The following is a 57,671-nucleotide window of genomic DNA, read 5'->3' on the forward strand; positions in this document are numbered from 1 at the left end:
CTTTAACTACCTCAACAAGTTTTGTAAAATCCCATTCTTTTGACAGCATTTCTTCTACATTTTTTATTAATTTAGTAGTGAAATTTATTAAATGTTGTTGTATAATATCATGTTGTATAATATTATTCAAAAGAGACACCCCCTTATTGATTTGTGTTTTTTCCACTTTTTATTTTACCACAGGGGTTGTCTCTTTTAAATTTTTTGTCCTTTTTCGTCCTACAATAATTTTACACTATGTTAAAATTTAAATTGGACATGCAATGCATGCCCTAAATAATTTTTATAATTCTTTCTGCTGCTGATTTTAAAATATCTGTTTGAAAGGTCAATGAAATCCTACAAAATCCCTCTCCCATATCTCCAAAGGCATTACCAGGAGTAATCATAACTTGTGCCTTTTTTAAAATTATTTCACAAAATTCCTCTGAAGAATAACCATCAGGAACTTTAAACCATACATAAAATGTCCCTTTACTATCATAGATATCAAAATTCCCTTGTTTTAATATGCTATTAACAATTTTTCGCCTTTCCCCATAAACACTATTCATATAACTTATAAAATAATCACCATAATCAAAGGCTTTTGACGCAGCTAATTGAATAGGCAAAAACTGACCAGAATCAATATTTGATTTTATAATTGATAGTCTTTTTATTATCTCCTTATTACCTACAATATATCCAATTCTCCAACCAGGCATATTATAACTCTTTGATAAACTTCCAATTTCAACAGCTATTTTTTTAGCCCCTTCAACTTGTAATATGCTTTTTTTATATCTTTCATCCGTTACTAAATTTACATAAGCTGCGTCATTCACTATTGCTATATCATTTTTAATTCCAAAATTAATTAATTCAGAAAAAAACTCTAAATTCCCACAAGCTCCTGTAGGATTATTAGGATAATTAACTATTAATATTTTAGCTTTTCTTACTACCTCATTATGGATCCCATATAAATTAGGCATATAGTCCCTTTCTCGTTGTAAATATATCTTATAAGGAATGCATCCTGCAATTAATGATGAATAAAAATAAACAGGATAACCCGGATCAGGGATTATACAGTAATCTCCTGGGTCTGTTAGTGCCATTATTAAATGTGCTATCCCTTCCTTTGCTCCAATTAGTATTCCAACTTCATTTTCATAGTCTAAATCAACATCAAAATGTCTTTTATAAAAGTTTGCAATTGATTTTTTTAGCTCATTAGTTCCACTATAGGGCGGATATTTATAAAAATCTTTTCTATTAAGGGCATGAATTAATTCATCCACTATAAACTGAGGTGTTTTTATATCCGGATCCCCTATGCTTAAATCGATTATTTTAATATCATTTTTTTCAAATTCCTTTTTATATTCTTCTAATCTTGCAAAAACATAATGTGGAATTGCTGATATCCTATTTGATAATTTCAAAAAAAATCCCTCCAGAAATTTACTAATATTATAATATTCCGGAGGTTTTCAGAGGTTACTCAAAAAAATTCCCTTCACATATAAATTCAGCAGGACCTTCCATATAAACATCATCATTATACTCTATAAATAAGCTTCCAGCTTCAAGTTCTACCTCAACTAAATTGTTTGTTAAGCCATTTAAGTATGCTGCAACCACTGAAGCACAGGATCCTGTCCCACAAGCAAGTGTAAGTCCAGCTCCCCTTTCCCAAGTTTTTACCTTAATTTTTTTATTGCTTATCACTTTTACAAAATTAACATTTGTCTTATAAGGATAAAAATCCAATTTTTCAATTTGAGGTCCAAAAATTAAAATATCTTCATCTTTAATATCTTCAGTATATATTATCGTATGGGGAACTCCCATCAATAAAGTTGAAGCGATGAATTTTTTTTCATTTAAATTTATTTCATAATTTAAATTATCTACCTTTAAATTGAAAATACTTTCGATATTATTAATTTGAGGTTTTCCCATATTAATTTTAACAAAATTAACTAAAGAATTATTAATTTTTAGTTCCGCAACCATAATTCCTGCTAAAGTTTCAATAATCATTTTTTCTTTTTTTAGTATCTCTTTTTCAAACACATATTTTGCAAAACATCTTATTCCATTTCCACACATTTCAGCTTGACTACCATCGCTGTTAAATATGAGCATTTTTATATCTGCAATCTTTGACTTTTCTACTACTAAAAGGCCATCAGCACCAATACCAAAATGCCTATCGCATATTTTTCTTGCCAAATTTGAATAGTCAATATTTCTTCCGTCTAAATTATTTATTACAATAAAATCATTACCTAATCCATGCATTTTTGCAAAATACATATTAAAACCTCCTTTTACATTTATAAGTTAAATGCTATAATCAATTATGACTTTAAGAAAGGGGGAACATTCATGCCATTTGACGGCGCTTTCACTCGAGCCATAGTAAAGGAAATATCTAATTTAAAAGGTGCAAGAGTTGATAAAATTCATCAACCCACTAAAGATGATTTAATAATAAATCTTAAAAAGGATAAAATCAATTATAAATTACTTCTATCTTCTAATCCATCCTATCCGAGAATTCAAATAACTAATATTAACAAAGAAAATCCCCAGACTGCACCCAATTTTGTAATGGTATTAAGGAAATATTTACAAAACTCTCGCTTGGAGGATATAAAACAGATAAATTTTGACAGAATTGTTGAAATTAAATTTGAAGGTAAGGATGAACTAGGCTATTCTTCATATTATTATATTATTATAGAGATTATGGGAAAACATAGCAATATAATACTTCTCGATGAAAAATATAAAATTATCGATGCTATTAAACACCTTGGTAGTGATATGAATAGATATAGACTTGTTCTCCCGGGAGTGGATTATGTTTTTCCACCAAATCAAGGGAGAATAAATCCACTTGAAATAGATGCACAAACTTTCGAAAATTTAATAGTAAAAAATCCTTCTAAAAAATTAATTAATTTTTTTTCTGAAACATTTTTAGGCCTTAGCAAACAATTAAGTGCTGAAATATGCAAAAGTTTTGAGGATAAAAATATAAAAGATTTATCCGATAATGATAAGCTTATTATTAAAAATAATTTCTTCTACTTTTTAGCAAAGATAAAAAGCAATGATTTTCTATATATTTTATATTCTCAAGACAATAGACTAATAGACTATTACATTTTTGACCTTGAAAATTATAAAAATTATCAAAAAGAAATACTAAATTCTCCCTCAGAATTACTGGATAAATTTTATAATCAAAAGGATATCCAAGATACCCTTAAGCATAAATATAGCGATCTCATAAAATTAATAAAAACTTTATTAGAAAAAAACATAAAAAAAATCGAAGCTTACAATAACAAAATATCCGAATGCCAAGGATATGAAAATTTTAAAATTTATGCAGATATATTGATGGCAAATCAATATAGCATTAAGTCTAATCAAAAAGAAATTAGTTTACCAAATTTTTATGATAAAGATTTAACCCTTATTAACATACCTCTAAATGAAAACCTTAATGCAGTTGAAAATGCTCAAGAATACTATAAAAAATATGCCAAATACAAAGCAACAACCGAAATATTAGAAAAGCAATTAAAAGAAGCCCTTCAAGAAAAAGAATACTTAGAAGGCATCTTATATAGTATAGAAAACGCTAACGATATTGATACATTAGAAGAAATTAAACATGAACTAATGTCTTCTGGTTATTTAAAGCAAAGGAAAAATACAAAAAAACAAATTAAATCAGCCCCACATCATTATATTTCAAGCGACGGCTTTGATATTTATGTAGGTAAAAACAATATCCAAAATGATTATTTAACTTTAAAATTTGCAAATAAAGATGACATTTGGTTACATACAAAAAATATCCCAGGATCCCACGTAATAATTAAATCAAGATCGGGCTTTGTGAGCGAACAGGCTTTATTAGAAGCTGCCTACCTTGCAGCATATTATAGCAAAGGTAAAAATTCAACCAATGTTCCCGTCGACTGGACTTCTATAAAAAATGTAAAAAAACCCTCCGGCGCAAAGCCTGGAATGGTAATATATTATACCAATAGAACTATCTATGTTACTCCAGATGAACTAAAAATAAAAAATTTAAAAAAGATTGAATAATTAAAATGGGGCTACATGCTGTAGCCCTTTATTTATTTTTTGCAATTTCAATATTTACCTTTTTACCCTTAATTGTATTATTCTTCATGATATCTAAGACTTCATTAGCATAATCTGTTGGGACTTCTACAAATGAAAATTTATCAAAAATATCTATTCTTCCAATCAAATCACCTGGTAACTTAACCTTATCAGCTATTGCCCCAACTATATCTCTTGGGCTTATTTTATGATTCTTTCCTACGTTAACAAACAACCTTACCATGCCTGGTTCTGCTCCAGTGCCTTCAAAGGCATCCTCAATTTCATCATACCTTTTATCTTCACTCATTACTATTTTAAGTAGAGCAGCAGCAACATCAAGGGATGTATATTCATCATCTATTATTCTTTCAATAATGTCGCTATATTTTTCCAGATTACCTTCGTTGATGGATTCTTTAATCCTATCAATAATTTTACTTGTTCTACTTTCCTCAACATCGTGTAAGGTAGGAATTTTTTGAAGCTTTATTTTTGTTTTAGTATATCTTTGAATATCCCTAAGTTTATATATATCCTTTCCAGAAACAAATGTAAAGGCCTTTCCTTCCCTTCCTGCTCTTCCTGTTCTACCTATTCTGTGGACATAATATTCTTCATCCTGAGGAACGTCGTAATTAAAAACTATCTCTACATCTTCAACATCAATTCCTCTTGCAGCTACATCAGTTGCCACAAGAACATCAATAGTTCCTGAACGGAATTTAGCCATAACCCTATCCCTTTGATTTTGTTTCATGTCTCCATGTAGAGCATCCGCAAGATATCCCCTTGCCTGTAGGCTTGATACAACTTCATCTACTTTTTTCTTTGTATTACAAAATACTAAAGCTAATTTAGGATTATATATATCTAAAAGCCTTGATAAAATCTCAATCTTATGTGCTTCTTTAACCTCAAAATAAATCTGTTCAATGGTAGGAACCGTTAATTCCTTATGAACAACTTTAATATGTTCTGGATTTTTAAGATATTTTTTTGTTAACTTTAGTATAGGATCTGGCATCGTAGCAGAAAATAACAAAGTCTGTTTATCCTTTGGTGTTTTATCTAGAATAAATTCTATGTCCTCAATAAATCCCATATTGAGCATTTCGTCCGCTTCATCTAATATAAAGAGTTTGATATCTTCAAGCTTCAATGTTCCCCTTTCGATATGGTCTATACATCTTCCTGGAGTTCCTATTATTATGTTTACCCCTTTTTTCAAGGACTGTATTTGCCTTTCAATCGATTGTCCACCATATATTGGTAAAATACCTATGGCTTTTTTATATTTTGATAACTTTTTTAATTCCTCTGAAACTTGAATAGCTAATTCTCTTGTTGGACACAGTATCAAAGCTTGAATAGTTTTCTTAGATGGATCAATCTTTTCAAGCGTTGGGATCCCAAAGGCAGCTGTTTTTCCTGTCCCAGTTTGTGCCTGACCAATAATATCCTTACCTTGAAGTATTATTGGAATGGTTTTTGCTTGAATAGGCGTTGCTTCTTCATATCCTAATTCTTCAATTGCCTTTAATATTTCCTTGGATAAATTTAGTTCTTCAAATTTAATTTTTTCCATATTATCACCTCATTAATTATTATGCTAAAAAATTATGCCGGATAAACCGGCATCTATCTTATAAAGTTAAATTATTTTTCTAAAATAATCACTTTATCTTCACCATCGGTTTCATATAGCTTGACTTCAACAACTTCATTTAATGATGTTGGAACATTCTTGCCAACATAATCAGGTCTTATAGGTAGTTCCCTATGTCCCCTATCTATTAAAACTGCAAGCTGAATTGCTTTAGGTCTTCCTAAATCTATTACAGCATCCAGTGCAGCTCTTACCGTTCTGCCAGTAAAAATAACATCATCTACTAGGACAACTCTTTTCCCATTAATGTCAAATTCTAATTTGTTTGTCTTTACCATAGGCTCTATATATTTTTCTGTCAAGTCATCCCTATAAAATGATATATCTATTTCTCCAACTAAAACCTTTTGCCCCTCAAAGGACTCAATGAATTTTGCAATTCTTTTAGCTAGAGGAACCCCCCTCGTCTTAATGCCTAAAAGAACCACATCTTCAACACCTTTATTTTTTTCAATTATCTCATGGGATATTCTCTTTAATGCCCTAATTATACTATTTTCATCTAAGAGCATAGCCTTTTCCTTCATCTTCATACCTCCTCATGACATCCTTCGCAATTTTTCAATCAAATTCTGGAAATAATCAGGCAACGGTGATGAAAACTCCATATACTCACCGGTTCTTGGATGAATGAAGCCCAATACCATCGCATGTAAAGCCTGTCCTTTTAAATTAAATTTTTGTTTTTTAAACCCATAAACCGGATCACCTACCAATGGATACCCAATATATGCCATATGAACCCTAATTTGATGGGTTCTTCCCGTCTCTAGTCGTGCCTCGACTAATGTGTTTTCCTTATATCTTTCTAAAACCTTAAAGTGAGTTACTGCCCTTTTGCCATTTTCAATAACTGCCATCTTTTTTCTATGTATAGGATGCCTTCCTATTGGTTTATCAATTGTTCCTTGATCTTGTTTTATAACCCCTTCGGTTAAAGCAATATATACTCTTTTTACCGTGTGCTCCTTTATCTGCTCAGCTAGATGTTGATGAGCATAATCGTTTTTAGCTACAACTAGCACCCCAGAGGTATCTTTATCAATTCTATGAACTATTCCAGGCCTTATCACACCATTAATGCTTGATAAAGTCTTACACTTTTTTAAAAGAGCATTCACTAAAGTTCCTGTGTAGTTACCTGCCGCAGGATGAACGACCATTCCTTGAGGCTTGTTAACAACAACAATGTCATCATCTTCGTATAATATATCAATGTCAATATCCTCTGCTTGTATTTGTAACATTACAGGTTTCGGAACTTCAACAGTAATCTCATCACCATTTTTTATTTTATAATTGCTCTTAATTTCCTTTGCATTCACCTTAATTTTATTATCTTCAATTAACTTTTGTATTCTTGACCTTGACATATCTTCAATTTTTTCACTTAAAAAAACATCAATTCGTTTTCCCACATCGTTACTTTCCACCAAAAATGTTCTTATTTCAGCCATAGCATCACTCCATCATTTTTTTAAAAATAAAATCGAAAAAGCTAAAATTATAGCACCAATGACTACTAAAATATCGGCGATATTAAACACAGGCCAATCAAATATATCTTTTATGTAAAAATGGATAAAGTCAACTACATAACCTCTAAATATGCGGTCTATCAAATTGCCAATAGCACCAGATATTATAAAAATAAGGCTCATTCTTTCCCACTTATTCAGATTTGTGGTCCTAACTAAATAATAGATCATTCCTATAATAGCAATCGTAGTTATTCCTACAAGAAAAAATTTTTTATTTTTTAAGATTCCAAAGGCTGCCCCTCTATTTTCAACATATATAAGTTCTAAAAAGCCATCAATTAACGTGACGGACTTTCCGTAAGATAATTGAATTTTTGCTATGTATTTTGTTATATGGTCTATAATTACAAGAAGTAAAATATACAAGATCTGCATAACATCCCCCATTTCTTATTTAGCTATTAACATAATAAAATAAGACTTGCAATAATGCAAGCCCTTTAGGGTAACTGATTTTTATATTGTTGATTGCTAATATTATCAGTTTCCTCTACTGTTCCGCTTATATACTCATCTTCATAATTTCGTTTCATTTTGGGAATTTTATTAAATTCGTCAACATCCTGCCATGCATCTTCACCGTCATACTCAACCGATTCAGATATATCATTAAAGGTCCTTCCAAAGGGATAATTAAGAACCTCTTCCTCTGCTGGTCTATCATACCTAAAGGTATTATGATTAATCATTTCCTTTTCACAGTTAGAACACCTTAGGGCATAGGGTAACAAATTTAGCCTTTCCTCCTCAATCTCTCTTCCACAGACTTCACATTTTCCATATGTTCCTTTTTCTATATTTTCAAGGGCTCTATCTATTTGATATAACATATCCTTTTCATTGCTTAAAAGGGCATATCCCCTTTCTTTATCAAACATTTCTGTCCCCATATCCGCAGGATGATTGTCGTTTACAGAAAGCTCACCAACCTCCTCCCGCTGTGGACTTGCAAGACCATTTTCATACATAGAATCTATGGTTTGTAAAATTCTTTGTCTTTCTTTTTTTAATTTTTCTTTATATTGTTTTAATTTGTTTGAATCCATAAAACCACTCCTTATGCTCCTGGCAATCTATATTTTACAAGGCGTATTATTTCAGAAATAATACCGCTTATTAAGGGTAAATTAAGCATAACAAGCCGCTGTAAAACATAAATTATAAAAGCGCTTAATATTGTAAATCCTATTCCTATGCCTACTCCCCTTGCTATCCCTGAAATAAAGTTTAATAAAATCAAACGAGTTGGATTTTGCATTAAATCTACATAATCACCTATTTTCGCTCTTTCAAGTTGTAGCGATAAATTCTTAATTAATTCTAAATCCTTTTTTTCCTTCATAAAAGGCCCTCCAAAATTATTTTGCCTTAAAAACTTATTAAATATGTATTTATAGTAATTTTATATTGATTAGATTTCATAAAAAATATAAAATTAAATTAAAATATGTCTGGACCTTTATGGCCGGAACATGGAGGTGTTTTTATGTTAACTAATCCAAATCAAGTCAAACCTTTTCCATTAAAAACTTTAACTCGTATTTCTATTTTAGGTGCAATTTCTATTTTTATGAGTTTTACTCCATTTGGTTACATCCAATTAGGAGCCATCAGGGTAACATTTATGCACATTCCAGTTATAATTGCATCTATTTTTGAAGGTTATTTTGGTGGAATAATTGTAGGGTTAATCTTTGGCCTCTCAAGTTTAATCAGTAATCTTTCTGGTCCTTTAGCCCCTGTTTTTATAAATCCAATGGTTTCTATATTTCCAAGAATTATGATAGGTATAGTCTCTGCTTTAGCTTACAAGAAAACAAAAAATGCATCTTTAACAGCAATTTTAGGAACTTTAACAAATACCGTTTTAGTTTTATCAATGATTTACTTATTTGCTGCCCAATCCTTTGCCAACATAAGAAAAATTGCAATAGATACTTTAGGAAAATTCCTATTATTAGTAGGTCTTAAAAATGGAACTCTAGAAATTATAGTAGCAGTAATAATCGTTACTGCCGTAGTAAAGGCTCTTAAATCTTCTTTTAAAGAGTGAAAAATGGGGTTGATATCATTCAACCCCATATAAAGTTTTATACTATCTTAATTTTTCCGTTTATTCCCTCCATAACTTCTACAAAATCTGGGAAAGAGGTTTTAACATTGTCACAGTCATAAACTCTAACATTATCCAAAACAAAACCAACTAATGAAAAAGCCATAGCTATTCTATGATCTTTAAAGGAATAAAAATTATAACTGTCTTTCAAAATATATGTATTGCCTAAAATCTTTAATCCATCATCTCTGATTTCGTATTCTATTCCCATTTCCTTTAAATTATAAGCTATGCTTTCTATTCTATTGCTTTCTTTGTATTTCAATTCCTGTGCATCTTTTATTATAGTTTTACCTTCAGCAAAAGCTGCTAGAATTGATATCAAAGGAATTTCATCTATAAGCCTTGGAATTATCTCCCCCTCAATAGTAATTCCCTTTAATTTACTTCTATAAACCTTTATACTGCCTACCAACTCATTGTTAACTTCTCTTAAATTCAATATTTCAAATTGACCTCCCATATTCTTAAATGCTTCTAGAAAACCTATCCGTGTTGGATTTAAAAGCACATCCTCAATTGTAACCTCCGAATTTTCAGTCAATGCAGCAGCTGCTATAATAAAGGCAGCTGATGAAAAATCAGATGGGACAAATAAATCCCTTGCTTGTAATTGTTGCCCTCCCTTTAATCTTATTTCATCCTTCTTAATTTCTAATTCTGCCCCTAAATATTTTAACATCCTTTCAGTATGGTCCCGTGATCTAACCTTTTCCTTTATTTTTGTTTCCCTATCTGCATTAAGTCCAGCCAAAATAATAGCAGATTTAACTTGAGCAGAAGGAACTTCTAAGCTGTATTCTATTCCCTTTAGTTTCCCTCCCTTTATTAATAAAGGTGCCCTATCGTTATTTAATATTGACTTAATATCAGCTCCCATCATGTTAAGGGGATCGATAATCCTTTTCATTGGTCTTCTGCAAAGGGATTCATCCCCATAAACAGCAAAATATCCATCTATGGATGACAATATGCCAGATATAAGCCTTATAGATGTCCCAGAATTTCCAAGATATATACTCTTAACTGGTGGTTTTAAACTTTGTAGTCCTCTGGCTTTAAAATGAACTTCATCATTAACTATTTTTATATCTGCACCAAGCATTCTCATTGCATTTAAAGAATTTATCGTATCCTCAGCAAACAAAAAATTTTTAACCACTGCATCGCCATGACACAGTGGTAAAATTAATGCAGCCCTATGGGATATCGACTTATCCCCTTTTAATCTAACTCTTCCCTTTAGATTATTACATTTACTTGTAATAAAATTCATTTAATCACCTCGTATTTACACAGTGATATGTGGCAATTACTTTGTTATATGTATCCTTAAATTCCTCAAAATTTAATGACTGGAAACCATCCGATAAAGCGTTATCCGGATCAGGATGAACTTCTATTAATAATCCGTCAGCTCCAGCTGCAATTGCTGCAAGACTTAATGGCTTTACCAATTCTCTTCTTCCAGTTCCATGGCTTGGATCTACTATTATTGCCAAATTAGTCCTTTGCTTAACCACAGGAACACAATTTAAATCAAGAGTATTTCTGGTGTAGTTTTCAAATGTTCTTATACCTCTTTCACACAGAATTATATCAGTATTTCCTTCCAAAGCTATGTATTCCGCTGCATTTAACCATTCATCAATTGTTGCCGAAATACCCCTTTTAAGAAGAATAGGTTTTTTTATCCTCCCTAATTCCTTTAACAAGGGATAATTATACATATTCCTTGAACCAACTTGTATTATATCAATCGAATCTATCATTTCTTCAAGATCTCTAATGTCAAGTATCTCTGAAACTATTTTAACACCATATTTTTTCTTCATATCTTCTAGTATTTCTAGTCCTTCTATTCCCAAACCTTGAAAACTATAGGGAGATGTTCTTGGTTTAAATGCGCCACCCCTAATGTATTCAATTCCTAACTCCTTTAAAAATTTAACTGTTTTATCCATAATATCATAATTTTCAACACTGCAGGGTCCAGCAATTATTAAAGGCTGATTTATATTAACCTTAGGACCTTGCTTTATTTTTTTGACCATAGTATCACCTACAGCTTTTTTAACATATTTGTTAAAATTGAAATAGAATTCTCTATTGCTATATTAATATACTTTTCATAATCTGCAACATGGTTTTCATCTGCAAAATCTGAAATAGACCTTATTACTACAAAGGGAATATTATTTATATAGCTGGCATGGGCAATAGCTGCCCCTTCCATTTCAACAGCTAACGCATCAAAGGTTTCCTTGAGCCATATAAGCTTTTTAGAATCTGCAATTACTTGATCTCCTGTTGCAATCCTTCCTATATGAACATTAAAATGCTCTATGTCCTTGGTTGCTTCAAATGCCAAGCTTATCAATTTTTCATCTGCTTTAAAAATATAATCATCCATTCTTGGTATTTGTCCTGGCTTATAATCAATGCATGTTCCATCAACATCATGTTGAACTAAATCCTTTGATATCACAACATCACCTGGATTTAATTTTTCGTTAACTCTGCCTGCTACTCCAGTATTTATCACTATATCCACATTAAAATCGTCTATAAGTATTTGTGTGCAAATGGCAGCATTGACTTTTCCTATGCCGCTTCTTACCACTACAACATCTTTATTAAGTAAAATTCCTTTGTAAAACTCCATATTAGCCTTTTTTTCTATTCTATCTACCTTCATCATTTTCTTTAGCTTTAATATTTCTTCTTCCATTGCTCCAATTATTCCGATCATCTATTTAACCTCCCAAACAATATTTTATAGCATTTTTTACAAAGTTTTCTTTTAAATCCCCTGTAATTATAGCATGGCCAATATTATATGGTAAAGCAAATTTTATATTTTCATTTATTTTTTTCTTATCTTTTTTTATGTATTCCATTAATTTTTCGATATCATCGACTTTTATTTTTACGGGTAATCCGATATTCTTTATCAACTCGATGATCCTTTGATAATCTGAAAAATTAATATATCCAAGCTGATAAGATAAATAAGATTCAACCACCATGCCAATGGATACTGCCTCTCCATGTAAAATTTCAAATTTAAAGTAGCTTTCAATTGCATGACCTATTGTATGTCCAAAATTAAGAACCTGTCTTCTATCATTATCATACACATCTTCTTCTACGATTTTAGCTTTAATTTTAGAGCATTTATGAACTATATGCATAAGTTTATCAGATTCCCTTTCAAGCAATCCCCTTTTATTTTGCATCAGGTAGTCCCAAAGGCCCTCATCGCAAACTATAGAATATTTGATAACTTCAGCAATTCCATTTAAAAATTGCCTTTTATCCAACGTTTTTAAAAAACTTACATCAGTAAAGACAAATTCCGGTTGATAAAAAGTTCCTATAATGTTTTTAATTCCGTTATAATCAAATCCTGTTTTTCCACCTATACTGCTATCACATTGTGCCATAAGAGTTGTAGGTATATGAACTACCCTAATCCCTCTCATAAAGGTTGAGGCTACAAAAGCTGCTAAATCGCCAACCACTCCTCCACCCATGGCTACTATTGCCGTCTTTTTATTAGCGTTACATTTAATTAGCGAATTGTATATCTCAAGAACTGTGTTTATGTTTTTGCTTCCTTCCCCTGGTTTAATTGATTTTAATCCAATTATATATGGAATTTGATTAAAATAATTTTTATATAGATTATAAACTGTATCATCGGTTACAATAAATAATGAATGACATTTATATTTCTCCAGCAATCCTTTAAACAAGTTAAAATCATGGGATATGTAAATATTATAAGGTTTTGAAACATTTACTTTAACTTCCTTCATAACTAACCCCTCTAATACACTTCTTTAAAAATATTATAACAATTAAACATTTTAATGAAAAGAAATATATAATATTAAAAAAGGAAGGTGTTTTAAAATGGTTTTAGGACGTTTTTTTACAGTTATTGTTGCAGTTTCCTTGTTTTCTGCTATCCTTACATTTGTTTTGTTTAAATATTCGAAGGTTAAATTTTTAAAATACATAATAGGAATTTTATTTCTTATAGGCGGTCTCATAAACATATATCTTGGCAAAAAAGCGACAGTAGGATTTGAAGACCTAGCAAGATTTATCCTAGCAACTATGTTTTTTATCGCAGCCCTTACAAATATATTATTTTCACTTTTCCTTGACATAAAATATAGTAAAAAGTAAAAAAACCCCTTAAGGTCGTCCTTAAGGGGTTTTTATTATAGACTCTTAACTACCTCTAAACATCTTGCACATAAAGTCGGATGTTCTTTTGACCTTCCAACTGTTTCACTATATACCCAGCATCTTTCGCATTTTTCTCCGTCAGCTTGAGAAACAAGGACAGCCAATTCTTTGATTTCCTCTCCTTTATAAGCATTTTCAGGTGCTTTATTAATTCCTTCAATCAACTCCACTTTAGAAACTATAAATACTGTTTCTAGATAGTTTCTAATTTCATTTAAGAAATTATAGGTTTCACCTTCAGCAAATATTTGAACTTTAGCATTTAATGAATGTCCAATTATTTTATTAACTCTTGCCATCTCTAATGCCTTTAAAACTTCTCCTCTTATTCTTTGAACATTATCCCATCTATTTTCTAATTCTTTATCAACATACTTTTCAACGACTTCCGGCCAATCTGCAAGATGAACGCTTTCAAAATTATTATTTTTTGATTTCGGCATATACTTCCATATTTCATCTGCTGTAAAGGATAAGACAGGAGCAATCATTTTTACTAAAGCATCTAATATCGTCCAAAGAACAGTTTGTGCAGCCCTTCTTTCCTTAGAATCAGGTCTTTCCGTATATAGCCTATCTTTAATTATGTCTAAGTAGAAATTGCTCATGTCAACGACGCAGAAATTATGGATATCGTGGTATAAAATATGGAACTCATAGTTTTCATAAGCATCTGTAACATCTTTTATTAAGTGTTGTAATTTCAAAAGAGCCCATTTATCAAGCTCATTCATTTCTTCATAATCAACCATATCGGTATCTGGATTAAAATCATACAGATTTCCAAGGAGGAATCTTGCAGTGTTTCTTATCTTTCTATATACTTCAGAAAGCTGCTTTAAAATATCCTTTGACATTCTAACATCGCTTTTATAATCTGCTGAAGAAACCCAAAGCCTTAAAACATCAGCGCCATATTCCTTTATAACATCAAGTGGATCAATTCCATTTCCTAAGGATTTTGACATCTTTCTGCCTTCACCATCAACAACCATACCATGAGTTATAACCATCTTATATGGTGCCTTTTCTCTTGTTGCAACCGATGTTAAAAGTGAAGATTGGAACCACCCTCTATATTGGTCGTTACCTTCTATATAAAGGTCAGCTGGCCAGCTTAGCTCATCCCTTGTCTCTAATACCCCTACATGGCTTGAACCTGAGTCAAACCAAACATCCATAATATCAGTTTCTTTTCTAAATTTATCCGAGCCACATCCGCACTTCGTTCCTTCTGGTAGAAGATCCTTTGCTTCTAATTCAAACCAAGCATTTGACCCTTTTTGTCTGAAAATCTCTGCTACATGGTAAATAATATTTTTATCAACCAATTCCTTACCGCACTCTTCACAATAGAAGATTGGAATTGGAACTCCCCATGTTCTTTGCCTTGAAATACACCAATCGCCACGTTCAGCAACCATGCTTTCAATTCTATCTTCTCCCCACTCTGGAATCCATTTTACTTCCTTTATGGCTTCTATTGCTGACTTTCTAAAGCCTTCTATTGAAGCAAACCACTGTTCTGTTGCTCTAAAAATAATTGGGTTTTTACATCTCCAGCAATGTGGATAGGAGTGGGTAATCTTTTCCTCTGCAAGAAGCATATTGCTTTCTCTTAAATCCTGTAGAATAGCCTTGTTCCCTTCCTTATATGTTAATCCAGCATATTTGCCTGCAAGCTCAGTAAATCTTCCTTTACCATCAACAGGATTTAATACTTCTAATCCATATTTTTGACCTATATAAAAGTCCTCTTCCCCATGTCCTGGTGCTGTATGAACACATCCTGTTCCTGATTCTAATGTAACGTGTTCGCCAACTATTATTAATGATTCTCTATCAAAGAAGGGATGATGGCATACCTGTCCTTCAAGTTCATATCCTTTAAAGGTTGCTAAAATTTCTTCTCCTTCAAGTTTTGCAGCTTTTTTAACATTTTCAAGAAGTTCCTTAGCAACTATATACACCTCTTCATTGAACTTAGCAAGCACATAATCAAAGTCAGGTCCTAGACATATAGCAAGGTTAGCAGGTAACGTCCAAGTTGTTGTCGTCCATATTACATAATAAATATTATTAAGGTTAACGCCAAGATCCTTAAATAAACCTTTATCATCCAATAATCTAAATTTAACATAAATTGAATTTGAAGTTTCATCATCATATTCTATTTCTGCTTCTGCAAGGGCAGTTTCACAGGATGGGCACCAATACACAGGTTTTAGCCCTTTATAAATATATCCCTTTTGAGCCATATCTCCAAAAATCTCTATCTGCTTAGCCTCAAATTCCGGTGATAACGTAAGATAAGGATTTTCCCAGTCTCCTATAACTCCTAAACGTTTAAACTGTTCCTTTTGTCTTTCCACCTGCTCAAGGGCGTAATCCCTACACATATTTCTAAACTCAATAGTTGACACATCATGGACCTTTATACCTAATTTCTTTAATGCCTGAAGTTCAATTGGAAGACCATGAGTATCCCATCCCGGAACATAAGGTGCATAAAAGCCTCTCATAGTCTTATATTTGTTTATCATATCTTTTAATATTTTGTTTAGAGTATGTCCTAGATGGATATCGCCATTAGCATAAGGTGGTCCATCATGAAGAATAAATGGAGTTTTCCCTTTATTCTTTTCAAGAGCTTTTTTATAAATATCAATATCTTCCCATTCCTTTAAAATATTAGGTTCCTTTTGTGGTAAATTGGCCCTCATAGCAAACTCTGTTTGTGGCAAATTGAGCGTTTTGCTATAATCCATGCTAAATCCTCCTCCTGTATATTTTTTCCAAAATAAAAAGCAGACCTCACCATGGGGCGAAGTCTGCTCGCGGTACCACCCAAATTTATATCTTAATTATAATAACGGCTATGCCGGCACAGCTTACTAAAATTCAGCCTGCTACTCAAGGGTGATTTTCAATAGCTGGTAGTTTATGGGCTTTCACCTTCCCCCACTCTCTGTAAAACCCCATGCTATCTACTCGTCCCTTTCATCGTATCATAATATTAAATTTATTCATAAATATACTACAATATGTAATTGATGTCAATATAATTAATCATTCAAACTTTTCAATGGTTTCAAGTTGTGCCTGTAATAGCCCTTTAAATCTTGATCTAAACATATTAAATTCTTGTCTAAGCATTTCATACTCTTTATTAATTTCGAGGACCCTTTGTTGTGCCTCTGAAATAATTTGATTAGCTCTATTTTGAGCATCCTTAATAAGCTCTTCAGACTTTTCCTTAGCATTGTTTAAAATCATTTCAGCTTCTTTTTTTGAGTTTTCCTTTGCCTGTTCTGCAGCAGATTGAGCTAATACAAGCGTATTTTGTAATGTTGATTCTATATTTGCATAATGTTCGATTTTTTCATTCAATGTGCTTATTTTCTCCTTTAAATTCAAGTTTTCCTTGTAAATTTTTTCATACTCCTCAACTATTTGGTCAAGAAACTCATCTACTTCATCTGCATCATACCCTCTAAAAACCTTCTTAAATTCTTTATTAGCAATATCATTAGGTGTTATTGTCATATCAAACCCTCCTAAATAATTTTCTTTGCGTTAAACACAAATCTACCGTTGCGCGTTGTTCCAAGGCATTCGCCAAGTTGAAATCTCCCATAACCTTTTATAGATAACACAGAATTAGGGTCAACTTTTTTATCTACTTCTTTTATCAGTTTAAAGTTTAATTTAACCTTCTCATTGCGTATGAGCTCTGATGCTTTATTCCTTGAAACTCCAATTAATTCCGCAACAATAGCATCAAGTCTCAGTGAAGCAATATTTATATTAAATTCTTTAAATTTTACTTGTTTTTCACGAGCTTCTTGTAATGATATTTTCTTTATTTTTACACTTGTATGTTTTATTTGTGTTAAATTCAATAAAATATAATCGCTTAATTCTTTTAATACGTAAACCTCAGCTCCATCTTCATAAACGTTAATATCGCCTATTTTTTCCCTTTTTATGCCTAAAGATAAAATAGCACCTAAATAATCCCTATGCTCTAACTGTTCAAATTTAAAATTGCCTTCTATTTTAAGAACATCGATAGGATACTCTATATCATCATTCAAACCAAGCTTAGCTATTGTTCTTTCTAGCTTACCTTCATCAAAAAAACAAACTTCTACACCTTCATCAGAACAGAGCTCCTTTAACGCAGCCTGCTCCTCTGGGTTTAAAAAATCTGTAAAAACTGTTTGCCATTTTTTAGATTGATCTATCTTGTTTAAAAAAGAAAGATATGTATTTTTATCAATAATAAAGCCTTTTATGTTAATCTGATTCATGCCATCACCCTGCCATTAGTCAAAGTTAATAAATGTTCCCTTATCGAAATGCTCCTTAAGTTCATTTGTTATTTCTACTGCCTCAGGGGCAACAAGGTAAACAGATTTTGCTATTTCTTCTATGTCCCCTCCTAAAGCATAAGAACCACCAACAATTATATCTAACATTCTTTGTGCAAGATCACGGTCTAAATTAACCATATTTAAAACAACTATCTTCTTCTCCTTTATAGCTTCTATGATGTCTATAGTATCTTCTAATTCTTGGGGCCTTTTTAATAACACTTTAGGGAACATAGTCTTAAAACTATTTATACTAACTACTTTGTTTATTCCTTCAATCTCTTTATCTTCTTCCTCTTTTATTTCCTCTTCCTCTTCTTCTCCTAAGCCTAATACCCCCATAACCTTATTAAAGGGCTTTAAAATCTTATTTGGCATAATATCCCTCCTTACATTCTCCTACCAAAAATACCGGTTCCTACTCGAACAATATTAGCTCCTTCTTCAATAGCAATATCAAAATCATCCGTCATGCCCATGGATAAGAACTTTATATTACTGTTAGGTAAATCAAATTGCTTTAATGTTTCAAATAAAAATCGCATTCTTTTAAAATAATCCCTTGTTTTATTTTTATCCTCAGTTACAGGTGGTATTGTCATTATTCCACTTAAAATTATATTTTCAAACTCCGAAACTTTTTTGACAAATTCATCAAGTTCTTCTTCATAAATACCAGACTTACTAGGTTCTTTTCCTATATTAATTTCAATTAAAACTGGCATCTTTTTCCCTATTTTTTTAGCTCTTTTATCTATTTCTTGAGCAAGTTCTATACTGTCTAAAGACTGGATAAGATCTACTTTATCTATTATATATTTTACTTTATTTCGTTGTAGATGACCTATAAAATGCCATTTAACATCAGGAACCATTTCATACTTTTGAAGTAATTCCTGTGCTTTACTTTCTCCAAAAATAGACAATCCATATTTTTTAGCTTCCAAAATTTTTTCTACAGGATGCATTTTGCTTACAGCTACTAATGTGATATCATCTCTTTTCTTACCAATTTTGCATGCTGCTTCATCTATTTTTTTTAATACTGCTTCAATATTTTCTGCGATTGCCATAAAATCACCCCTTATTACTGGTGAATATTGTCCAATGATATAATTCTACATATAAATAAAAAATCCTTCATTTTTCATTTATATTTAATTTTAATATTAATTTTTTGAAAACTCAAGCATTTTACAATAAAGTATATAGGAAAACGGAGGAGATTGTAGAAGAATTGAGGAAAGCAGAACCTATTGTATTTAAAAGCTCATAGAAGCTATTAAATATTTTTTATACAATTTAACAAGATTTGTATTATACAACAGCTAATGTTATTATATAAGTAGATAAATAAACATATATGATTGGGAGGTTTTATAATGTTTCTTATAAATGTGGAGACCTTTTTAAAAAAGGTTTACCACAAAGAGGATGAATCTTTTACCTAGAGCCGAACCAAGAACCAATAAAAAAGTAAAGGAGTTGATATAATGGAAATCGGCAATATAACAAAGGTAAAAGAGGACGTAATAATAAAAACTACAAATAAAAAGGAAAAAAAGAATCCTACAAAAAATCAAGGATGTATAAAAATGAACGATTATTTTGCATTTTAAATAAGTCCCCAAATGGGGACTTTAAATTTATATCTCTAGTTTTAAACTATTATTGGGACATTCTTTTATACATTCAAGGCACTTAGAACATTTAAAATCCAAAAAAGGTTCTTTTTTATTGTCTCTATATAAGCTATAATCGTTATTTAATGAAGCAATATAACAAACATTATCGCATTTTCCACATTTATTGCAACTATTTATATCTCGTTTTATCTTAAATAAACTATATCTATTTAAAATTCCATTAATCCAAGCAATAGGACATCCTCCCTTATAATACATATACAATTGTTTACTTTTATCATCTTTTTTACTAAATAAAATTTCCATAAAAAAACCTATTGGGCAAATCCACCTGCAAAAGGCTTTTCCCATAAATATTCCAGTTATAATACCTGCAAGAACAATCCACTTAAGGCTAATATTAAAAACAAATAAAGAAACATATATTGTTAAACCAATTATCCCTTGAATAATAATCCTATTTTTGATTATATTTTTGATTATATTTTTCATTATACCCCTCCTTTATACCACCTATGGGTATTATACCAATTCAGCCAAAAAAATAAAAGCCCTTTTTTAGGGCTTTTATAATATAATGCAAATTAAACCTCCATTACCTTCATTAATTATTTTTTGTAGTGTTCTTTGAAGCTTTTCTTGAACATCTTCAGGCATCTTGTATAGTTTATTTTGTAATCCTTCTTTTACAAGTTCTTCTAAGGTTTTTCCAAACATGTTAGCCTGCCAAATCTTTTGAGGATTATTTTCAAATTCTTCTAGTAATGATCTTAATAGTTCTTCGCTTTGCTTTTCAGTCCCAACAATTGGAGAAACTTCAGTTTCAACATCTACTTTTATTATGTGTAATGAAGGTGCACTTGCGCGCAATTTAACTCCAAACTTATTGCCTTGTCTTACAATTTCTGGTTCCTCAAGTTTCAGTTCATCTATTTGTGGTGGCACCATACCATATCCAGTTTCCTTTACTTCCTTTAATGCCGATTCAATTCTGTCGTATTCTCTCTTTGCTATTGTAAGGTCCTTCATCAAATTAAGTAGATCAAATTCACCAGAGATATTAAACCCTGATATCTCACCAAGAATTCTATAGAAAAGTCCGTCCTTAACCTTCATAGTAATACTTGCACTGCCTTCACCAAGGTTCATTTCATCTAAATTAACGTCTCCAACAAATTCGTATTCCTTATATGAATTTATGATAGGTTTAATATCTCTTATCTTCGAGAGATCTTTTATGGAATTTTTTACAGCAAGAATAAAATTCTTCTTTAACCAATGATCATTATCTAAATGCTCTACCCAATCAGGAAGTTTGATTCCAATTTCTTTTATTGGGAATTCATGTAGAACCTTTTCAAATATATTATTTACATCTTCAATCCTCAAATTAGCAGCATCAGCAATATATACAGGAACTTTATACTTTTCCTCAAGACTTTTCCTTAAGTTTATTGTTTCTGGATTATACGGATGTGTAGTATTTAATACAATTATAAATGGTTTATTAAGGCCTTGCAATTCCCTAATTACCCTTTCCTCTGCCTCAATATAATTTTCTCTTGGTATTTCTGTTATACTGCCATCGGTTGTAACAACTACTCCTATGGTGGAGTGTTCATTTATGACTTTCCTTGTTCCAATCTCAGCAGCTTCTGTAAAGGGTATTTCTTCTTCAAACCATGGAGTTTTAACCATCCTTATCTGATCATTTTCTAAGTGCCCTGTAGCTCCATGGACCATATAACCTACACAGTCTATCATCTTTACCCTCATCTTGGCATTATCATTTAATTCAATTTCAACTGCTTCATCGCTTGGAACAAATTTGGGTTCAACTGTAGTAATTATTTTACCTGAACCACTTTGTGGTAGTGCATCTTTAGCCCTTTCCTTTTTATGCATGTTACTTATGTTCGGTAAAACAAGCAGCTCCATAAACCTTCTAATAAAAGTGGATTTACCTGTTCTTACAGGCCCTACTACCCCAACATAGATATCGCCTTGTGTTCTTTCAGCAATATCTTTATATATATTGAATTCCTCCACAGTTCAACCTCCTAATACATTTTATCTAATTCATATATATTTAGCATCATTATTTTTTAGAACTAATTGTGGAGGAATTATTAAAAAATAATATATCCTAAAACCCCACCTAAAATAGTTAAAATTATTGGATCAACCTTGTATTTTAGAGATACAACGAAGGATAAAAGAAATACAATAAAAGTTTTAATATCAAAGACGGATTCATTAAATACCAATATGGCAGCTGCCAATATCAGTCCTATTACTGTAGGCCTTAAATTTGAAAAAATAGCTTCAAAAAATTTTGCATTATTGAGTTTTAATACTAATTTAGTTAGAATTATCATAATAATAACCGACGGCATTGAAACTCCTAATGTGCTAGATATAGCTCCAAAAATTCCTGCTAACTTGTAGCCAACATAGGTTGCACAATTAATTGCTATAGGTCCTGGAGTAACTTGAGAAATAGCAACAATATCAATAAATTCTTTATGGGATAGCCAATTATTTTGATTTACTACATTTAATTGTATCAAAGGTAGCATTGCATAGCCCCCACCAAAGCTAAACATCCCTATTTTAAAAAACGTAAGAAATAACTTTAAAATCATATTTTATTTCCCCTTGTTAAATATCTTAATGAACCAACAATAATTGATAATAAAATAATATAAATTGGTGTGATTTTAAAAATCCATATTGATATTGCAACTAATAAAACAAATATAATGCTTATTCTATTTATTTTAGCACTCTTTCCCAATCTGAATACTGATGCAAAAACCATCCCTGCTACCACAGGCCTTATTCCTAAAAAAATTTTTTCTATTGTAGGGCTATTTTTTATTTCAGTAAAAACAGCTGCAATTAAAACTATTATTATAAAAGAAGGAAGAACCGAACCTAAACAGCTAAAAATAACCCCCTTTATTCCCATTAATTTATAGCCTACAAATACAGCTGTATTTACAGCTATGGGTCCTGGTGAAGCTTGAGCAACAGCCACTAAATCAAGGAATTCTTCACGCCCTATCCATTCTCTTTTATCTACTACCTCCCTTTCAATAAGGGGGATCATAGCATATCCCCCTCCAAGGGTAAAGGCACCAATTTTAAAAAAAGTTATAAACAAATCTAATGCATTCATTATATCACCTTACAAAATATGAAGAATATTGTATTTCATCCTTTTTATCTCTTTGCATAAGCTCAGTAACAGCTTCTTTGGCATCTTTGCCATTAAAAAGAACGTTATAGAGCTTTTCTGTTATTGGCATTTCTATACCTATTTTCTTGGATAGTTCATATGTAGATTTAGTCGTATTTACCCCCTCAACAACCATCTTTATTTCGCTTAAAGCTTCCTCAACCTTTTTACCCTTACCTATCAAAATACCTGCCCTTCTATTCCTTGAATGCATACTTGTGCAGGTTACGATTAAATCACCTATACCGCTCAATCCTGCAAAAGTCATTGGATTAGCTCCAAGAGCTGTGCCAAGTCTTGCAATCTCAGCTATACCTCTTGTCATAAGCGCCGCCTTTGTATTATCCCCAAATCCTAAACCATCTGAAATGCCAGCAGCAAGTGCTATAATATTTTTAACTGCACCTCCTATTTCAACACCAACAACATCAGTATTGGTATACACTCTGAAATTAGGAGTCATAAAAATGTCTTGAACTTTTAATGCAGTATCTTCGTCCTTTGATGCAGCAACTATTGCTGTTGGGATATCCTTTGAAACTTCCTCGGCATGTGAAGGACCTGAAAGAACTGCAATCTTATTATTAGGGAAAAACTCCCCCAATATTTCTGACATTCTTTTAAATGTTTTATCTTCTATGCCCTTTGTCAGGCTTACAAAAATCTGATTTTCATTAACAAATTCTTTAATCTTTAAACAAAGCTCACGAACTGCATGGGATGGAACTGCAACTACTATAATATCAGAACTTTTAATCGTTTCTTCTAAATTAAACCTTACATCGACATTCTTTGGAATAATAACATCCGGTAAATACTTAGAGTTTTGTCTTTTATATTTTATTTCTTCTAATATTGAAGCGTTGCGATCCCAGATGTAAACGTCATTAGACTTTTTTGATAATAAAACTGCAATAGCTGTTCCCCAGCTTCCCCCACCTAATACTGCTATCTTCATTTTAATCCTCCTTTTTGGATTTATAAACAAGCCTTATCGGCGTCCCTTCAAATCCAAAATGTTGCCTAATTTGATTTTCAAGATATCTGTCGTAAGAAAAATGAACTATTTCTTCATCATTAACAAATATAGCAAATGTAGGTGGTTTCGTCGAAACTTGTGTAGCATAATAAATCTTTAGTGCTTTGCCTTTTTCAACTGGTGGTTGCCTTAACATAACTGCCTCACTTATCACTTCATTTAGAACACCGGTCTTAACCCTCATTGCATTTTGAACAGCAACATATTTTATAAGGTCTATTAATTTAGTTACTCTTTGACCAGTTTTGGCCGAAATATAAATAATCGGGGCATATGTCATAAAGGATAATGCTGTTCTGATTTTATTATTATATTCATTCATCGTTTTATCATCTTTTTCTATTAAATCCCATTTATTAACAACTATAACTATACCTTTCCCTGCTTCATGGGCTATGCCTGCAATTTTCTCATCCTGCTCCGTCACTCCTTCAGTAGCATCAATCATAATAAGGCAAACATCTGCTCTATCTATTGCAGCAAGTGAACGGATGACACTATATTTTTCTATCTCTTCTTTAATTCTGCTCTTTCTCCTTATACCCGCTGTATCAATAAACAAAAATTTCTCACCGTTAATTTCCACTAAACTATCTATTGCATCCCTTGTAGTTCCAGGAATATCACTAACTATAGCCCTTTCTTCTCCTGTTAATCTATTTAACAAAGAAGATTTACCAACATTTGGTTTCCCAACTATTGCAACCTTGATTAATGGTTCTTCTTCATCATCAGCTTCTTTATCTTTAAAATATTTAACGATTTCATCAAGCATATCCCCAAGACCTAAACTTAAAGCTGCAGAAATTGTAATTGGTTCTCCTAAACCTAATGAATAAAACTCAAACTTGTTATCCTCTAACTTTAAATTATCAATTTTATTTACAACAAGAACGACTGGCTTATTAACCCTTCTTAACATTTCTGCAACTTCAATATCTGTAGCAGTTAACCCTTCCTTGCCATCCACCATAAACAATATTACATCTGCAGTTTCAATTGCTATTTGAGCCTGTCTTTTCATTTGTTTAAGTATAATATCTTCACTTTCAGGTTCAATGCCGCCTGTATCTACGAGGGTAAACCTGTAATTTAACCATTCAACCTCAGCATAAATTCTATCCCTCGTTACTCCAGGAGTATCCTCAACTATAGATATTCTTTTTCCAACCAGCTTATTAAAAAGAGTAGATTTCCCTACATTTGGTCTTCCAACTATTGCAACAATTGGTTTCGCCATTATATCACCTCACCTTTAATTTTTTCTATCAAATCTTCTCCAGTATATTTTACTTTAATCACCTTTGCCTTTAATTCATTTTCCAATTCCAGTAAACTGACATCATCCAAAAATATATCTTCGTCAGCTTTTAACATATTGTTTGGAACAAAAATATATTTTTCTGTAATTGAATTTTTTAACTGATTAATTATATCCCTACCTGTCAATAAACCTGCTACAGTTATCTTTTCTCCAAAGAATTCATTATAAACTTTATAAACTTCAATATTTAAATTAAGTTTTTTAGAGATAATTTTCGATATATCATTTAAATAACTAAAAAACGACTCTCCAGTTATAAAAGCAATTTTTTTACCCTTTCCGTCAAAATCATTTGTTTTTAAATCCTCAAGAATGTTTCTTTCAAAAAATCTAATCATACCAATGCCATCCTCAAGTTGTTCAAAATCCCCGTAATGTTCATAATCAGGTAGCTCCACACCTGCCATAACATAAAATTCATCAGCAAGACGTGCAAATGGAGTTCCTAGTTCTTTCTTATACTTTTCTTGAAGAGGCTTTAAATATTCTATAAGTTCTAATGATTTTTGGGCATCATAACCTTCTATTTTATATAATTTATCTCTATATTTTGTAATTCCAACGGGAACTATTGCAACATTTTGAACATTAGGATAAAGTCCCTTTAAATCTTTAAGAGTCTTTACTAATTCTTCTTTATCATTAATTCCATAACATAAAACAATTTGGCAGTTAATAGTAATACCACCTTCAGCTAACTTTTTAAGCTGATTATTAATTTCAGCTGCCCTTTTATTATTAAGCATTTTTACCCTTAATTCAGGATTAGTAGTATGAACAGATACATTAATTGGACTTATTCTATATTTTATAATCCTATCTATTTCCTCATCCTTTAAATTTGTTAGTGTTATAAAATTTCCTTGAAGAAAGGATAACATGGAATCATCATCCTTAAAATACAGTGTCCCCCTTAAGTTAGGAGGTAATTGATCTATAAAGCAAAAAATGCATTTATTATGACATCTTTTAGGATGCTCGATAGCTGGATCTATAAGCTCTAATCCTAAATCTTCATCATAATCCTTTTCTATCTCAATCTCCCACTCTTCTCCATAATTTTTTCTAACTACCAAGTTTAAATATTCATCCGTAGTTAAATACTTATACTCTAGAATATCCCTTACCTTAACTCCATTTATTTCAAGCAAAACATCTCCAGCTTCTATTCCTACTTCCTGTGCAATAGAATTAAAAGCTACACTTTTTATAACAAGTCCATCTCTTTTCAAATTCGACACCTCAACTTTAATTATCATAAATTTAATATTAACATTTAAAAAAAATAATATCAAGAAAAATACTAACTTCGAATAACCGAAGTTAGTAAACTTACATAGGCAATGTTATCTTAAAAGTAGTTCCTTCTCCTACTTTACTTTCGACATCTATTTTCCCTTGCATGAGATTTACAACATGCTTAACTATCGCAAGTCCAAGTCCCGTTCCTCCTAAACTTCTTGATCTTGCTTTGTCAACCCTATAAAAACGCTCAAAAAGCCTTGGCAAGTGTTCTTTTGGAATACCAATTCCATTGTCAATGACAGAAATGATTACTTGATTCTTGCTTTTTTCTAATATAATTTTTACTTTTCCTCCCTCATTGGTATATTTAATCGCATTATCTAATAAATTAATTAGCATTTGCTTAAATTTATCTCTATCTCCGTGAACATAAATATCTTCACATTTTTTTTCTAAATATATTTCGATATTTTTACTTTCTGCCAATGGTTTCATAATATATTTAATTTCTTCTAATATTTCTATAACATTTAATTTTTCAAAATTAAGAGCATATTCTTTATTCTCTAGTTCTGATAAAGTTAAAATATCATTAATCAACCTCGTTAATCTTTCCGCCTCAATATTAATTATATCTAAAAATTTCTTACGAATATTTTCATCTTCTACATCCTTTAGTGTTTCAGCAAATCCCTTTATCGATGTTAAAGGTGTCTTTAATTCATGGGAAACATTAGCAACAAATTCTGAACGCATATTTTCAAGCATTTTCATTTTTGTTATATCCTGAATAACCATTAAAGTTCCAACATTTTCAGTATTTTTTTCACTATTTATCTTAATTATCTTTATTTTAAAATACTTTACATCAGGATACGAAACTTTTATCTCGATTTCATCCTCTAAATTTTGTTTAATTAATTCTTCCAATTCAAGATTTCTTATAACTTCAATGAAATGTTTGCCAGTAACATCCTCCTTGATATCAAACATTTTCTTTGCAGCAGGATTAATTAAAATTATTTTTTCATTGTTGTCAAAAGCGATAACACCATCTTCCATACTTTTTAATATTGATATTAATTTATTTCTTTTATCCTCTAAATCCAGTATTGTTTCCTGTAATCTTGCAGCCATTATATTAAAAGCATGTCCAAGCTTTCCTATTTCATCCTTGGTTTTTATCTTTATTCTTTTATCATAGTCCCCCATTGATATTATAGTTGCTATTCTTGTAAGGTCTCTTATTGGTTCAATAAATTTACCTAAGAAAATCCAAGCAAGTAAACTAGACAAAATTAAAGCAATTAATATTGTTACTAACAGAAAGTATATAATATTATGCTGCATGTATTTAATCAAATCAAACCGCATTGCTAATCTCATAATACATATTTTGCCATTATAATCAAAACGCTTTGCATAATAAAAAAGATTTTGATTTATAGTTGAGCTTTTTCTTAAACTTATTCCTTTACCATAATAAATAGCATCTAAAAATTCCTTCCTGTTCTTATGATTTTCCATTTTAAAACTTTCTACATCTGAATCCCCTAATACCACACCATCATTTCTTATTATAGTAACCCTTTTATTGGTAGCTCCTTTAATTTTTTTAGCTAATTCATCAAAATTATTAATCTTTGAATATTGCACAAAATCTATAGCTAAATTAGCTTGATAATCCAATTCATTTTCAACAGTATTTATTAACAAATTTTTTGTATAGTAATAAAACAAAAAACTAATAAAAGATATAGTTGTTATTAAAATAGTAGTAATAAAAACTAATAACTTCTTTCTCATTCAATCACCTATTCTTTAAATTTATATCCTATTCCCCTCACAGTTTCAATATATCTAGGATTTTTATCATCGTCTTCAATCTTTTGCCTTAAATGTCTTACATGAACGTCAACGGTTCTTGTCTCACCATAGTATTCATATCCCCACACTTTATCCAGCAAAAAGTCCCTTGTTAAAACCTTACCTTTATTTAAAATCAAAAGTTTCAAAAGTTCAAATTCTTTTAAGGTCAGTTCTATTTTTTTGCCATCTTTTAAAACCTCATGTTTATCAAAATCCAATTTTAAGTCATGAATTTGAACGACATTCTTTTTTTCTTCTTTGCTATTTCTTCTTAATACTACCTTTACACGGGCCAATAATTCCCTCACCGAAAATGGTTTTGTTATATAATCATCAGCACCAAGCTCTAAACCTAAAATTTTATCAAACTCTTCGCTTTTTGCTGTAAGCATAATAATGGGTATATTGGATATACTTTCATTCTTCTTTAATTCCTTACAAACATCAAATCCATCCATCTCAGGAAGCATTATATCAAGCAAAATCAAGTCTGGCTTTTTCTCAATAGCTAACTTAAGTCCTTCCTTCCCATTTAATGCATAAAAAACCTTGTAACCATTTGTTTCCAAGTTATACTTTAATAATTCAATTATATGCAGTTCATCATCAATTAAAAGTATTTTTTCTCCCGCCATAATATCACTCCTTTATTTGTATAATATTTAGCTGTCTACCAGTCATAGTTCCATCCCTTCTATAGGAATAGAAATCATTTCTGCACATAGTGCAAATTAAACTTTCATAAATATTTTCTTCTAAAATTCCTGATTCAATAAGTTGTTTTTTATTTTCCTCACTCAAGCTTATATAAAATTTTTCGCCTTTATTTATTAAATTGAAAAATACGCCTAAATCTTCCTTAACTTCATAGCAGCATAGTCCTATTGATGGTCCTATAGCAGCAATTATATCATTAGGGATACTACCAAAATACTCTGTCATCCCTTTAACAACCTTTGTTACGATTTTAAGGGCAGTCCCCTTCCATCCAGCATGCACAGCAGCTACAATCTTCTTTTTTTTATCCACTAAAAAAATTGGGACACAATCTGCTGTAAATATCACAATTGGAAGGTTTAATTCCTTTGTAATTATTGCATCTGCTTCTGTCCCAAGTATATTTTCTCTATTTTCATGAGTCACAATAATTACTTTATCTCCATGAACCTGTTTAGTAAAGACTAAATTATCTGCATTAAAATTTAACTTAAATATTTTTTCAATAACAGCATCAGGTATTCTTAAATCATTACGCATTAAACTATACTCGTTAAAATCAATACCAAAATATTTATTTGTAAAAATATGATTTATAAATCCTAATTCTATAAAGGCTTTGACTTCAACTCCTTTATCTGAATAAATAAACATAATAACACCACCATCAATTTCTTTATAAATATTTTATCATAAAAAATAAAAGGATTCAGCATAAAGCTAATCCTTATTTTCACTTAATAGTTTTTGTAATTCTTCTAAAAAAGTATTAATATCTTTAAATTGCCTATATACCGAAGCAAATCTTACATAAGCTACATCATCCAACTCTTTTAATTTTTTCATAACAAGCTCACCGATCAAACTGCTTTCTACTTCTTGTCTCATTGTATTATAAACTTGTTTTTCGATTTCATTTGCAAGTTCCTCAATCTTTGAAATCGATATAGGTCTTTTTTCGCACGATTTTAAAACACCAATTAATATTTTTCTTTTATCAAAGGGTTCCCTTCTACCATCCTTTTTTACAACATAAACAGGTATATCCTCCACCTTTTCATAGGTAGTAAATCTTCTATTGCAATTTAAGCATTCCCTTCTTCTTCTAATTGATGTATTATCTTCAGTTGGTCGTGAATCTAAAACCTTAGTCTCAACATGATTACAAAATGGACATTTCATTTCCTTCATCTCCATCGTATAACTTTTTATTGATAAATTATAGCATCATTTTTGTTTATTGTCTATTATTCTTCACTGTTATCCTGTAAGAGATCTATTAAAATCACATCTACCCCTATAGTCTTTACCTTGTTCCAACTTATCAAGATTTCATCCCTTTTTTTAAAAAAGGACAAAAAAGCATTTTCTGGGGGAATAACAATATACTCAATTCTTTCTAAATTATCGTCAAAAATAAGATCACTTATAAAGCCTAATCTCTTACCCTTATTGATATCTATAACCTCCATCTGTCTTAATTCCGATAAAGTAACATGGACATTTTCTAAATTATCCCTCATAACTTCACCTCCTAAAAAATTATATGATATAAATAAAAAAAATATGGGTGTAATTTATAAACACCCATACTTTAAACAAATTTTCTCAAATGGTTCAAAGCTGACTTTTCTAATCTTGAAACCTGTGCTTGGGAAATTCCAATCTCTTCAGCTACTTCCATTTGTGTCTTTCCTTCAAAAAATCTCATCATTAAAATCGTCTTTTCTCTTTTATTTAATTTTTTAAGGGCTTGCCTAATTGCAATATTTTCTATCCAAGAATCATCATCATTTTTTGTGTCACTAATTTGATCCATTACATATATTGCATCTCCTGCATCATGATATATAGGTTCAAATAAAGAAACAGGATCCTGAATAGCATCTAGCGCAAAAACAACTTCTTCACGGGGAACATTTAGCTCTTTTGCTATTTCAGAAATTGTTGGTTCTTTATTGTTTTCCGAAACCAATTTATCCCTAACCTGTAAAGCTCTATAGGCAATATCCCTTAATGATCTGCTAACTCTAATAGAGTTGTTATCTCTTAAATATCTTCTTATCTCACCAACAACCATAGGAACAGCATAAGTTGAAAATTTTACATTCTGATCTATATCGAAATTATCAATTGCCTTAATAAGCCCAATGCATCCAACTTGGAACAAATCATCTACATTTTCTCCTCTATTATTAAATCTTTGAATAACACTTAGAACTAGCCTTAAATTTCCCTTTATAAACTTTTCCCTAGCTTCTTTATCTCCTTGTTTCATTCTCGTCAACAATTCTTTCATTTCTTCATTTGTAAGAACAGGCAGCTTTGAAGTGTTTACTCCACATATTTCAACTTTGGTGTTTGCCATAGCGATGCTTCAACTCCTTCGGTTAATTTTGTATTATAATTATTCCCGAAGGATATTTTTTTTATTCTTTTCATAAATTTACAATAAATTTATAATTTAAACCATTTTAGTTATTTCCTTTTTTAATCTTTTAATTATTCTTTTTTCAAGCCTTGAAATATAGGATTGTGAAATTCCTAATATATCTGCGACCTCCTTTTGTGTTTTTTCTCCTTCACCTTTTAAGCCAAATCTTAGTTCCATTATTTGTCTTTCACGCTTACTTAGTCTATTTATTGCATTCATCAATAGTTGTTTTTCTACTTCGTCCTCTATATAATGATAGATTAAATCATTATCAGTTCCTAATATATCTGAAAGCAATAATTCATTACCATCCCAATCTACGTTTAATGGTTCGTCAAAGGAAATTTCACTTCTAACCTTACTGTTTCTTCTTAAATACATTAATATCTCATTCTCTATACATCTTGATGCGTATGTTGCAAGTTTTATTCTTTTTGTAGGCTCAAAGGTATTAACAGCCTTAATTAATCCTATTGTTCCTATGGATATCAAATCTTCTATACTTACTCCAGTATTTTCAAATTTTTTAGCTATATATACAACTAATCTAAGGTTTCTTTCAATCAAAACATCTTTAACTTTGTAGTTGCCATTTTTTAATTCTTCAACCAACTTATTTTCCTCTTCATTCGATAAAGGTGGCGGTAAAACATCGGCTCCCCCGATATAATACACAAAACTTCTTCTAAAAAATTTATTCATTATGAAATTAACAAATTTTATCAATAAATTAATTATAAAATTTATAATGCCCATAACATTTCCCCCTATCTTATAATTTCTGGAAAAGCTAATGCATCAAAAATTCCCTCTTGAGATAATGGAAGATGATAAAATGTCATTATTACATCCTCTAAAACCTTTAAGTGTCCTTCCTTTTTAACTATTAACTTATCTATTTTTATTCCTGTTATTAAACCGTTACTGATTCCTATTGCATTATATGGTATAACTCTTATCCTATTTTTGTATTTTGAATTTAAAATGCATTTAACAAAGTCTTCATAACTTTTAGATAGATTTAAATTATGATATAAATCATTAGGCAATAAATCCTTTAAAGCCTTATAATATACTACAATTACAGGATCCCCTGAGAGTGGATCCTTTAAATTATTTCCGGTATCAATAAGTGCCTTAATATTCTGGTGTTTTTTGTCTAAAAATATCTCTAAATCAACAATAAAATTGTTATCAAAAAAATATGAATCGATGTAATCAAAGGCTATTTTAGAAAATACTATTCCCAATAGACTTCCAATAATCAAATAAATTTGTGACATTCTATTCAACAAAATGACTCCATTAATATTATTAAGATCCCCATGTGTCAAATAAAAGATAGCCATTATACTTCCACCTATGAGAAAAGTTTCTAAATAGAATAAGAGGACCAGTTTTATTACTTCCCGGAATGTATAAGGAAGAAATGCAATTACAATCATCAACAATGAGACTAGAATTTTCATTGACAAATTAAGATAAATTTCCATACTTGGCATTAAAATAACTAAAACATACAAAGCCCCAATAAGTGCACTTAATAACAATCTCCAGATAGGTGCCTTTGACCTTACGAGACGTTTAAGGAGATAAAGCAGAAAATAATTCATAAAAAGATTTTCTATAAATACTATATCGATATATAGAATATCCCCCATATTCACCCTCCAAACCTATTTATTATAATTATAAAACCTTTAGTCCTTTCTTTTTGTCATTTCATAATACTATAAATACACAATTTCTCGTCAAATTATTACTTTTTTTACTTTATTTTGTTTTTTTTACAAAATAAATAACGGTATTAACCATAAGTTAATACCGTTATTGTTAGCACTGTTTACCTTCTTTTCTGATTTCTAATAAAGGGTGGCAAATCGAGATCTTCATCATTTATATCAATATCCATTTTAATTTTTAAAGGTGAATTTTCTTGTTTATCTGCTGCCACTTCTTTGTTGCTTAATCTTGTGTGTTCTTCGAATCCAGTTGCAATAACCGTTATTCTTATTTCATCTCCTAAAGTATCATCTATTACAGCCCCAAATATTATATTCGCATCAGGATCCGCAGCTTGTCTTACTTGATCAGCAGCTTCTGCTACTTCAAACATAGTTAAGTTAGAGCCCCCAGTAATATTTAATAATACTCCAGTTGCTCCATTTATTGTTGTCTCCAACAATGGACTTGATATAGCTTGTTTTGCAGCTTCAATTGCCCTTCCTTCTCCAGAAGCTCTACCGATTCCCATATGAGCTAATCCTTTGTTAAGCATTATAGTTTTGACATCAGCAAAGTCTAAGTTTATTAAACCAGGAACAGTTATTAAATCCGATATACCCTGAACCCCTTGTCTTAAAATATCATCTGCTATCTTGAAGGCTTCAGTCATTGGTGTCTTTTTATCAACAACCTGTAGTAATCTATCATTTGGAATCGTAACTAATGTGTCAACCTTTTCCTTTAACTTCATAATTCCTTTTTCAGCGTTAAGCATTCTTTGTCTTCCTTCGAATATAAATGGCTTTGTAACAACTCCAACTGTTAATATCCCCAATTCCTTTGCAATCTCAGCAACTACAGGTGCTGCACCTGTTCCTGTTCCACCACCCATACCAGCAGTAATGAAAATTAGATCAGCACCCTTTAGAGCTTGAGTTATTTGCTCTATGCTTTCCTCAGCTGCTTTTTGGCCAATTTCAGGATTTGCCCCTGCACCTAATCCCTTTGTTAATTTATCGCCAATCTGAATTTTTGTTGTTGCTTTAGAATAATTAAGAGCTTGTCTATCAGTATTAATTGAAATAAACTCTACACCCTTTAATCCAAATTCAATCATCCTATTTACTGCGTTGTTTCCACCACCACCTACTCCTACAACTTTTATTTGAGCACCGGCATCTACGTTGAATTCAAAATCTAGCACAATAATACCCCCTTTGTTAATTAAAAGAAATCTGCAAAAAATTCCTTTACCTTTTCAATCCAATTTGTTTTGTTTTCTTCTGTTTCATCAATTGAAGAACTTTCTTCATTCTCTTCTAATACTCTATTTATTTTTTTAGAATCAACATGAATTGTGCTGTTTTTCTTTTGTTTTAATACATACATCGCTATTCCTGCAGAAGCTGAATATGTAGGATTTGCTACCCCTATATAATTAGGATATCCAAATCTAACAGGGATATCAAAAAAGTCTTGAGCATAATCTTGAATACCCTTAATATTAAATAATCCTCCACCCGTAATTACAATACCAGCACCAAGATGATTTAGCAAATTATTTTTCTCTAATTCACTTTTTATCAAATATAACATCTCTTGAATGCGGGCTTCCATAATCTCTACTACATTTATTACTTGGATTTCCTTTTCACCTTTACCTGCCACGTTACTTATCTTAATAATATCATCACTTTTCACTAATTTTGTTGAAGCAGCTCCGTATTGTCTTTTTATTTTTTCAGCATCGCTAAAGGTAATTTTGCATATCAAAGAAATATCGCTAGTTATATGATTTCCTCCAACTGGAATAAGTTTGGAAAATACTAAGGTTTTATTTCTAAAAACTGAAATATCCATTGTTTCTGCACCAACATCTACTAAAGCTACTCCAAGTTCTCTTTCATCATCATTTAGGACTATCGTCGAAGTTGCTAATGGTTCCAATACAATGCCATCAACATTTAAACCTGCTTTTTGAACTGTTCTAATTATGTTTTGAACATTAGTCATAGATGCAGCAACTAATTTTGCATCAACTTCAAGTCTTACTCCAACCATACCAACTGGATCCCTTATTTCATCATATCCATCTACTATATATTGTTGAGGTATTATGTCTATAATTTCCTTATCAGGTGGAAGAGCAACAACTTTAGCTGCTTGTATTACCCTTGCAACATCTTCATTTGTTATTTCCTTATCCTCCCTTGAAACAGCTATAACTCCTCTATTATCTATTAATGTCGTGTAACCTCCTTTAATATTAACAAAAGCCGATTTTATTTTAATATTCGACATCTGTTCTGCCATCTCAACAGCAGTTTTAATGGCTTCTACTGTTGCATCTATATCAACTATTACTCCTTTCTTGACACCCTTGCATTCGGAGGTTCCAACACCTATTACATTAAATTGTTTTTTATTTATTTCTGCAATAACTACGCTTACCTTCGAAGAACCAATGTCAAGTGAGACTACTACATTGTTCATTCATTAATGACCTCCTTAAATCTCGTTTTATGTCTATTTATATAAATTCAACACAAATCATTAATTTCCTTTTTATTCAGCATAAAAATTATTTAGAAATTTTAATGTATTTTGGAACAGTCTTCCTATTGTAACCTGATATTTTTATACTTTTTTCTTTTACTATTCTAACATACAACTGGCGAAATTGTAATTCCTTTATTTTGCTATCTGGCATAGTCATCGCAAAATAAAGAGCATCCGGATCGCCGATAGCTAAAATTTCAAAGGGTGGAACAATATATTGATTATTTATTTTAATAATTGGGCCCTCACAAGTAACTTCAGAGGTTGAAATTATTCTCTGGCCATTAACTGAGATAGCTTCAGCACCAGCATTCTTCAAATCATATATAACATATAAAATATCACTATTGTGTGTAATATAATCCAATATATTGTCATCAGATATATCGTAGTTTCTATTATCATCAATAATAATCCTAACTCCTGGCCCCTCAACATCACAAAAACCTGAAAACAGTCTAACATCATCTAATTCATTTTTCATTGTCATCAATACATTTTGAGTGATTCTACTGCTATTTTGATATTCTATTAACTTTTGTTGCATATTTTCAATATCTTTATTTAAGATGCTTATTTGATTCTTTAACTGGTTTAGTTCTAAGTTTTTTCTCTGAAACTCCTTATAAGTTAAAATTAGTGTAGGTTTAAATGGATTCGTTAAAATAAAAGAAGTTAAAATAATTCCGCACAACACTCCTAATGTAAGAAGGAAAATATTTTTAACATTAAGCCTCATCATTTTTCCTCCTTACATGTTTCCCTTCCTTAGCCATGTCAATTATTTGCCTTCTTATAATTGCAAAGTTATTAAATAACCTGCTTCCAAATACAAATACTGCAGCAAGATAAATTGGGACATTTAATCTATCTCCTAAATATGCAAGAAGAGCTGCTATAATTACATTACCAAAAAATCCTGAAATAAATATATCTGATTGAAATTTACCTTCTAAAGATGCCCTAAAGCCTCCAAATACAGAGTCTAAAGCAGCAAGAATAGCTACAGGAACATAAGTTGAATATGCAGCTGGAATATCTACCTTTAGAAACATCCCTAAAATAATACCAATTATCAATCCAATTAATGGGATCAATTTATCACCTACTTCCTTTGAATATATTTATATTCAAGATTTTTATTATACTTTAAAATTTTTATTTTATCCGATCTTACAATTTTAATTTCAAATCCACCAATTTTTTTAAGAATCTCAATTATACTATCTGGCATTTTAAAAGCTCCTTCTAATATTGCAGGATCCCCTATTGCTTTAATAACAAAGGGTTGAGTTGGATCAAATTTGCTGTCATTTATCTTTATCGATAGCCCTGCCTGTCTTATCTGAGTTCTTCCTACAAACCTTTCATCATTTATTGATATAGCTTCCGCACCAGCTGAATTAAGTTCATTCACAATGTCAATTAAATCCTTATAATAAACCTGCGACGCCTGTTTGTTTGAAAGATCGTTTACTGGAGTTATTGTTATTTCAATTCCTGGTCCTTCAACATCTGTTAATCCCGATAGTAACCTTAATTGATCAAGCTCCTCCTTCATTTGGCTAGCAACTTTATTTGAGCTTGCTACGGATTTTTCAATTTCATCAATTTTCATTTGTAGCTCTTGTGTTTTTATTAATAATTCATCTCTTTGTTTTTTTAGGTCCTCTGTTTCTTTTACAAGGTTTTCAAACTGCCTTGTCGTATACTGATATCTCGGAGTTTTTATATATCTTAACTGATACGAAACCATAAACCCTAAAATAACACAAATAAATCCTATCCATAGCTGAGAAGATCGGTTGTTCATCTTTGATCTCCTTTCATTGTTTTTTAAAAACAGCTATTCCAGTTGAGGTTATCTCTATTACACCACTTTTATTATTAACAAGCTTGCTTTTAATTATAGTTCTGGCATACCCTAATTTATAGTCTAAATTACTGCAATCACCAACATCAATAACCAAATTATTTTTGGTTTTAAACTTTATGTTTTCAAGGTCCCTTAAATCAGCAGAAATAATTCCTAGCTCTTTAGTATATTCGCAAACCTTTAATACTTCCTTTAATGATTCTAATACATTTTTATCCTTTGAAACGTATTCGTTTGGAATATATTCCTTAACATTGATCCCTTCAATAATAAACACCTTATCATGTGGAAATGTATCGAGTGCTTGGACCATTCTACCTTCATTATCTATATTAACAAAGGAATTATTTAACTTAAGCACCCCTTTAATTTTCTTTTCTTCTATAGTAATTTCCAATGTGGCAGGCAACTTACGTTTTATTCTTACTTCTTCAATATAAGGGTTATTTTTAATATTTTCTGTTATTCTATTTTTGGATATTAAAAATATATTTTTTTCCAGAACGTCTGATAGTGCAATTATTTCTTCTTTTGAAACTAAGTAATTCCCTACAACATTTATCGACTTAATATTAAAAAAACTTGACTTTATTAATAAAAAAATAAATACAGCTATAAAGAAAATTAAAAAAGATAATCTTATAAGTTTTTTCTTGTTTTTTCCCATATTTAATCATCCTTTTTAACAAGTTCTAAAATTATTTCACAAATTTTATCAGCAGCATCTATTTTTGCAAATTTTTTAGCATTTGAAGACATTTTAGTTAATAAGTCTTTATTTTTGGCAAGGCTAATAACTTGCTGTGAAAAAACATCATCTGAAATCTGCGACTCCTTAATAACAATCGCAGCTCCATTCTGCTCAAGGGATAATGCATTATATTCCTGATGATTGTTGGCAACATTTGGCGATGGAATAAGTATAGAAGGTATTCCAAGGGCAGTTATCTCAGAAATAATTGTAGCTCCTGCCCTACTAATGATTAAATCGCAGGCTGTCAAAGCATCGTCCATATTATAGGCATATGGAATAATAATGATTCCCTCTAAATTGTTTATTCCCTTTTCTTTTAAGGTTCTTATAACCCTTTCATATTCTCTTTCTCCAGTTATAAATATTAATTGTATTTTTTCTTCTATTAATTTTGGAATTATATTTATAACAAAATCATTTAAACGACTCGCACCTCTACTGCCTCCAACAGCTAATACTGTAGGTTTATCCTTATTTATTCCCCATTTTTCTTTATTGCTTTCACCTATTTTCCTTAATATATTTTCTCTAATCGGATTTCCTGTTAAAACAACTTTACTTTTAGGGAAAAATCTTTCTGATTCAGAAAAAGTAATAGCGATCTTTGATACAAAATAAGACAATATTTTATTTGTAAGTCCGGGGATAGCATTTTGCTCATGGATAATTGTAGGGATTCCTTTTAAGCTAGCAGCTAAAACAACAGGACCGCAAACATATCCCCCAGTTCCTATAACGATATCAGGTTTAAATATATTTATTATCTTATTAGCATCAAAAAATCCTTTAAATACCTTTTTTATCGAAGATAAAGTTTTTTTAGAAAGCCTTTTATTCAATCCCTCAACCGTTATAAATTGAATTTCAAATCCCTCATGTGGAATTAATTTTTTTTCTAGCCCATTTTCTGTTCCAACAAATAAGACCTTTGCATCTGGATATTTTTGTAATATCTTTTTTGCTATTGCAACACCAGGGTAAATATGGCCACCCGTTCCGCCACCTGAAATTAGAACTCGCACCTTAATCACTCCATTCTACAAATCCCTCGAAATATTTAGAAGAATACCTAGAGATATCAACGTAAACAATAAAGAAGAGCCTCCATAACTAATAAGTGGCAATGTTACGCCGGTTACAGGCATTGAAGATGATACAACTAGTAAATTTATACTTGATTGAATTGCTATTAAACTCGTTATTCCTGCTGCCAAAAGCATTCCAAATCTATCTTTACAATTTATTGCAATTCTAATCCCTCTCCATATTAAAATTGTAAATAACAAAATAATAAAAAATACTCCAATGAATCCAAACTCTTCACCAATAATTGCAAAAATAAAATCGTTTTGAGCTTCAGGTATATAATAATTTTTTTGTCTTGACTGTCCAAAACCCACGCCGAAAAATCCACCTGCTCCTAATGCATATAAAGATTGTATAGCTTGATAACCATCGCCAAGGGGATCAGCCCAAGGATTAAGGAAAGCTGTGAATCTTCTCCATCTATAATCTGCACTTTTCATTGCAAAAAAGGCCACCACTGCCCCTAAAATTAAGATTACACTTAATTGACTAACTTTTGCACCGGCAACAAACAGCATAGAAAATGCAGTTGCCATAACAATTACAGATGTGCTCATATTGGGCTCAGCAATTATAAGTCCAGCAAAAATTCCAGACACTATAAGAACTGGCAATACACCTTGTAAAAATGTCTTAACCTTCTCTCCCTTTCTTGAAAGATTATCCGACAAATAAATAACTAAAATTATTTTAGCAAGTTCTGATGGCTGAATTCCAAGGTTTCCAAACCCAATCCATCTCCTTGCACCTTTTATAGGAGGTAAAAGCAAAACCACAACTAACAAAAATATTGTTATAAGCATGCCTAATGCTATTAATTTACGGTTTTTGTATATTTTATAATCAATTTTAGATGTAAAATACATAGCACCAATTCCTAAGGATGCCCATATAGCCTGTTTCCTCAAATGATAAAATCCATCATTATATAGTTCCTTATCGATATACATGCTGGCACTAAATACCATATTTATACCTATAGCAAGCAAAATCAGTATAACACCAAACAAAACATAGTCAAAGGGCTGTTTTTTATTCATATAAACCTCCTAAATACTAATTGCTAAAAAACCTATTAAACATAAAATAGCAGTAAAAATCACAAACCATGCCACTATCTTTGTTTCATGCTCGCCTTTTTGTTCAAAGTGATGATGTAAAGGAGCCATTTTAAATATTCTTTTGCCAGTCAATTTAAATGAAATAACTTGAAGAATTACAGATAACGTTTCAATAACATAGATTCCACCAACTATTACTATTATAAAGGGCATTCTGAGCAAAACAGCAAGGGCAGATATTGCACCACCCAATGCTAAGGATCCTGTATCTCCCATAAATACTTCTGCAGGGTATGCATTAAACTTTAGAAAACCAAGTAGGCTCCCTGCCAATGCACCACAAAATACAGATAAATCCTTTTGGCCTAATCCATAAGTTATTACTGAAAAAAATACGCTTACAATCAAGGTTACCGATGCGGCTAGTCCATCCAAACCATCAGTTAAATTAACTGCATTTGTTGTCCCAACTATAACAAAAACCATAAAAGGAATATACCAATATCCCAAATCAATAAAGAGATTTGTAAATGGAATATGAACTTTACTTCCTATCTGTGGATTTGTAAAAGCATAATAAGATAAAATCAAAGCTAATAAAATTTGTCCTAATAATTTTTGATATGCCCTAAGTCCCAAATTTCTTTTTCTTATAATCTTAATGCTGTCATCAAGCAATCCAATAAATCCATATCCGACGGTCGTTAAAAGAGCAATAAACAAAGCGCCGGAAAATTTATTTGTTATAGCTAAAACAGTTAGAATTAGGCTTAGAATAAAAATTATTCCCCCCATTGTAGGAGTTCCCGCTTTTTTAAGATGGCTTTTGGGGCCCTCCTCCCTAATACTTTGTCCAAATTTGAATTTTCTTAGGGCAGGTATTATAACAGGACCTAATAGAAGCGAAATTATAAAGGAAATTATCGTAGCCAATATTGTTATCTGCATTCTTTTCCCCTCTTCCTTTAAGATCTTTCGTTAAATTTCCTGTAATAATTCATTAACTATCTCCTTTTCATCAAAGTGAACCGTTTTATCCTTTAATATTTGATATGTTTCATGACCTTTTCCAGCTATAACAATGACATCATCCTTCTTTGCATTCATCAAAGCATACTTAATTGCTTCTTTTCTATCAACTATGATCTTATAAGGACACCCTGTTTTTTCAACACCTGGAATTATATCTTGTATTATTTGCTCTGGCTCTTCATTTCGAGGATTATCTGAAGTAATAATACAATAATCAGCAAAAGTTCCCGCAGCTTTTCCCATCAAAGGTCTTTTAGTTTTATCTCTATCTCCACCAGCTCCAAATAAAATAATTAGCCTTCCTTTTGTATATTCCCTTGTTGCCTTTAAAATATTTTCAATGCCATCCGGAGTATGTGCATAGTCAATTATAACAGTAAATCCCTGTTTTGCCTTAATTCTTTCACTTCTACCTGGAACTGATTTTAAAGCTTCGAGACCTTTTTTGATAGTATTTATATCAATTCCTAAAGACAATGCTGCAGCTGCACAACCTAATGCATTATAAACATTATATTTCCCTGGCAAATGCAGATTAACTTCAATTTCATTTGATTCATAGCATAACTTAAATTTTGTCCCTTCATCTGACATTGTTATATCTTTAGCATAAACATCAGCAACACTATCAATACCATATTTTAATATGTTCCCTTTTACATATCTTAAAGCTTCTTTTCCATAATCATCATCTATATTTATTATAGCATTTTTTGCCCTTTCAAAAAGTTTTAGTTTGGCTTTAAAATAATTTTCCATTGTTTTATGAAAATCTAAATGATCTTGAGTTAGATTTGTAAAGATTCCTGCCTCAAAGTCCACTCCATATACCCTTTCTAGTTCCAAAGAATGTGATGAAACCTCCATAACACAATAAGCGCAATTATTATCAACCATTTCTTTAAATAAACATTGCAAATCTAATGATTCTGGAGTCGTTCTCTTAGCTTCTATTATTTTATCTCCAATTATATTATAAATAGTTCCTATTAATCCTATTTTTTGGCCGTAAGACTCTAGTATACTTTTCATCATGAAAGTTGATGTGGTTTTTCCATTTGTTCCAGTAATACCTACAATTTTTATTTTTTCAGCAGGTTTTTTATAAAAATTTGATGATATAATGGCCATGGCTTTTCTCGTATCTTTAACCTTTACTAAGGTTACATCGCCAAAGATATTTATATCTTTACTTATAATAAGGGCTTTAGCTCCCCTATCCACAGCCTCCTGTGCAAAATGATGTCCATCAACTTTAAAACCTTCTATGCAAATGAACAAAGATCCCTCAGTGACATCCTTACTATTATAAGTAATATGTTTTATGTCAACATCATTTCCCACAAAAATACAACTATCTATTCCCGATATTAATTCACTTAATCTCATATTCTTACCTCCCTTTATCAAATTAAAAACGAAGTCATGCCATAAGGCATTGACTTCCTATTAATCTTCTGGAACCTCTAATATTATTTTAACTATAGTTCCTTTATTAACTTCAGTATTTGGTGAAATATCTTGTGAGGCAGCAATTCCATCTCCTAAAAATTCAACCTTTAATCCAATCTTTTCTGCAATCTCTATTATTTCCTTTTTAGTTTTTCCAGTAAAATCTGGAACAGCTACTCTTAAGTTTTTATTTTCTGATGTTCCAAGATATAAAGCTATTTTTGTATTTTCCTTTACTATTATACCAGGTTTAGGACTTATATCATATATAATTGTCCCATTTCCTTGAGTTTCATAGTCTAATTTTAATTCCTTCAAAGTTTTAATAGCTAGTTCTATGGATTTTCCTCTAACTTCAGGTATCATCACTTCCTTGGGAATATTCGTTGAAGAAATATTAGGCTGAACATTCATGTATCTTAAAACATCTTCAAGTATCTCCCTTGCAAGTGGTGCAGCTGTGCTTCCTGCATAATAATTTGAAGGATCAGGCTCATCGATAGACAAAAATATAACAACCTTTGGATCATCTATCGGAGCAATTGCAGCAAAGGATGAAATATATTTTCCAGGTGCATATCTACCATCTATTACCTTCTGAGCTGTTCCGGTTTTTCCTCCTATTCTATATCCTTCAATGTAAGCCTTATTTGCTGCCCCATTTTTTACAACGCTCTCAAGCATGAGAAGAAGTTTATTGGCCGTTTCCTTTGAAATTGTTTGCTTTAAAACCTTAGGCTCAAATTCCTTAACGACAGTTGTATTACCTTCGTCATCTGTCTTAACAATCCTTTTTACAAGATGTGGCTGCATCATCTTACCGTCATTTGCTATTGATCCTAATATTGTTATAAATTGTATTGGAGTGACTGAAATTCCTTGTCCAAATGATTCTGTCGCTAATTCCACAGGTCCAACTTTACTTACATCCCTTACCTGGCCTAAAGCTTCCCCTGGATAATCTATACCTGTTTTTTTCCCTAAGTTAAAAAGAGAATAATATTTGTGTAGTTTCTCTTTTCCAAGTTTTTGGCCTAAAATAACAAATCCAACATTACAAGAGTTTTCAAGTATATTTGTAAAATTTTGTATGCCGTGTCCCCTTGTCCTCCAACAACGAATAATTCTATTAGCTACTTTTATAGAACCGTTGCAGACAAATCTATCCTTCTCACTAACAATTCCTTCTTCAATCGCAGCAGCTGCAGTTAATATCTTTAAAACCGAACCTGGCTCAAAGCTATCATTAACTGTTCTATTTTTCCAAAGCTTCAATGCCTCTTCAACCGAACCCTTAACTGGATTATTAGGATCGTAATCGGGTTTATTTGCCATGGCAAGAATTTCTCCAGTTTTGGGATCCATTACAATTGCTGATATTTGCTTTGCTTTATATTCCTGCAACCCCTTTTCAAGGGCCTTTTCAGTATAATATTGAATATATTCATCTATTGTAAGGACTATATCTGAACCGTTTTGAGGTGGAACATAAGTAGCTAATCTATATGGAAGTTCCCTAAAGAATTTATCCGTCTCACCCATAAATCTGCCCGGAACTCCCTTTAATATATCATTATAATAATACTCTAGCCCTGCTCTTCCATTTCCATCAATATCAGTATTGCCAAGCACATGAGCTAAAAAATTGCCATTAGGGTAGTATCTCTTAGTATCTTCAGAAACTACTATCCCAGGCAATTTCAGTTCCCTTATTTTATTTCCCTGTTCCTTTTCTATTCTTCTTGCAATCGTTACACTTCCAATCGGCTGTCCATTTGACAATTTCTTATTAAATTTTGCTAATATAGTCTCCTTACTTATTCCTAATATTGGAGAAAGCTTTTCAGCAATCTCTTCACGGGTTATTTTTTTCTCCTTTTCAGCATCAAATATATCCTTCATAAAAGCGTCAACCCTTTCAACATTGCCGCTCACAGCCAAAGGGTTTCCATTTCTATCAAGTATCTTGCCTCTTTTTGCGTCAATCTTTATATCATGTGTCCATTGTTCAACTGCCCACTTCTGAAGCTTAGGAGACCAGATTATCTGAATGTAGGCATATCTTGTTACAATACCCAGCTGTAATAAGAATATAATTACTAATAACCATGCTGCTCTTTTTTTATTGATAATTGTAGTCTTTGGCCCTGTCAAATAGATACCCCCTAATTAATTAATCCCAATAATCTATAAATAAACGCCATTTTATTATTTGTTTTTTCATCTTCTTTATCTGCTATATTTAAAGGTGTAACCTCTAAATAGTGAACATCGCTTGGATGAGGAACTATCATGCCATATTTTTGAACAGCAATTCTATCTATATCTTTTATATTATTAAGTTTTGCAATTTCAACTCTCAAATTGTCATTTTCATCTTGCATTAATTTAATTTCCTTTTTTATGCTTCTAATCTCAGCATTTAATTTTAAAATATAAAAAAATCTTACTAATAATGCAAAGGAAATAAAAGAAATGAAAACAACAGTTATTACGAATTTGGCAAAGTTCTTTTTAGACTTCTTTTCAACTTTCTTAGATCTTTCTTGCTGTGCTTCTATAGTCTTTTTTTCTTCTAATTTATATGCAACAGAACCCCTCATATAAGCTTTATTGCTTGCCATTATCAATTTATTCACCCCTCAATTCATTTAGAACTTATAATTTTTCTGCTATTCTAAGCTTTGCACTTTTAGAACGGGAATTTTCCAAAAGCTCTTTCTCCGATGGAAGAACCGGTTTTTTAGTTATAACTTTTAATTCTGGTTTTTTTCCACAAACACAAAAGGGTAAATCTTTAGAACAACTACAAGGGTTTTCACGCTCTTTAAAGACATTTTTAACAATTCTATCTTCAAGTGAATGAAATGTTATTATGCATATCCTCCCTCCTGATTTTAAGACATCTATACAATCATATATTGCCTTTTCTAGTATTTGTAATTCTTGATTCACCTCTATTCTTATAGCTTGAAAAGTCCTTTTTGCTGGATGTCCACCTTCTCTTCTTGCCCTTGCTGGAATTGCATCTTTAATTATATCGACCAACTCAAAGGTCGTATCTATTGGCTTTACTTTTCTTCGTTTAACTATAAGATCTGCTATTTTTGATGCAAAGTTTTCCTCTCCATATTCTTTAATAATCCTTGTCAATTCTTCCTTAGAATATTTATTGACAACATCCCATGCCGTTATTGAATTATCTTTATTCATCCTCATATCCAATCTAGCATTATGCATGTAGCTAAATCCTCTTTCTGGATTATCAAGTTGATAGGAAGAAACTCCAAGATCTAACAAAACACCATCTACTTTATCTATTTCTAATTCATTTAATATTGACTTTATATTTGAAAAGTTATCATGAACAAAAATCACATTGTTATAATTAGACAGTTTTCTTTTTGAGTATTCTAAAGCCTCGATATCTTGGTCGATACCGATTAGCTTTCCATTTGATAATCTTTTTAATATTTCACTAGAATGTCCTGCTCCTCCTAGGGTTCCATCTACGTAAATCCCATCGCTTTTTATGTTTAAACCTTCTATACATTCATTTAACATAACAGAATAATGCTTAAACTCCATACACTTCACCTTTTCTTTTAAATTCCAAGCTCCGACATTTTTTCAGCAATTTCATTATAATCGATATTTTGGTCATTGTATTCATTCCACTTTTCCTTACTCCAAATTTCAATTCTACTTAATACTCCTATTGTTACTATCTCCTTTATAATGCCTGCATATTCAATTAAATTTTGCGGAATTAAAGCTCTACCCTGCTTATCGATTTCAATTTCTGCCGCACCAGAAAATATAAATCTTACAAAAGCCCTAGCATCCTTATTGGTTAACGGAAGGGCTTTTAATTTTTCTTCTAATTTAGCCCATTCATCCATAGGATATGCGTATAAACATCCATCTAGTCCCTTTGTCATAACGAATTTTGAACCTAGCTTTTCTCTAAACTTTGCTGGAATAATTATTCTGTTTTTTGAATCTAGGGCATGTTGATACTCTCCGATAAACATAACTATCCCCCGTTAACCACTTTACTCCACTTTCCACCACTACATTTATAATTCTATACCATTTTTCGTTTTCCTGCTATATTTTAAAAAAAATTTAAAATATATATTTTACAAAAAAATTAAGAGGTGCCTTTGGCACCTCTTAATGCTCGATAATATTTTTATTTTCCTTACCTTTCATAATGTAAAAATCTATATAATAGCTATTAATTAGCCTGTCTAATTCTTGACTTAATTTAACTATAGTTTCATAATCACAATTTGAATTAATCTTTTCATACAATTATCTCTTAACTCTTCAATTTTATTTCCAATCATTTTAATCACCACCGATTTTTTTTGTGGTGGAAAGTGGTGATGATTATATATTATTATAAATACTATTTTTTGTCAACATATCCATTATTATTATTTATTTGTTAAAAATAATACATCAAGTGATACTAAATGACAAATAAATAATTATATAGAATTTATTAATTTCTACATAATCATACTTACTTGAATAATGATTTTGTATATTATATAATTACAATGTCGTTAACAAAACATAAAGAAAGGAAGAAAAATCATGAAACTTGGTATTGTTGGATTGCCAAACGTGGGTAAAAGCACATTATTTAATGCTATAACTCAAGCTGGTGCTGAGTGTGCCAATTACCCTTTCTGCACAATAGAGCCCAATGTTGGCGTAGTAGCTGTTCCAGATGAAAGACTTGAAAAGTTGGCTGAGATGTATAACCCTGAAAAGGTTACTCCTGCAGTAATAGAATTTTATGATATAGCAGGCCTTGTAAAGGGAGCAAGTAAAGGAGAAGGGCTTGGAAATAAGTTTCTATCTCACATTCGCGAAGTAGCTGCAATAGTCCACGTTGTAAGATGCTTTGAAGACTCAAACATAGTCCATGTGGAGGGATCTATTGATCCAATAAGGGATATTGAAACCATTAATCTCGAACTTGTATTTTCTGATATGGAAGTTCTAGAAAGACGAATGGATAAAACAAAAAAGTCAGCAAGATCAGGAGATAAAAAAGCTCAAGATGAACTCCAATTTATGGAAAAATTATATACTCATCTAGAATCAGGAAAACCAGCAAGAACATTAGAAATGTCTGATGATGAGCAGGAAATGTTAAAGCAATACTTCTTATTGACTTCAAAACCTGTATTGTATGCCTGCAATATTTCTGAAGATGATCTTATCTCGGGTAATGTAGAAAATCAATACGTTCAAAAAGTTAAAGAGTATGCTAAGAATGAAGGCTCTGAAGTTGTAGTTATTTGTGCAAAATTAGAAGAAGAAATATCTACGCTTGAAGGCGAAGAAAAGATGGAATTTTTAGCAAGCTACGGTCTTGAGGAGCCAGGATTAAATAAGCTAATAAAAGCTAGTTATAAATTGTTAGGCCTTATAAGCTTTTTAACAGCTGGTCCCAAGGAAGTTAGAGCTTGGACTATTAAAGAAGGAACTAAGGCCCCTCAGGCAGCAGGAAAAATACATTCCGATATGGAAAAGGGATTTATACGTGCGGAAGTTGTTGCTTATGATGATCTTATAAAATGTGGCTCTGAAATTGCAGCAAGAGAAAAAGGACTTATCCGTCTAGAGGGAAAAGAATACGTTATGCAGGATGGAGATATAGTAGTATTTAGATTTAACGTTTAATCATAAGGCTGCCTAATTAGGGCAGCCTTCATTGTAACTTTTCAATTTATTTTCTACCCTCTCTCTTATAACATCCATAATTTTTTTGTCCTTTACCATTTTTTCGTCGCAAAGTATTTCAAAACATTCCTCTATATTACTAACTGAATATATATTAAATATTCCCTTTCTAACAGCTTCTATTATCTCCTCCTTTAATACTAAATCTCCAACATTGCTTGCAGGAATAATAACCCCATGAGTTCCATCAAGTCCATATAATTTACATATATCATAAAAACCTTCTATTTTTTCATTTATTCCTCCAACTGGTTGTATCTCTCCCCTTTGATTGACAGATCCTGTTATTGCTATGCTTTGTTTTATCGGTATATCTCCTAAACTTGAAATTAGCGCAATAAGTTCTGCTGCCGAAGCACTATCCCCTTCTATTCCCCCATACAATTGTTCAAAGCAAATGCTGGCATTAAAGGAAAGAGGATATTTTTGTCCAAACATTTGGCCTAAATAACCCGTTAAAATTAAGACTCCTTTATCATGTATAAAACCAGACATTTTTACTTCTCTTTCTATATTTATTACTCCTCCCTTACCTCTATAAGTAGTAACAGTTATTCTATTTTGTTTTCCGAAGGCAAAGTCTTCAAGTTCAATCACCGATAGAGCATTTATTTCTCCTATCTTATATCCGTTTAATTGTATAATATATTTGCCTTCTTTATACATTTCCAAAATTCTTTCTTTATAAAGACTATGCCTTTTATATAATTTTTCTATAGCCTCTTTAATATCTTTATCAGTAATGTGTTTTCCTTTCCTTTCTTTACATATTAACGCCGATTGGTCAATAATATTTGCAATTTCTCTTATTCTTGCAGTAAAATATTTCTTGCTTTCTGCTAATCTTAAAGCATATTTATATAATTCTAAAAATCCTTTATAAGTAACATGTGGAATATTGTTCTGGGAACAATAGTAACTTATAAAACCTAAGAATTCGTTTACGTTATCTGGAGTATTTTTTATTACACTATCAAATTCTGCTTTAATACTAAATAGTTCCCTAAACTCTTCATCATACTCATAAAGCAAACTATATAAAAATTCACTTCCGATTAAAACAACTTTTATTTTTAATGGTATTTTTTCTGGTTTTAAAGATACAATAGGGATTATTTCTAATTGATTTCTTAGATTCTCTATTGAAATGCAACCATTTTTCAATGCATTCTTTAACGCCTTCCATCCTTGATATGTGCTTAATAGTTGAAGTGCATCTATTACAAGGTAGCCTCCATTTGCTCTGTGTAAACTTCCAGGCTTAATCATCGTAAAATCTGAAACTAAAGCACCCTTGTAATTTTCATATTCGATTGTTCCAATAAGATTATTAAATTCAGGATCCTCTTCATAGATAACCGGTGCTCCTTCTTCCTTATTACAAGTTATTATATTAACATAATATTTTTTAAAGTAATCATCCTCAAGAGTGTTTTCATCATCCTGCATAAATGCATCTATATTATTTATTAAATCATTCTGTAAATCCTTTAAATATTGAACTATTTTATCGTTATAACTATACTTATTAATAAACTTATTTATTTTCCCATTTATAAGCTCAAAGGATTTCTCTTCATCAAGTTTGCGTAGCCTTTCAGCCATTTCCTTTCTTAATATTTTGGTCTTTCTTAAAACTTCTAATGCTAAAAGTTTTAAAGTTTTAACATCTTCTGCTATTTTATTCTTTTCAGACTGCTCAAGTTCATTATACTGGATCTCGCTCATCTCTTCATTATCAATTAGAGGAATAAAAACAAATCCTTCTTTTGTAGACTTCACTGTAAAATTCTTACTTTTAGCCTCATCATATAGTCTATCTAATATATTAATTGTTTCTTTTTGATAATAATCAATTATATCTTCTCTTTGTTTTTCATACTCTTCATCTGAGAACATCTTCGGAACTTCTTCAAATAAAGATTCTATCATCGTTTCAATATCGCTTTTAAATTCTTCTGCTGTTCCACCCTTTAAATTAATTGCTAAAGGGCTTAGTGCATCATTAAAATTATAAACATAACACCAATCGTCCGGTGTTTTTTGCATCTTTGCAATTTGTTTTAACTTATCCAAAACAAATTTTTTTCTCCCACTCCCATTTGTTCCACATACATAAATATTGTAATAAGGTTTGTCAAGTTTTAATCCCATCTCAAACGCTTGAACAGCCCTCTCCTGCCCTATTAAATCATAATAATTTGCAATTTCCTCTGTTGTTTTAAAATCTGGCACAAAATCCAACTTTACAACTAAGTCTTCATATTTTAACTTTTTATACTTAGCCATTAAATCCCCCCTTATAGCCTTATTATATAAATATTCACCAATAAAGCAAAAATATCCTAAAGGATTAAAATATAATCCTTTAGGATATTAAAATTAATAGGATTGCTCATCTTTTGACTTGCCAATTATTTTCAAAGATGAACTTGCTCCTATTCTATTTGCCCCCGCTTCAATCATTTTAACAGCATCTTCAAAACTATGAACTCCACCGGATGCTTTAACTCCCATTTCTGGTCCTACTGTATCCCTCATTAGCTTAACATCCTCTGCTTTTGCTCCCCATTTGCTAAAACCTGTTGAAGTTTTAACAAAATCCGCACCAGCTTCCTTTGCTAATTTGCACGCCATAATCTTTTCGTCATCAGTTAAAAGACATGTTTCTATAATGACCTTAACTAACGCCTTACCTTTAGCTGCATCTACAACTGCTTTTATATCTTCCTTTACATAATCATAATTTCCTGCCTTTAGCATACCTATGTTTATAACCATGTCAACCTCATTAGCACCATCTTCGATTGCCTTCTCTGTTTCATAGGCTTTCACTTCTTTAGTTGTTGCCCCCAATGGGAAGCCTATGACAGTGCAAACTTTAACATTTGATCCCTTTAATTCATCTGCAACTAATTTAACATAACAAGGATTAACACAAACAGATGCAAATGAATTCTCCTTTGCCTCATTGCATATCTTTTTTATATCGTCTGGTGTAGTCTCTGCCTTTAGAATTGTATGGTCGATGATTGAGGCTACATATTCCTTTGTAATCATATTTACCCTCCTTAAATATGTAATGCATCTATAAATAGCCGATTAGTATTTTATTTGCCTTATCATAATAACATACTTCTTTTGGTTTTACAATAGTAATACTTATTTAAGCAAACTTTGTCACTATAAAACTTTCTTTTTTACATACTTAGATGTCATAGCTGAAAGAAGACCACCATATAAAACACGAAACTCAATTACATCACCTATCCTAAGTTCTTTATCAGAGTCAGTTATATCAATTATCAGATGATCGCTACTACTTCCTAATACCTTAATTTTTTCATCAATAGGTTGCAAAAACTCAGGATAAACATCCTGCCTTCCTAACGCACAAATTGCTCTTTTTCTAAATCCTCTATCCTCAAATTGCGGCTTAGCTCCAAAAGCATCTATCCCAATTGTTCCAATAGGAACTGATGGCTTTACCTTTATTTCTACTATTTCTGCATAAAGCTTTATTGTATCTGTATTTAGTCCCTCTATCGGCTTGTCATATAAGCCTATCCCCATTGCCAATGCTACACCAATTCTTAATTGGTTTATTTCCATTGGCATTTCATTCATCCTCATAATTTGAATATTCTCTGAGTTGCCTCCCGAAATTATAGGGATTCTAATATTAAAGTAATTTTCTAAATCTTTTTTGACACCTACAAGCTCAGTTAGATTATCTTTGGTAGGAATCACCCCACCATAGCAGCATAAATTAGTCCCAATTCCATGGAGTTCAATGTTGCTAAGTTCTAAAATTTTTTTTACTGTTTCATATATCTCCTGTTTTTCCTTATAAAATATTCCTTCCCGTAAATCGCCGACATCTACCATTAATATTATCTTGTATTTTTTGTTTTCTTTTTTAGCATATTTTTGTAATTCTTTAATAGTATCAAATTCCGAAACCAATGCTATATCTGAATAGTTTATTATTTCTCTTGCCTGACTTTTCATAGGAATTCTTATTAACATTTTAGGGAGATCGTATTTTTTAAATTTCTTTAAATTTTCAATTCTTGAGTCTGCTATTATGTCTATTCCCCCATCTACTATTGCCCTAACTATCCTTTCGTATCCCGCAAAAACCTTTGTTACCCCAGCAACTTGTATCCCTCTTTTGTGGCATTCATCAACAATAAGTTTGGTGTTTTCTTTTATTTTACTACTGTTTATTTCAAGCATTGGGTAACCCATAACCCACCCCCAAAATTGCTATAATTTATATAGTAAATATCCATATTGCAAACTCTTTCTTTAAAGGTTTTTCAACGTTTAACACTACTTTTTTAATAAATTCTTTTATAAATATATTCTTCACCAAAGTTTAAATTCCTTCCTATAAGTAAAAAAGCCCTAAGGCTAAACCTTAAGGCTTTTTTAAACTTATTCAGTTTTAGCTGCCCCTTGATTTTGTTGATTTTGAACTTGTTGTTGTGGTTGAACAGGAGGCTTTGGTGGAAGCTTTTTTATAAATGTTCCTGAAACCAACAAATCCTTTTCATCCGTAACAGCAAGATGATAATTTTTAGTAAGTTCTATTGCTCCTCTTGGGCAAAAGTCAGCACAAAGAGAACAGAAGGTGCATTGACCTTGATAAAAATTAAAGGTGATTTTATCTCCCTCTTCGGTCTTTTCAATAGTTCTAGTAATACAACCAGGAGCACAAACCCTTATACACATTCCACAATTTACACACTTTTCAGGATAATAATTTATTTTACCTCTATATCCTTCCGGTGCCTCTTTATTTACTATTGGATATATTTCTGTGCTTGGTTTTTTAAAGACAGATTTTATCGCTTCTTTTAAATAAGGGAACTTCATTTCATTGCCCTCCTTTTTTCTCTGAGTATCTCTATAGCTTTAGCAAGCCCATCGATTATGGCTTCTGGTTTTGGAGGACAACCTGCTATAGAAACATCAATTGGAACATATTTATCTAGTGGGCCTTCTACAGAGTAACTACCATTAAATACATTTGTAGACCTCGGGCAAGACCCAATTGATACAACAACTTTTGGATCTGGAACCTGGGCTAAAGTTCTTATTAACCTATCTCTTGACTGCGAAGTTATAGGTCCTGTAACTAAAATTATATCTGCATGTCTTGGTGAACCAGTTAACTTAAAGCCCATTCTTTCAGCATCATACCTTGGAGTTATAACCGAAACTATTTCTATATCACAGCCGTTACATGATCCTGTATTTAAGTGAAATAACCAAGGCGATTTTTCAAAGCTTTTTTCGATTAACTTTTTAAACAAAAGTAACACCTCCTATTAACGACCAATCCAAACAAGTATCAAACTAATTAAAGCTAATGCCGTTGGATAAGTCCAGAAGAATTTCAAAACCTGTTCTACCTTAAGCCTTGCTGTAATCGCTTTTAATGTGGATATAGAAATAACAACTATTACTGCACTTAATAGAACTTGCAATACTATATCTAATATTAGTATTCCTGTTCCTTTACCGCTTAAAAACAATGTTACAAATAATGAAGTCATTATGAACATTTTTATTGCATGATTTAACTTAAATATTGCAAGCGGTGCACCACTATATTCTACAAGTGGTCCTTCACAAATTTCAATTTCCGCCTCTGCAATATCAAAAGGAAGGCTACCAACCTTAATTGGAATTATTAAAAGTAACGCCAATGCAGCTGGAATTAACCTCCAATTAGTAATCATCGGTCCAAATTCTGCTTGATAACTTACTATTTGAGAAAGCGAAAATGTTATTACTCCCTTATTTAAAGCCATTCCTACATGTTTACCAATAGTTAGAAGAACTATCACTAAAGGGAGTTCATAAGATATAATAGCTACCATTTCCCTGGAAATTCCAACGCCGGCATATGGTGAACCCGATGCTGCTCCACCCATAATTAAGGCAACTGCAGGGATTGTTAAAAGATATAAAATAACTATTATATCTGCAACTGTTGAAATTGCAGTATATTTATAAATAGGGATAAAGAGTGTCACAGTTACTAACGCCAAAAGTCCAATAACTGGTGCGTATAAAAATGTTCTTCTTGATGCTGCTCTTGGGACAATTGTTTCTTTACCTAAAAGCTTAAAAAAATCATAAATTGGCTGAATTATTGGTGGTCCAATTCTCTTTTGCATTCTAGCAACAACTTTTCTATCTAAACCTGATAAAAGTAAACCAACCAATGCTGAGAACAATAAACCTGGAAAAACTAAAACATTAAACAAATACTTTAAAACTACCAAATCCAGTCCCTCCTTATGGAACAAGTAAGAAAATATATACTATAAATATTGTTGTTGTAAAGATAGCCCACAATGCATAGTCATTAATTATCCCACTATGTGCATCATGCATAAACCCAAAATAGTGTCTTAAATCATGTTTTAATCCCCAGAAAAGGTCATTTCCCTTAACGTGAGAATGCTCACTTGCTTCCCCACTAAAGAATACATCATATTTTGGATCATCAACTTCTGTAGGAAGAGAAACTGCATTAAATCCTCCTGCTACTGCAACTATGGTTACTGCTATCAATAGCAAGGCAAACAGAACAAGCCATGCAATAGGATCCCAATAACCTGCAAGAGTAAAATCAACAGCAGGAATTTCAATTGGTTTACCTAATATTTTTTCTGAATATCCATTCCCCATCATAAGATCAATATATTTGCCTATATTTAGAGCCGCAGTAACTGCCGGCGATACTAAATATTTTGTCACTATATTTGGTAAAACCCCTGTTATTACACAAAGGATAGCCATAATCCACATTGGAATTCTCATTGATAATGGAACCTCTTTAACGTTTTCAAATTCCTTTGGCATTTGTCCAAAGAATATTGACTGTGCAACCTTTATAAATGAAGCTAAAGTCATTACACTTACTAAAAGTGCTATTATAGTAACTGGTGCAAGATTAGCCTGGAATGTAGCTTGGTAAACAAGCCATTTGGAAACAAATCCGTTGAATGGTGGTAAACCACTGATTGAGAAGGCACCAATTAAAAATATTGCTGCTGTCTGTGGCATTTTTCTTGCTAAGCCGCCAAGTTTATTTAAATCAGTTGTTCCAGTTGCATAAAATATTGCACCAGCAGTTAAGAACAACAAACCTTTAAATAAAGTATGGTTAAGAGCATGATATAAACCTGCTGTTAATCCCAATGCTGTTGAAACCCCAACAGCTGTTATAACATAACCTATCTGAGAAATACTATGAAAAGCAAGTAAACGTTTGAAATCATTTTGTGCAAGCGCCATTGTAACACCAATAAACATTGTAATCGTCCCAATGATTATTAATAAAATTTGAACTGACTTAAAGTCCATTGCATGAAAAAGAACATAAACTAATCTAATAATAGCATATACCCCCGCCTTATTAACCATACCCGAAAAGGCCATTGACACTGACGAAGGTGCTGACATATACGCATCTGGTGCAGCAGGATGGAAAGGAACCACAAATGCCTTTAATGAAAATCCTGCTAAAAGTAATGCAAAGGCGAAAAGTGCCGATGGAGTAAGATTGTTAAACAATAAAGCAGAAATTTGAGCCATATTCAGCGTATGAACTTGTGAGTAAATAGTAATTGTCCCTGCCAAAACCATTGATGATCCGATAGAACCCAAAACAAGATATTTAAAAGCTGCTTCTAATGCTCCTTCTTGATAATTTCTAAAGGCAGTTAAGCCAACTGCTGCAAAGGTCATAATTTCTATCATTACAAACATATTGAAAAGGTCACCAGTAAATACAAGACCTAATACAGCACCAGAAAGCATTAAGAATAAAACATAATACTTGTCTGTTTCAGAATCCTTTTTTGTGTATTTGAATGAAAATATAATTGATAAAAAGATTGTTAAAACAGCTATAATCCCGAAGAATAATCCTAGTGCATCAACCTCAAGGCCTATACCTATAGCCCAATCATGAATGGGTCTCCAATTACCTAACCAATATTGAATAACATTGTTCTTTATCATAACTGGCTTTATAAGCATTAAAACCAAAATTAACGATATAGATGAAGCAACTAAAGCTATAAACTTTCTTACAGTTTCATTTTTGCTTCCAAAAATTACCGTAAGGAAGGCTCCCAAAAATAACGTAACAATTGATAAAATAGGAAAATGTTGCATTAGCCATTCAACCTCCTTACCTTATCTGCATCAAGGGTTCCATACTTTTCCTTTATTTTTATAACTAAGGATAAAGCCATCGCCGTAACACAGGCACCTATAACTATTGAAGTAAGAGTAAGTGCTTGTGGAACAGGGTCAACAAAGAAGGATTCGGGTTTAAGTTCAGTAAAAGTAAATATTGGTGCTGTTCCCCCAGGATTGAATCCTATGCTTATTATTAATAAATTTATTCCATAATCAATAAGCCCCATACCGATGATAATCTTTAAAATATTCTTTTTTGTTAGAATTACATAAAAACCTAATACTATTAATATAATGCAGGCGATATAGTTCACTAATATCAAATCTATCCACCCCTTTTAGTTATCATTATCTGGAGCTAAAAGCCCTATCATTAGTAGGATCAAGAATCCAACCCCAGTTAAAACCTTGTATCCTACTGAATTGTTCATAAACATAATTGTTCCTGCACTAATTAAGTCTCCAACATCACCTATATTTGTAAATACATTTGCAAAGAAAACCGAGCCATATATAA

The 57,671-nt window shown here is 31.4% G+C and carries 61 protein-coding genes and 1 other annotated feature (1 of these 62 running past the window's edge); of the genes, 4 read left to right on the plus strand and 57 right to left on the minus strand.

Annotated features, from left to right (window positions below; translation table 11 throughout):
* Positions 1-272 precede the first annotated feature (272 nt).
* Together Q3V94_RS04630 and dapF are read right to left on the minus strand one after the other, a co-directional pair.
* Positions 273-1,430: an aminotransferase class I/II-fold pyridoxal phosphate-dependent enzyme gene (locus Q3V94_RS04630; protein ID WP_303525576.1), complete on the minus strand. Its 1,158-nt coding sequence runs from the start codon at positions 1,428-1,430 to the stop codon at positions 273-275.
* A 55-nt stretch (positions 1,431-1,485) separates the two neighbouring features.
* Positions 1,486-2,307: a diaminopimelate epimerase gene (gene dapF / locus Q3V94_RS04635; protein WP_303525577.1), complete on the minus strand. Its 822-nt coding sequence runs from the start codon at positions 2,305-2,307 to the stop codon at positions 1,486-1,488.
* Positions 2,308-2,379: 72 nt separating this feature from the next.
* On the opposite strand from dapF, the gene Q3V94_RS04640 reads away from it, so the two are divergent.
* A complete protein-coding gene (locus Q3V94_RS04640; protein ID WP_303525578.1) occupies positions 2,380-4,119 on the plus strand; it encodes an NFACT family protein in 1,740 nt (579 codons plus the stop codon).
* 28 nt (positions 4,120-4,147) lie between these two features.
* Here Q3V94_RS04640 and Q3V94_RS04645 read toward each other — a convergent pair whose 3' ends face one another.
* From Q3V94_RS04645 to Q3V94_RS04670, 6 genes are all read right to left on the minus strand, one after another.
* The gene (locus Q3V94_RS04645; RefSeq protein ID WP_303525580.1) at positions 4,148-5,728 is read right to left on the minus strand and encodes a DEAD/DEAH box helicase; all 1,581 of its coding nucleotides are present in this window, start codon (positions 5,726-5,728) and stop codon (positions 4,148-4,150) included.
* A gap of 71 nt (positions 5,729-5,799) precedes the next feature.
* Positions 5,800-6,336 carry a bifunctional pyr operon transcriptional regulator/uracil phosphoribosyltransferase PyrR gene (gene pyrR / locus Q3V94_RS04650; RefSeq protein WP_008908670.1) on the minus strand — a complete coding sequence of 179 codons (537 nt, stop codon included), beginning with the start codon at positions 6,334-6,336 and terminating at the stop codon, positions 5,800-5,802.
* 12 nt (positions 6,337-6,348) lie between these two features.
* A complete protein-coding gene (locus tag Q3V94_RS04655; RefSeq protein WP_303525582.1) occupies positions 6,349-7,266 on the minus strand; it encodes an RluA family pseudouridine synthase in 918 nt (305 codons plus the stop codon).
* A 12-nt stretch (positions 7,267-7,278) separates the two neighbouring features.
* Entirely contained in the window at positions 7,279-7,725 is a 447-nt protein-coding gene (gene lspA / locus Q3V94_RS04660) for a signal peptidase II (protein ID WP_303525585.1), read from the minus strand.
* Between the two features lie 65 nt (positions 7,726-7,790).
* A complete protein-coding gene (locus Q3V94_RS04665; RefSeq protein ID WP_303525588.1) occupies positions 7,791-8,396 on the minus strand; it encodes a TraR/DksA C4-type zinc finger protein in 606 nt (201 codons plus the stop codon).
* An 11-nt stretch (positions 8,397-8,407) separates the two neighbouring features.
* Entirely contained in the window at positions 8,408-8,692 is a 285-nt protein-coding gene (locus tag Q3V94_RS04670) for a DUF5665 domain-containing protein (RefSeq protein ID WP_008908666.1), read from the minus strand.
* A 144-nt stretch (positions 8,693-8,836) separates the two neighbouring features.
* Between Q3V94_RS04670 and Q3V94_RS04675 the strand changes: the two genes are divergently transcribed.
* The gene (locus tag Q3V94_RS04675) at positions 8,837-9,403 is read left to right on the plus strand and encodes an ECF transporter S component (RefSeq protein ID WP_303525590.1); all 567 of its coding nucleotides are present in this window, start codon (positions 8,837-8,839) and stop codon (positions 9,401-9,403) included.
* Positions 9,404-9,440: 37 nt separating this feature from the next.
* On the opposite strand, the gene aroA is transcribed toward Q3V94_RS04675, so the two are convergent.
* From aroA to Q3V94_RS04725, 10 genes are all read right to left on the minus strand, one after another.
* Positions 9,441-10,742 carry a 3-phosphoshikimate 1-carboxyvinyltransferase gene (gene aroA / locus Q3V94_RS04680; protein WP_303525592.1) on the minus strand — a complete coding sequence of 434 codons (1,302 nt, stop codon included), beginning with the start codon at positions 10,740-10,742 and terminating at the stop codon, positions 9,441-9,443.
* 4 nt (positions 10,743-10,746) lie between these two features.
* Positions 10,747-11,520 (minus strand): 3-deoxy-7-phosphoheptulonate synthase, encoded by a 774-nt coding sequence (aroF, locus tag Q3V94_RS04685; RefSeq protein ID WP_303525594.1) that lies wholly within the window; start codon positions 11,518-11,520, stop codon positions 10,747-10,749.
* 8 nt (positions 11,521-11,528) lie between these two features.
* A complete protein-coding gene (locus Q3V94_RS04690; RefSeq protein WP_303525596.1) occupies positions 11,529-12,218 on the minus strand; it encodes a 5'-methylthioadenosine/adenosylhomocysteine nucleosidase in 690 nt (229 codons plus the stop codon).
* Between the two features lie 4 nt (positions 12,219-12,222).
* Complete coding sequence (gene aroB / locus Q3V94_RS04695) at positions 12,223-13,287, minus strand: 3-dehydroquinate synthase (RefSeq protein WP_008908661.1); 1,065 nt, start codon at positions 13,285-13,287, stop codon at positions 12,223-12,225.
* Between the two features lie 51 nt (positions 13,288-13,338).
* The gene (locus tag Q3V94_RS04700; RefSeq protein WP_192811191.1) at positions 13,339-13,644 is read right to left on the minus strand and encodes a hypothetical protein; all 306 of its coding nucleotides are present in this window, start codon (positions 13,642-13,644) and stop codon (positions 13,339-13,341) included.
* A 54-nt stretch (positions 13,645-13,698) separates the two neighbouring features.
* The gene (gene ileS / locus Q3V94_RS04705) at positions 13,699-16,494 is read right to left on the minus strand and encodes an isoleucine--tRNA ligase (protein WP_008908659.1); all 2,796 of its coding nucleotides are present in this window, start codon (positions 16,492-16,494) and stop codon (positions 13,699-13,701) included.
* 49 nt (positions 16,495-16,543) lie between these two features.
* Positions 16,544-16,739, minus strand: a binding site (T-box leader).
* Between the two features lie 56 nt (positions 16,740-16,795).
* On the minus strand, positions 16,796-17,272 hold the full coding sequence (locus tag Q3V94_RS04710) for a DivIVA domain-containing protein (RefSeq protein WP_008908658.1): 477 nt from the start codon (positions 17,270-17,272) through the stop codon (positions 16,796-16,798).
* An 11-nt stretch (positions 17,273-17,283) separates the two neighbouring features.
* A complete protein-coding gene (locus tag Q3V94_RS04715; protein WP_008908657.1) occupies positions 17,284-18,039 on the minus strand; it encodes an RNA-binding protein in 756 nt (251 codons plus the stop codon).
* Positions 18,040-18,054: 15 nt separating this feature from the next.
* Entirely contained in the window at positions 18,055-18,480 is a 426-nt protein-coding gene (locus tag Q3V94_RS04720; RefSeq protein ID WP_274767777.1) for a cell division protein SepF, read from the minus strand.
* A gap of 11 nt (positions 18,481-18,491) precedes the next feature.
* A complete protein-coding gene (locus tag Q3V94_RS04725; protein ID WP_303525607.1) occupies positions 18,492-19,175 on the minus strand; it encodes a YggS family pyridoxal phosphate-dependent enzyme in 684 nt (227 codons plus the stop codon).
* A gap of 420 nt (positions 19,176-19,595) precedes the next feature.
* Between Q3V94_RS04725 and Q3V94_RS04730 the strand changes: the two genes are divergently transcribed.
* The gene (locus tag Q3V94_RS04730; protein ID WP_008908654.1) at positions 19,596-19,721 is read left to right on the plus strand and encodes a hypothetical protein; all 126 of its coding nucleotides are present in this window, start codon (positions 19,596-19,598) and stop codon (positions 19,719-19,721) included.
* Between the two features lie 27 nt (positions 19,722-19,748).
* Here the strand turns inward: Q3V94_RS04730 and Q3V94_RS04735 are convergent, their stop codons facing one another.
* From Q3V94_RS04735 to Q3V94_RS13665, 30 genes are all read right to left on the minus strand, one after another.
* A complete protein-coding gene (locus Q3V94_RS04735) occupies positions 19,749-20,240 on the minus strand; it encodes a 4Fe-4S binding protein (RefSeq protein WP_303525611.1) in 492 nt (163 codons plus the stop codon).
* 75 nt (positions 20,241-20,315) lie between these two features.
* Positions 20,316-21,797 carry a stage IV sporulation protein A gene (gene spoIVA / locus Q3V94_RS04740; protein WP_303525614.1) on the minus strand — a complete coding sequence of 494 codons (1,482 nt, stop codon included), beginning with the start codon at positions 21,795-21,797 and terminating at the stop codon, positions 20,316-20,318.
* An 80-nt stretch (positions 21,798-21,877) separates the two neighbouring features.
* Positions 21,878-22,393 (minus strand): chromate transporter, encoded by a 516-nt coding sequence (locus Q3V94_RS04745; protein WP_303525617.1) that lies wholly within the window; start codon positions 22,391-22,393, stop codon positions 21,878-21,880.
* Positions 22,390-22,929 carry a chromate transporter gene (locus tag Q3V94_RS04750; protein ID WP_303525619.1) on the minus strand — a complete coding sequence of 180 codons (540 nt, stop codon included), beginning with the start codon at positions 22,927-22,929 and terminating at the stop codon, positions 22,390-22,392. The genes Q3V94_RS04745 and Q3V94_RS04750 overlap by 4 nt, the downstream gene beginning before the upstream one ends.
* A gap of 4 nt (positions 22,930-22,933) precedes the next feature.
* Positions 22,934-23,947, minus strand: coding sequence for an NAD(P)H-dependent glycerol-3-phosphate dehydrogenase (locus Q3V94_RS04755; RefSeq protein ID WP_303525620.1), 1,014 nt, complete (start codon positions 23,945-23,947; stop codon positions 22,934-22,936).
* A gap of 1 nt (position 23,948) precedes the next feature.
* A complete protein-coding gene (der, locus tag Q3V94_RS04760) occupies positions 23,949-25,268 on the minus strand; it encodes a ribosome biogenesis GTPase Der (RefSeq protein ID WP_303525623.1) in 1,320 nt (439 codons plus the stop codon).
* Entirely contained in the window at positions 25,268-26,584 is a 1,317-nt protein-coding gene (locus Q3V94_RS04765) for a DUF512 domain-containing protein (RefSeq protein WP_303525626.1), read from the minus strand. The genes der and Q3V94_RS04765 overlap by 1 nt, the downstream gene beginning before the upstream one ends.
* 100 nt (positions 26,585-26,684) lie before the next feature.
* The gene (pnpS, locus tag Q3V94_RS04770; RefSeq protein WP_303525628.1) at positions 26,685-28,403 is read right to left on the minus strand and encodes a two-component system histidine kinase PnpS; all 1,719 of its coding nucleotides are present in this window, start codon (positions 28,401-28,403) and stop codon (positions 26,685-26,687) included.
* A gap of 8 nt (positions 28,404-28,411) precedes the next feature.
* On the minus strand, positions 28,412-29,101 hold the full coding sequence (locus tag Q3V94_RS04775; protein WP_008908645.1) for a winged helix-turn-helix domain-containing protein: 690 nt from the start codon (positions 29,099-29,101) through the stop codon (positions 28,412-28,414).
* Positions 29,102-29,105: 4 nt separating this feature from the next.
* Entirely contained in the window at positions 29,106-29,837 is a 732-nt protein-coding gene (pgeF, locus tag Q3V94_RS04780) for a peptidoglycan editing factor PgeF (RefSeq protein WP_303525630.1), read from the minus strand.
* A 66-nt stretch (positions 29,838-29,903) separates the two neighbouring features.
* Positions 29,904-30,365 (minus strand): transcriptional regulator NrdR, encoded by a 462-nt coding sequence (gene nrdR / locus Q3V94_RS04785; RefSeq protein WP_008908643.1) that lies wholly within the window; start codon positions 30,363-30,365, stop codon positions 29,904-29,906.
* Between the two features lie 65 nt (positions 30,366-30,430).
* A complete protein-coding gene (locus Q3V94_RS04790; protein ID WP_008908642.1) occupies positions 30,431-30,706 on the minus strand; it encodes a YlmC/YmxH family sporulation protein in 276 nt (91 codons plus the stop codon).
* Positions 30,707-30,777: 71 nt separating this feature from the next.
* Positions 30,778-31,551, minus strand: a complete 774-nt coding sequence (gene sigG, locus Q3V94_RS04795) for an RNA polymerase sporulation sigma factor SigG (RefSeq protein ID WP_008908641.1) — start codon at positions 31,549-31,551, stop codon at positions 30,778-30,780.
* Between the two features lie 96 nt (positions 31,552-31,647).
* Complete coding sequence (gene sigE, locus Q3V94_RS04800; RefSeq protein WP_051004394.1) at positions 31,648-32,355, minus strand: RNA polymerase sporulation sigma factor SigE; 708 nt, start codon at positions 32,353-32,355, stop codon at positions 31,648-31,650.
* 29 nt (positions 32,356-32,384) lie between these two features.
* Complete coding sequence (gene spoIIGA, locus Q3V94_RS04805) at positions 32,385-33,278, minus strand: sigma-E processing peptidase SpoIIGA (RefSeq protein WP_303525632.1); 894 nt, start codon at positions 33,276-33,278, stop codon at positions 32,385-32,387.
* A 182-nt stretch (positions 33,279-33,460) separates the two neighbouring features.
* Positions 33,461-34,546 (minus strand): cell division protein FtsZ, encoded by a 1,086-nt coding sequence (gene ftsZ / locus Q3V94_RS04810; protein WP_008908638.1) that lies wholly within the window; start codon positions 34,544-34,546, stop codon positions 33,461-33,463.
* Between the two features lie 20 nt (positions 34,547-34,566).
* On the minus strand, positions 34,567-35,835 hold the full coding sequence (ftsA, locus tag Q3V94_RS04815; RefSeq protein WP_008908637.1) for a cell division protein FtsA: 1,269 nt from the start codon (positions 35,833-35,835) through the stop codon (positions 34,567-34,569).
* 88 nt (positions 35,836-35,923) lie between these two features.
* Positions 35,924-36,640, minus strand: coding sequence for a DUF881 domain-containing protein (locus Q3V94_RS04820; RefSeq protein WP_008908636.1), 717 nt, complete (start codon positions 36,638-36,640; stop codon positions 35,924-35,926).
* Entirely contained in the window at positions 36,630-36,998 is a 369-nt protein-coding gene (locus Q3V94_RS04825) for a small basic family protein (protein ID WP_008908635.1), read from the minus strand. The genes Q3V94_RS04820 and Q3V94_RS04825 overlap by 11 nt, the downstream gene beginning before the upstream one ends.
* An 8-nt stretch (positions 36,999-37,006) precedes the next feature.
* Positions 37,007-37,714, minus strand: coding sequence for a DUF881 domain-containing protein (locus Q3V94_RS04830; RefSeq protein WP_008908634.1), 708 nt, complete (start codon positions 37,712-37,714; stop codon positions 37,007-37,009).
* A gap of 13 nt (positions 37,715-37,727) precedes the next feature.
* Positions 37,728-38,444 carry a cell division protein FtsQ/DivIB gene (locus tag Q3V94_RS04835; protein WP_008908633.1) on the minus strand — a complete coding sequence of 239 codons (717 nt, stop codon included), beginning with the start codon at positions 38,442-38,444 and terminating at the stop codon, positions 37,728-37,730.
* Positions 38,445-38,446: 2 nt separating this feature from the next.
* Positions 38,447-39,553, minus strand: a complete 1,107-nt coding sequence (murG, locus tag Q3V94_RS04840) for an undecaprenyldiphospho-muramoylpentapeptide beta-N-acetylglucosaminyltransferase (protein WP_008908632.1) — start codon at positions 39,551-39,553, stop codon at positions 38,447-38,449.
* A 15-nt stretch (positions 39,554-39,568) separates the two neighbouring features.
* Positions 39,569-40,657 carry a putative lipid II flippase FtsW gene (ftsW, locus tag Q3V94_RS04845; protein ID WP_303525639.1) on the minus strand — a complete coding sequence of 363 codons (1,089 nt, stop codon included), beginning with the start codon at positions 40,655-40,657 and terminating at the stop codon, positions 39,569-39,571.
* Between the two features lie 9 nt (positions 40,658-40,666).
* Positions 40,667-41,626 carry a phospho-N-acetylmuramoyl-pentapeptide-transferase gene (gene mraY / locus Q3V94_RS04850; RefSeq protein ID WP_008908629.1) on the minus strand — a complete coding sequence of 320 codons (960 nt, stop codon included), beginning with the start codon at positions 41,624-41,626 and terminating at the stop codon, positions 40,667-40,669.
* 30 nt (positions 41,627-41,656) lie between these two features.
* A complete protein-coding gene (locus tag Q3V94_RS04855) occupies positions 41,657-43,099 on the minus strand; it encodes a UDP-N-acetylmuramoyl-L-alanyl-D-glutamate--2,6-diaminopimelate ligase (protein ID WP_008908628.1) in 1,443 nt (480 codons plus the stop codon).
* Positions 43,100-43,159: 60 nt separating this feature from the next.
* Positions 43,160-45,316 (minus strand): stage V sporulation protein D, encoded by a 2,157-nt coding sequence (locus Q3V94_RS04860; RefSeq protein WP_303525642.1) that lies wholly within the window; start codon positions 45,314-45,316, stop codon positions 43,160-43,162.
* Positions 45,317-45,327: 11 nt separating this feature from the next.
* On the minus strand, positions 45,328-45,792 hold the full coding sequence (locus tag Q3V94_RS04865; protein WP_008908626.1) for a septum formation initiator family protein: 465 nt from the start codon (positions 45,790-45,792) through the stop codon (positions 45,328-45,330).
* A 28-nt stretch (positions 45,793-45,820) separates the two neighbouring features.
* On the minus strand, positions 45,821-46,750 hold the full coding sequence (gene rsmH / locus Q3V94_RS04870; RefSeq protein ID WP_008908625.1) for a 16S rRNA (cytosine(1402)-N(4))-methyltransferase RsmH: 930 nt from the start codon (positions 46,748-46,750) through the stop codon (positions 45,821-45,823).
* 17 nt (positions 46,751-46,767) lie between these two features.
* Positions 46,768-47,196, minus strand: coding sequence for a division/cell wall cluster transcriptional repressor MraZ (gene mraZ / locus Q3V94_RS04875; RefSeq protein ID WP_008908624.1), 429 nt, complete (start codon positions 47,194-47,196; stop codon positions 46,768-46,770).
* Between the two features lie 142 nt (positions 47,197-47,338).
* The gene (locus tag Q3V94_RS13665; protein ID WP_008908623.1) at positions 47,339-47,479 is read right to left on the minus strand and encodes a Spo0E family sporulation regulatory protein-aspartic acid phosphatase; all 141 of its coding nucleotides are present in this window, start codon (positions 47,477-47,479) and stop codon (positions 47,339-47,341) included.
* Between the two features lie 288 nt (positions 47,480-47,767).
* Here Q3V94_RS13665 and ychF point away from each other — a divergent pair, with 288 nt between their 5' ends.
* Positions 47,768-48,865 (plus strand): redox-regulated ATPase YchF, encoded by a 1,098-nt coding sequence (gene ychF, locus Q3V94_RS04880; RefSeq protein WP_008908622.1) that lies wholly within the window; start codon positions 47,768-47,770, stop codon positions 48,863-48,865.
* Between the two features lie 12 nt (positions 48,866-48,877).
* On the opposite strand, the gene Q3V94_RS04885 is transcribed toward ychF, so the two are convergent.
* The 9 genes from Q3V94_RS04885 to Q3V94_RS04925 form a co-directional block, all read right to left on the minus strand.
* A complete protein-coding gene (locus Q3V94_RS04885; RefSeq protein WP_008908621.1) occupies positions 48,878-51,214 on the minus strand; it encodes a Lon protease family protein in 2,337 nt (778 codons plus the stop codon).
* Between the two features lie 93 nt (positions 51,215-51,307).
* On the minus strand, positions 51,308-51,985 hold the full coding sequence (deoC, locus tag Q3V94_RS04890) for a deoxyribose-phosphate aldolase (protein WP_008908620.1): 678 nt from the start codon (positions 51,983-51,985) through the stop codon (positions 51,308-51,310).
* 123 nt (positions 51,986-52,108) lie between these two features.
* Positions 52,109-53,176, minus strand: a complete 1,068-nt coding sequence (gene orr, locus Q3V94_RS04895) for an ornithine racemase Orr (RefSeq protein WP_008908619.1) — start codon at positions 53,174-53,176, stop codon at positions 52,109-52,111.
* 189 nt (positions 53,177-53,365) lie between these two features.
* Complete coding sequence (locus Q3V94_RS04900) at positions 53,366-53,806, minus strand: 4Fe-4S binding protein (RefSeq protein ID WP_008908618.1); 441 nt, start codon at positions 53,804-53,806, stop codon at positions 53,366-53,368.
* Positions 53,803-54,255, minus strand: a complete 453-nt coding sequence (locus Q3V94_RS04905) for an NADH-quinone oxidoreductase subunit B family protein (RefSeq protein WP_303525646.1) — start codon at positions 54,253-54,255, stop codon at positions 53,803-53,805. Before Q3V94_RS04905 ends, Q3V94_RS04900 begins: the two co-directional genes overlap by 4 nt.
* Positions 54,256-54,261: 6 nt before the next feature.
* Complete coding sequence (locus Q3V94_RS04910) at positions 54,262-55,224, minus strand: respiratory chain complex I subunit 1 family protein (protein ID WP_008908616.1); 963 nt, start codon at positions 55,222-55,224, stop codon at positions 54,262-54,264.
* A gap of 13 nt (positions 55,225-55,237) precedes the next feature.
* Entirely contained in the window at positions 55,238-57,127 is a 1,890-nt protein-coding gene (locus Q3V94_RS04915) for a proton-conducting transporter membrane subunit (protein ID WP_008908615.1), read from the minus strand.
* Complete coding sequence (locus Q3V94_RS04920; RefSeq protein ID WP_156792051.1) at positions 57,127-57,468, minus strand: sodium:proton antiporter; 342 nt, start codon at positions 57,466-57,468, stop codon at positions 57,127-57,129. The genes Q3V94_RS04915 and Q3V94_RS04920 overlap by 1 nt, the downstream gene beginning before the upstream one ends.
* Before the next feature lie 24 nt (positions 57,469-57,492).
* On the minus strand, positions 57,493-57,671 hold the 3' portion of the coding sequence (locus Q3V94_RS04925; protein ID WP_040306115.1) for an MnhB domain-containing protein. The gene runs 277 nt beyond the window's last position; only the last 179 of its 456 coding nucleotides appear in the window; its start codon lies beyond the right edge, outside the window — the gene reads right to left on this strand; its stop codon occupies positions 57,493-57,495.

The organism is Caloramator sp. CAR-1 (assembly GCF_030546345.1).
GTDB classification, from domain to species: Bacteria; Bacillota; Clostridia; order Clostridiales; family Caloramatoraceae; genus Caloramator; species Caloramator australicus.

Coding starts and splice junctions, on each gene's coding strand:
- ftsA (WP_008908637.1), bottom strand. CDS start 35,835: ATGAACAATGTAGTAGTCTCACTTGACATTGGTTCTTCGAAGGTAAGC.
- lspA (WP_303525585.1), bottom strand. CDS start 7,725: ATGCAGATCTTGTATATTTTACTTCTTGTAATTATAGACCATATAACA.
- Q3V94_RS04720 (WP_274767777.1), bottom strand. CDS start 18,480: ATGCCAAATAAGATTTTAAAGCCCTTTAATAAGGTTATGGGGGTATTA.
- sigG (WP_008908641.1), bottom strand. CDS start 31,551: ATGGCAAACACCAAAGTTGAAATATGTGGAGTAAACACTTCAAAGCTG.
- Q3V94_RS04645 (WP_303525580.1), bottom strand. CDS start 5,728: ATGGAAAAAATTAAATTTGAAGAACTAAATTTATCCAAGGAAATATTA.
- Q3V94_RS04730 (WP_008908654.1), top strand. CDS start 19,596: ATGGAAATCGGCAATATAACAAAGGTAAAAGAGGACGTAATAATAAAA.
- Q3V94_RS04750 (WP_303525619.1), bottom strand. CDS start 22,929: ATGAATGCATTAGATTTGTTTATAACTTTTTTTAAAATTGGTGCCTTT.
- Q3V94_RS04710 (WP_008908658.1), bottom strand. CDS start 17,272: ATGACAATAACACCTAATGATATTGCTAATAAAGAATTTAAGAAGGTT.
- Q3V94_RS04855 (WP_008908628.1), bottom strand. CDS start 43,099: ATGAGATTAAGTGAATTAATATCGGGAATAGATAGTTGTATTTTTGTG.
- orr (WP_008908619.1), bottom strand. CDS start 53,176: ATGGGTTACCCAATGCTTGAAATAAACAGTAGTAAAATAAAAGAAAAC.
- Q3V94_RS04665 (WP_303525588.1), bottom strand. CDS start 8,396: ATGGATTCAAACAAATTAAAACAATATAAAGAAAAATTAAAAAAAGAA.
- spoIIGA (WP_303525632.1), bottom strand. CDS start 33,278: ATGGGGGATATTCTATATATCGATATAGTATTTATAGAAAATCTTTTT.
- Q3V94_RS04735 (WP_303525611.1), bottom strand. CDS start 20,240: ATGAAAAATATAATCAAAAATATAATCAAAAATAGGATTATTATTCAA.
- Q3V94_RS04830 (WP_008908634.1), bottom strand. CDS start 37,714: ATGAACAACCGATCTTCTCAGCTATGGATAGGATTTATTTGTGTTATT.
- pnpS (WP_303525628.1), bottom strand. CDS start 28,403: ATGAGAAAGAAGTTATTAGTTTTTATTACTACTATTTTAATAACAACT.
- Q3V94_RS04655 (WP_303525582.1), bottom strand. CDS start 7,266: ATGGCTGAAATAAGAACATTTTTGGTGGAAAGTAACGATGTGGGAAAA.
- ychF (WP_008908622.1), top strand. CDS start 47,768: ATGAAACTTGGTATTGTTGGATTGCCAAACGTGGGTAAAAGCACATTA.
- rsmH (WP_008908625.1), bottom strand. CDS start 46,750: ATGGAGTTTAAGCATTATTCTGTTATGTTAAATGAATGTATAGAAGGT.
- aroF (WP_303525594.1), bottom strand. CDS start 11,520: ATGGTCAAAAAAATAAAGCAAGGTCCTAAGGTTAATATAAATCAGCCT.
- Q3V94_RS04915 (WP_008908615.1), bottom strand. CDS start 57,127: ATGCAACATTTTCCTATTTTATCAATTGTTACGTTATTTTTGGGAGCC.
- Q3V94_RS04690 (WP_303525596.1), bottom strand. CDS start 12,218: ATGATCGGAATAATTGGAGCAATGGAAGAAGAAATATTAAAGCTAAAG.
- Q3V94_RS04775 (WP_008908645.1), bottom strand. CDS start 29,101: ATGGCGGGAGAAAAAATACTTTTAATTGATGATGAACTGCATATAATT.
- Q3V94_RS04790 (WP_008908642.1), bottom strand. CDS start 30,706: ATGAGGGATAATTTAGAAAATGTCCATGTTACTTTATCGGAATTAAGA.
- pyrR (WP_008908670.1), bottom strand. CDS start 6,336: ATGAAGGAAAAGGCTATGCTCTTAGATGAAAATAGTATAATTAGGGCA.
- Q3V94_RS04715 (WP_008908657.1), bottom strand. CDS start 18,039: ATGAATCAGATTAACATAAAAGGCTTTATTATTGATAAAAATACATAT.
- Q3V94_RS04640 (WP_303525578.1), top strand. CDS start 2,380: ATGCCATTTGACGGCGCTTTCACTCGAGCCATAGTAAAGGAAATATCT.
- Q3V94_RS04885 (WP_008908621.1), bottom strand. CDS start 51,214: ATGGCTAAGTATAAAAAGTTAAAATATGAAGACTTAGTTGTAAAGTTG.
- Q3V94_RS04670 (WP_008908666.1), bottom strand. CDS start 8,692: ATGAAGGAAAAAAAGGATTTAGAATTAATTAAGAATTTATCGCTACAA.
- Q3V94_RS04820 (WP_008908636.1), bottom strand. CDS start 36,640: ATGAGGCTTAATGTTAAAAATATTTTCCTTCTTACATTAGGAGTGTTG.
- deoC (WP_008908620.1), bottom strand. CDS start 51,985: ATGATTACAAAGGAATATGTAGCCTCAATCATCGACCATACAATTCTA.
- Q3V94_RS04835 (WP_008908633.1), bottom strand. CDS start 38,444: ATGGGAAAAAACAAGAAAAAACTTATAAGATTATCTTTTTTAATTTTC.
- Q3V94_RS04755 (WP_303525620.1), bottom strand. CDS start 23,947: ATGAAGATAGCAGTATTAGGTGGGGGAAGCTGGGGAACAGCTATTGCA.
- ileS (WP_008908659.1), bottom strand. CDS start 16,494: ATGGATTATAGCAAAACGCTCAATTTGCCACAAACAGAGTTTGCTATG.
- Q3V94_RS04900 (WP_008908618.1), bottom strand. CDS start 53,806: ATGAAGTTCCCTTATTTAAAAGAAGCGATAAAATCTGTCTTTAAAAAA.
- dapF (WP_303525577.1), bottom strand. CDS start 2,307: ATGTATTTTGCAAAAATGCATGGATTAGGTAATGATTTTATTGTAATA.
- aroB (WP_008908661.1), bottom strand. CDS start 13,287: ATGAAGGAAGTTAAAGTAAATGTTTCAAAACCTTATAATATTTACATA.
- mraY (WP_008908629.1), bottom strand. CDS start 41,626: ATGCAGATAACAATATTGGCTACGATAATTTCCTTTATAATTTCGCTT.
- Q3V94_RS04700 (WP_192811191.1), bottom strand. CDS start 13,644: ATGTCAAGGAAAAGTGAAAATAATATATTTGTAAGGGCTGCGATAAAA.
- pgeF (WP_303525630.1), bottom strand. CDS start 29,837: ATGTTTATTTATTCAGATAAAGGAGTTGAAGTCAAAGCCTTTATAGAA.
- Q3V94_RS04745 (WP_303525617.1), bottom strand. CDS start 22,393: ATGATTTTAAAGTTATTTCTTACGTTTTTTAAAATAGGGATGTTTAGC.
- Q3V94_RS04725 (WP_303525607.1), bottom strand. CDS start 19,175: ATGGCAATCGCAGAAAATATTGAAGCAGTATTAAAAAAAATAGATGAA.
- mraZ (WP_008908624.1), bottom strand. CDS start 47,196: ATGTTTATCGGAGAGTATCAACATGCCCTAGATTCAAAAAACAGAATA.
- Q3V94_RS04675 (WP_303525590.1), top strand. CDS start 8,837: ATGTTAACTAATCCAAATCAAGTCAAACCTTTTCCATTAAAAACTTTA.
- aroA (WP_303525592.1), bottom strand. CDS start 10,742: ATGAATTTTATTACAAGTAAATGTAATAATCTAAAGGGAAGAGTTAGA.
- der (WP_303525623.1), bottom strand. CDS start 25,268: ATGGCGAAACCAATTGTTGCAATAGTTGGAAGACCAAATGTAGGGAAA.
- nrdR (WP_008908643.1), bottom strand. CDS start 30,365: ATGAAATGTCCATTTTGTAATCATGTTGAGACTAAGGTTTTAGATTCA.
- ftsW (WP_303525639.1), bottom strand. CDS start 40,657: ATGAATAAAAAACAGCCCTTTGACTATGTTTTGTTTGGTGTTATACTG.